Source organism: Serinicoccus sp. CNJ-927 (genome assembly GCF_001942435.1).
Classification (GTDB): domain Bacteria; phylum Actinomycetota; class Actinomycetes; order Actinomycetales; family Dermatophilaceae; genus Ornithinicoccus; species Ornithinicoccus marinus.
On record NZ_MKKF01000011.1, the window covers coordinates 1 to 55986 of the forward strand.

At 72.9% G+C, this 55986-nt stretch carries 53 protein-coding genes, 2 tRNA genes and 5 pseudogenes (1 of these 60 only partly in view); 39 read left to right on the plus strand and 21 right to left on the minus strand.

The annotated features are described in order from the left end of the window. Together BJF86_RS19735 and BJF86_RS19740 are read left to right on the plus strand one after the other, a co-directional pair. The coding region (locus BJF86_RS19735) for an integrase core domain-containing protein (protein WP_143553681.1) at window positions 1-174 on the plus strand (174 nt) is incomplete at its 5' end. A gap of 538 nt (window positions 175-712) precedes the next feature. Next, a complete protein-coding gene (locus BJF86_RS19740; protein WP_075817066.1) occupies window positions 713-982 on the plus strand; it encodes a MucR family transcriptional regulator in 270 nt (89 codons plus the stop codon). Between the two features lie 488 nt (window positions 983-1470). Here the strand turns inward: BJF86_RS19740 and BJF86_RS03955 are convergent, their stop codons facing one another. From BJF86_RS03955 to BJF86_RS03980, 6 genes and pseudogenes are all read right to left on the minus strand, one after another. Beyond that, window positions 1471-1812, minus strand: a complete 342-nt coding sequence (locus BJF86_RS03955) for a histone-like nucleoid-structuring protein Lsr2 (protein ID WP_075817067.1) — start codon at window positions 1810-1812, stop codon at window positions 1471-1473. Window positions 1813-2574: 762 nt separating this feature from the next. Beyond that, a tRNA-Pro gene (locus tag BJF86_RS03960) sits at window positions 2575-2651 on the minus strand. A 69-nt stretch (window positions 2652-2720) separates the two neighbouring features. Continuing rightward, a complete protein-coding gene (locus tag BJF86_RS03965; protein ID WP_075817068.1) occupies window positions 2721-3677 on the minus strand; it encodes a metallophosphoesterase in 957 nt (318 codons plus the stop codon). A 5-nt stretch (window positions 3678-3682) separates the two neighbouring features. After that, on the minus strand, window positions 3683-4147 hold the full coding sequence (locus BJF86_RS03970) for a GatB/YqeY domain-containing protein (RefSeq protein WP_075817069.1): 465 nt from the start codon (window positions 4145-4147) through the stop codon (window positions 3683-3685). 74 nt (window positions 4148-4221) lie between these two features. Then, entirely contained in the window at window positions 4222-4734 is a 513-nt protein-coding gene (locus BJF86_RS03975; RefSeq protein ID WP_083652701.1) for a PASTA domain-containing protein, read from the minus strand. Between the two features lie 95 nt (window positions 4735-4829). Next, a pseudogene (locus tag BJF86_RS03980) lies at window positions 4830-6899 on the minus strand (transglycosylase domain-containing protein); the annotation flags it as partial. Between the two features lie 98 nt (window positions 6900-6997). Here BJF86_RS03980 and BJF86_RS17335 point away from each other — a divergent pair. The 4 genes from BJF86_RS17335 to BJF86_RS04000 are packed head-to-tail and all read left to right on the plus strand — an operon-like array spanning window position 6998 to window position 9381. Beyond that, window positions 6998-7168 carry a DUF4177 domain-containing protein gene (locus BJF86_RS17335; protein ID WP_022925427.1) on the plus strand — a complete coding sequence of 57 codons (171 nt, stop codon included), beginning with the start codon at window positions 6998-7000 and terminating at the stop codon, window positions 7166-7168. Between the two features lie 8 nt (window positions 7169-7176). Continuing rightward, window positions 7177-7671 carry a RidA family protein gene (locus tag BJF86_RS03990; protein WP_075817072.1) on the plus strand — a complete coding sequence of 165 codons (495 nt, stop codon included), beginning with the start codon at window positions 7177-7179 and terminating at the stop codon, window positions 7669-7671. A gap of 6 nt (window positions 7672-7677) precedes the next feature. Then, on the plus strand, window positions 7678-8553 hold the full coding sequence (locus BJF86_RS03995; RefSeq protein ID WP_075817073.1) for an NUDIX hydrolase: 876 nt from the start codon (window positions 7678-7680) through the stop codon (window positions 8551-8553). Window positions 8554-8565: 12 nt separating this feature from the next. After that, the gene (locus BJF86_RS04000) at window positions 8566-9381 is read left to right on the plus strand and encodes an MBL fold metallo-hydrolase (protein ID WP_075817074.1); all 816 of its coding nucleotides are present in this window, start codon (window positions 8566-8568) and stop codon (window positions 9379-9381) included. Window positions 9382-9394: 13 nt separating this feature from the next. Here BJF86_RS04000 and BJF86_RS04005 read toward each other — a convergent pair whose 3' ends face one another. Next, window positions 9395-10072, minus strand: a complete 678-nt coding sequence (locus tag BJF86_RS04005) for a Crp/Fnr family transcriptional regulator (RefSeq protein ID WP_075817075.1) — start codon at window positions 10070-10072, stop codon at window positions 9395-9397. A 161-nt stretch (window positions 10073-10233) separates the two neighbouring features. Between BJF86_RS04005 and nth the strand changes: the two genes are divergently transcribed. Both nth and BJF86_RS04015 read left to right on the plus strand, forming a co-directional pair. Next, window positions 10234-10890 carry an endonuclease III gene (nth, locus tag BJF86_RS04010; RefSeq protein WP_083652741.1) on the plus strand — a complete coding sequence of 219 codons (657 nt, stop codon included), beginning with the start codon at window positions 10234-10236 and terminating at the stop codon, window positions 10888-10890. Then, window positions 10887-11558: an NUDIX hydrolase gene (locus BJF86_RS04015; RefSeq protein WP_075817077.1), complete on the plus strand. Its 672-nt coding sequence runs from the start codon at window positions 10887-10889 to the stop codon at window positions 11556-11558. Before nth ends, BJF86_RS04015 begins: the two co-directional genes overlap by 4 nt. 40 nt (window positions 11559-11598) lie before the next feature. Here BJF86_RS04015 and BJF86_RS04020 read toward each other — a convergent pair whose 3' ends face one another. Next, window positions 11599-12060 carry a phage holin family protein gene (locus BJF86_RS04020; RefSeq protein WP_075817078.1) on the minus strand — a complete coding sequence of 154 codons (462 nt, stop codon included), beginning with the start codon at window positions 12058-12060 and terminating at the stop codon, window positions 11599-11601. A 319-nt stretch (window positions 12061-12379) separates the two neighbouring features. Here BJF86_RS04020 and BJF86_RS04025 point away from each other — a divergent pair, with 319 nt between their 5' ends. From BJF86_RS04025 to BJF86_RS04055, 7 genes are all read left to right on the plus strand, one after another. Next, window positions 12380-13255 carry a Fic family protein gene (locus BJF86_RS04025; RefSeq protein WP_083652704.1) on the plus strand — a complete coding sequence of 292 codons (876 nt, stop codon included), beginning with the start codon at window positions 12380-12382 and terminating at the stop codon, window positions 13253-13255. A gap of 419 nt (window positions 13256-13674) precedes the next feature. Further along, window positions 13675-14751 (plus strand): TadA family conjugal transfer-associated ATPase, encoded by a 1077-nt coding sequence (locus BJF86_RS04030; RefSeq protein WP_075817079.1) that lies wholly within the window; start codon window positions 13675-13677, stop codon window positions 14749-14751. Next, the gene (locus BJF86_RS04035; protein ID WP_022925437.1) at window positions 14745-15506 is read left to right on the plus strand and encodes a type II secretion system F family protein; all 762 of its coding nucleotides are present in this window, start codon (window positions 14745-14747) and stop codon (window positions 15504-15506) included. The genes BJF86_RS04030 and BJF86_RS04035 overlap by 7 nt, the downstream gene beginning before the upstream one ends. Continuing rightward, a complete protein-coding gene (locus BJF86_RS04040) occupies window positions 15503-16084 on the plus strand; it encodes a type II secretion system F family protein (RefSeq protein WP_022925438.1) in 582 nt (193 codons plus the stop codon). The genes BJF86_RS04035 and BJF86_RS04040 overlap by 4 nt, the downstream gene beginning before the upstream one ends. A 77-nt stretch (window positions 16085-16161) precedes the next feature. Beyond that, the gene (locus tag BJF86_RS04045) at window positions 16162-16365 is read left to right on the plus strand and encodes a DUF4244 domain-containing protein (RefSeq protein WP_022925439.1); all 204 of its coding nucleotides are present in this window, start codon (window positions 16162-16164) and stop codon (window positions 16363-16365) included. 31 nt (window positions 16366-16396) lie between these two features. After that, complete coding sequence (locus BJF86_RS04050; protein ID WP_052327859.1) at window positions 16397-16726, plus strand: TadE family type IV pilus minor pilin; 330 nt, start codon at window positions 16397-16399, stop codon at window positions 16724-16726. Further along, window positions 16723-17160: an Rv3654c family TadE-like protein gene (locus tag BJF86_RS04055; protein ID WP_158068369.1), complete on the plus strand. Its 438-nt coding sequence runs from the start codon at window positions 16723-16725 to the stop codon at window positions 17158-17160. The genes BJF86_RS04050 and BJF86_RS04055 overlap by 4 nt, the downstream gene beginning before the upstream one ends. Here BJF86_RS04055 and BJF86_RS04060 read toward each other — a convergent pair. The 3 genes from BJF86_RS04060 to BJF86_RS04070 form a co-directional block, all read right to left on the minus strand. Further along, a complete protein-coding gene (locus BJF86_RS04060) occupies window positions 17075-17716 on the minus strand; it encodes a hypothetical protein (RefSeq protein WP_075817081.1) in 642 nt (213 codons plus the stop codon). The two genes, BJF86_RS04055 and BJF86_RS04060, sit on opposite strands and share 86 nt — an antisense overlap. A gap of 55 nt (window positions 17717-17771) precedes the next feature. Then, the gene (locus tag BJF86_RS04065) at window positions 17772-18233 is read right to left on the minus strand and encodes a hypothetical protein (RefSeq protein WP_075817082.1); all 462 of its coding nucleotides are present in this window, start codon (window positions 18231-18233) and stop codon (window positions 17772-17774) included. Between the two features lie 114 nt (window positions 18234-18347). Continuing rightward, window positions 18348-20681 (minus strand): DEAD/DEAH box helicase, encoded by a 2334-nt coding sequence (locus BJF86_RS04070; RefSeq protein ID WP_075817349.1) that lies wholly within the window; start codon window positions 20679-20681, stop codon window positions 18348-18350. A gap of 164 nt (window positions 20682-20845) precedes the next feature. Between BJF86_RS04070 and BJF86_RS04075 the strand changes: the two are divergent. Continuing rightward, window positions 20846-23154: pseudogene (locus BJF86_RS04075) on the plus strand (sodium-translocating pyrophosphatase). A gap of 95 nt (window positions 23155-23249) precedes the next feature. Further along, complete coding sequence (locus tag BJF86_RS04080) at window positions 23250-24659, plus strand: methyltransferase (protein ID WP_237768078.1); 1410 nt, start codon at window positions 23250-23252, stop codon at window positions 24657-24659. A 6-nt stretch (window positions 24660-24665) separates the two neighbouring features. On the opposite strand, the gene BJF86_RS04085 is transcribed toward BJF86_RS04080, so the two are convergent. Next, window positions 24666-25412 carry a hypothetical protein gene (locus tag BJF86_RS04085; protein WP_075817084.1) on the minus strand — a complete coding sequence of 249 codons (747 nt, stop codon included), beginning with the start codon at window positions 25410-25412 and terminating at the stop codon, window positions 24666-24668. 140 nt (window positions 25413-25552) lie between these two features. On the opposite strand from BJF86_RS04085, the gene topA reads away from it, so the two are divergent. Continuing rightward, a complete protein-coding gene (gene topA, locus BJF86_RS04090; protein WP_075817085.1) occupies window positions 25553-28255 on the plus strand; it encodes a type I DNA topoisomerase in 2703 nt (900 codons plus the stop codon). A 28-nt stretch (window positions 28256-28283) separates the two neighbouring features. Here the strand turns inward: topA and BJF86_RS04095 are convergent, their stop codons facing one another. Beyond that, window positions 28284-29489, minus strand: a complete 1206-nt coding sequence (locus BJF86_RS04095) for a trans-sulfuration enzyme family protein (RefSeq protein ID WP_075817086.1) — start codon at window positions 29487-29489, stop codon at window positions 28284-28286. A gap of 169 nt (window positions 29490-29658) precedes the next feature. Between BJF86_RS04095 and BJF86_RS04100 the strand changes: the two genes are divergently transcribed. The 3 genes from BJF86_RS04100 (at window position 29659) to BJF86_RS04110 (ending at window position 32897) form a co-directional block, all read left to right on the plus strand. Continuing rightward, window positions 29659-30174: a winged helix-turn-helix domain-containing protein gene (locus BJF86_RS04100; protein WP_237768079.1), complete on the plus strand. Its 516-nt coding sequence runs from the start codon at window positions 29659-29661 to the stop codon at window positions 30172-30174. A 63-nt stretch (window positions 30175-30237) separates the two neighbouring features. After that, window positions 30238-30528 carry a hypothetical protein gene (locus BJF86_RS04105; protein WP_158068370.1) on the plus strand — a complete coding sequence of 97 codons (291 nt, stop codon included), beginning with the start codon at window positions 30238-30240 and terminating at the stop codon, window positions 30526-30528. A gap of 347 nt (window positions 30529-30875) precedes the next feature. Continuing rightward, complete coding sequence (locus BJF86_RS04110; protein WP_237768100.1) at window positions 30876-32897, plus strand: S8 family serine peptidase; 2022 nt, start codon at window positions 30876-30878, stop codon at window positions 32895-32897. Here BJF86_RS04110 and BJF86_RS04115 read toward each other — a convergent pair. Continuing rightward, window positions 32857-32973: pseudogene (locus BJF86_RS04115) on the minus strand (prolyl oligopeptidase family serine peptidase); the annotation flags it as partial. The gene BJF86_RS04110 and the pseudogene BJF86_RS04115 overlap by 41 nt on opposite strands. Window positions 32974-33059: 86 nt before the next feature. On the opposite strand from BJF86_RS04115, the gene BJF86_RS04120 reads away from it, so the two are divergent. The 6 genes from BJF86_RS04120 (at window position 33060) to BJF86_RS04145 (ending at window position 38606) form a co-directional block, all read left to right on the plus strand. Further along, window positions 33060-33569, plus strand: coding sequence for an Lrp/AsnC family transcriptional regulator (locus BJF86_RS04120; protein ID WP_022925451.1), 510 nt, complete (start codon window positions 33060-33062; stop codon window positions 33567-33569). A 43-nt stretch (window positions 33570-33612) separates the two neighbouring features. Next, window positions 33613-34386: a MerR family transcriptional regulator gene (locus BJF86_RS04125; protein WP_075817351.1), complete on the plus strand. Its 774-nt coding sequence runs from the start codon at window positions 33613-33615 to the stop codon at window positions 34384-34386. A 112-nt stretch (window positions 34387-34498) separates the two neighbouring features. Continuing rightward, complete coding sequence (locus BJF86_RS04130; protein ID WP_075817090.1) at window positions 34499-35125, plus strand: hypothetical protein; 627 nt, start codon at window positions 34499-34501, stop codon at window positions 35123-35125. Window positions 35126-35192: 67 nt separating this feature from the next. Beyond that, window positions 35193-35852, plus strand: coding sequence for a dTMP kinase (gene tmk / locus BJF86_RS04135; protein WP_075817091.1), 660 nt, complete (start codon window positions 35193-35195; stop codon window positions 35850-35852). Continuing rightward, entirely contained in the window at window positions 35849-37012 is a 1164-nt protein-coding gene (locus tag BJF86_RS04140; protein WP_075817092.1) for a DNA polymerase III subunit delta', read from the plus strand. The genes tmk and BJF86_RS04140 overlap by 4 nt, the downstream gene beginning before the upstream one ends. A gap of 16 nt (window positions 37013-37028) precedes the next feature. Next, complete coding sequence (locus BJF86_RS04145) at window positions 37029-38606, plus strand: alpha/beta hydrolase (protein WP_075817093.1); 1578 nt, start codon at window positions 37029-37031, stop codon at window positions 38604-38606. A 77-nt stretch (window positions 38607-38683) separates the two neighbouring features. Here the strand turns inward: BJF86_RS04145 and BJF86_RS04150 are convergent. The 3 genes from BJF86_RS04150 to BJF86_RS04160 form a co-directional block, all read right to left on the minus strand. Continuing rightward, window positions 38684-38760, minus strand: a tRNA-Thr gene (locus tag BJF86_RS04150). A gap of 160 nt (window positions 38761-38920) precedes the next feature. Continuing rightward, window positions 38921-40453, minus strand: a complete 1533-nt coding sequence (locus BJF86_RS04155; protein WP_075817094.1) for a DUF3352 domain-containing protein — start codon at window positions 40451-40453, stop codon at window positions 38921-38923. A gap of 185 nt (window positions 40454-40638) precedes the next feature. Then, window positions 40639-41157, minus strand: a complete 519-nt coding sequence (locus tag BJF86_RS04160) for an inorganic diphosphatase (protein ID WP_075817353.1) — start codon at window positions 41155-41157, stop codon at window positions 40639-40641. A 94-nt stretch (window positions 41158-41251) separates the two neighbouring features. Between BJF86_RS04160 and BJF86_RS04165 the strand changes: the two genes are divergently transcribed. From BJF86_RS04165 to hpt, 4 genes are all read left to right on the plus strand, one after another. Continuing rightward, the gene (locus tag BJF86_RS04165) at window positions 41252-42760 is read left to right on the plus strand and encodes a D-alanyl-D-alanine carboxypeptidase/D-alanyl-D-alanine-endopeptidase (RefSeq protein WP_075817095.1); all 1509 of its coding nucleotides are present in this window, start codon (window positions 41252-41254) and stop codon (window positions 42758-42760) included. 76 nt (window positions 42761-42836) lie between these two features. Further along, window positions 42837-43979 carry a zinc-dependent metalloprotease gene (locus tag BJF86_RS04170; protein WP_075817096.1) on the plus strand — a complete coding sequence of 381 codons (1143 nt, stop codon included), beginning with the start codon at window positions 42837-42839 and terminating at the stop codon, window positions 43977-43979. A gap of 13 nt (window positions 43980-43992) precedes the next feature. Beyond that, entirely contained in the window at window positions 43993-45030 is a 1038-nt protein-coding gene (gene tilS / locus BJF86_RS04175) for a tRNA lysidine(34) synthetase TilS (protein WP_075817097.1), read from the plus strand. Between the two features lie 77 nt (window positions 45031-45107). Then, complete coding sequence (gene hpt / locus BJF86_RS04180) at window positions 45108-45659, plus strand: hypoxanthine phosphoribosyltransferase (protein ID WP_075817098.1); 552 nt, start codon at window positions 45108-45110, stop codon at window positions 45657-45659. 22 nt (window positions 45660-45681) lie between these two features. Here hpt and BJF86_RS04185 read toward each other — a convergent pair whose 3' ends face one another. From BJF86_RS04185 to BJF86_RS04195, 3 genes are all read right to left on the minus strand, one after another. Beyond that, window positions 45682-46554: a hypothetical protein gene (locus BJF86_RS04185; RefSeq protein ID WP_075817099.1), complete on the minus strand. Its 873-nt coding sequence runs from the start codon at window positions 46552-46554 to the stop codon at window positions 45682-45684. After that, window positions 46551-47711, minus strand: a complete 1161-nt coding sequence (locus tag BJF86_RS04190; RefSeq protein WP_143553684.1) for a hypothetical protein — start codon at window positions 47709-47711, stop codon at window positions 46551-46553. Before BJF86_RS04190 ends, BJF86_RS04185 begins: the two co-directional genes overlap by 4 nt. A 263-nt stretch (window positions 47712-47974) precedes the next feature. After that, window positions 47975-48787: an LLM class flavin-dependent oxidoreductase gene (locus tag BJF86_RS04195; protein ID WP_075817101.1), complete on the minus strand. Its 813-nt coding sequence runs from the start codon at window positions 48785-48787 to the stop codon at window positions 47975-47977. 179 nt (window positions 48788-48966) lie between these two features. Between BJF86_RS04195 and ftsH the strand changes: the two genes are divergently transcribed. From ftsH to BJF86_RS04230, 8 genes and pseudogenes are all read left to right on the plus strand, one after another. Beyond that, complete coding sequence (ftsH, locus tag BJF86_RS04200; protein ID WP_237768080.1) at window positions 48967-51012, plus strand: ATP-dependent zinc metalloprotease FtsH; 2046 nt, start codon at window positions 48967-48969, stop codon at window positions 51010-51012. Then, a complete protein-coding gene (gene folE, locus BJF86_RS04205; RefSeq protein ID WP_083652707.1) occupies window positions 50990-51664 on the plus strand; it encodes a GTP cyclohydrolase I FolE in 675 nt (224 codons plus the stop codon). Before ftsH ends, folE begins: the two co-directional genes overlap by 23 nt. 32 nt (window positions 51665-51696) lie before the next feature. Further along, window positions 51697-52514: pseudogene (folP, locus tag BJF86_RS04210) on the plus strand (dihydropteroate synthase). Then, window positions 52511-53413, plus strand: a complete 903-nt coding sequence (gene folB, locus BJF86_RS04215; RefSeq protein WP_075817102.1) for a dihydroneopterin aldolase — start codon at window positions 52511-52513, stop codon at window positions 53411-53413. The pseudogene folP and the gene folB overlap by 4 nt, the downstream one beginning before the upstream one ends. Then, complete coding sequence (locus BJF86_RS04220; protein WP_083652708.1) at window positions 53410-53910, plus strand: DUF3180 family protein; 501 nt, start codon at window positions 53410-53412, stop codon at window positions 53908-53910. Before folB ends, BJF86_RS04220 begins: the two co-directional genes overlap by 4 nt. A 285-nt stretch (window positions 53911-54195) precedes the next feature. Next, window positions 54196-54372 (plus strand): annotated as a pseudogene (locus tag BJF86_RS19480) (class I SAM-dependent methyltransferase); the annotation flags it as partial. Window positions 54373-54466: 94 nt separating this feature from the next. Continuing rightward, window positions 54467-54727 (plus strand): hypothetical protein, encoded by a 261-nt coding sequence (locus BJF86_RS19485; RefSeq protein WP_321166152.1) that lies wholly within the window; start codon window positions 54467-54469, stop codon window positions 54725-54727. Beyond that, on the plus strand, window positions 54724-55557 hold the full coding sequence (locus BJF86_RS04230) for a hypothetical protein (RefSeq protein WP_075817103.1): 834 nt from the start codon (window positions 54724-54726) through the stop codon (window positions 55555-55557). Before BJF86_RS19485 ends, BJF86_RS04230 begins: the two co-directional genes overlap by 4 nt. Window positions 55558-55564: 7 nt before the next feature. Here the strand turns inward: BJF86_RS04230 and BJF86_RS04235 are convergent, their stop codons facing one another. Continuing rightward, window positions 55565-55986, minus strand: the 3' portion of a protein-coding gene (locus BJF86_RS04235; protein WP_075817104.1) for an NADH-quinone oxidoreductase subunit D. It continues 748 nt past the right edge of the window; 422 of the gene's 1170 nt are visible here — the last part of the coding sequence; its start codon lies off the right edge, out of view; its stop codon occupies window positions 55565-55567.

The following is a 55986-nucleotide window of genomic DNA, read 5'->3' on the forward strand; positions in this document are numbered from 1 at the left end:
AAAACGCTCGAGCACGTCGAGCTCGAAGTCCTTCGGTGGGTCGACTGGTACAACACGACCCGCCCGCACTCATGGTGCGACTACCTCGCACCCGCAGCGTACGAACACGACCACTACGCTGCCCCCAACCCTTCGACGGCGACCGCCGACGAAGCACACACGACTCTCCACTGAACCCGGGGCGGTTCAGGGAATCCTTGGTGAGGTCCCTGCACCGGTTCCACGCCACCATGGCCGGCGTGGCCAGCGTGTTCCACGAGGCAGCCCGGAACGCCCCACTGCTCGTGGACGCCCGAGCAGCCAACAACATCGCGAGAGCCACCTCAGCAGACGACGGACCGGGAGCACTTCTGAGTCAGGACACGATCGTGGCACCACGCGACGTACTCCTGAAGCGGGCTATCCCGATCCCGGACGGCATCCGAAGTCGGGGGGAAGACGCTGGCCGGCGGGTCGCCCTGGCGTCGAGAGCGTCGCTGCGATCGACCTTAACGGTCAGCGACCGCAGGGAGGCCGCCATGTCCCTCCCCACGAGCTCGACACGTCCCCTCAGTTCGGCGAGCAGGCTCGCCGCCGGTCAGAGGCACGAACATGCGAGCTCGGCAGCGCAGCCACAGAGCGAGGGAGACCTGCACGTGTCTCGATGAACCACGCGCCTGCTGTCGTTGACGCCGGGGCTGAACGAGCCGAAAGAGTGGGCCACCATAAGCGCATGGCATCACGGGTAGGCGATCCTGATGGGTTCGGACACTTCGGCATCGTCGACAGCGACCCCGAGGGGGTGCTGTGCCACGAGTGCGGACGGCGGTTCGCGCACCTCGGCCTGCACGCCTGGCGGGGCCACGGGATAACGGCGGACCAGTACCGGGAGCAGCACGGGCTACCTCGCAAGGGGCTCGTCGCTGACACCACCGCGCGAAGCGGTCGTGGCCAACGCGCGGCGGACCCTTGCGGACAAGCCCGCCTTCGTGGCCTCCCGTGACCCCGTCAGGGCCAGCCGGGCCCAGCGCCCCGGAGAAGCGGCTATCTCACCGGCCGGCCTCGAAGCCATTAGGGACACTGCCCGGCGACTCCGGGGCCTCAGACGGCACGGGATCGTCGTGGCCTGCGAATGGTGCGGGGTGCAGTTCTGCCCGCTGCTGGCGCCGGGGAAGAGGCGGTTCTGCACAAGGTCTTGCGCCTCCCGGCACAACCGAGCCTCGCGGCCTGCCCGCCGCTCGCCAGGCTGACGTAGAGAGGCAACCCGGAGGTCAACGATTGCGGCTGCTTGATGAACGAGCACGCGGTGATCTACGACACCCGGACGGAGCTGGGTGACGACGTCGGAACGCCCGGAAGGACCTTGTGAGGCTCCCTGAGCGTGCTGGGACTTGCATCGCCTGACGCTTTGACGGCGCACCTCCGGGGCCGGATGCTGCTGGAGATACGACAACCCCCGGCGGCGGCGGCCGCCGGGGGTTGCTCGCCTGCTCAGGACTTGTGGGCGGCTTCCCACTGGTCGACCAGGTTCTGGGGGAGCCTGCCACGCTTGGGGTACTCGATACCCTGCGCGTCCAGCCACGACTTGATGTTCCTGGTCTGCGAGGGGTCACGACGGGTGGTGCTGCCGGGTCCGGACTGGCGACGTCCGCCGACGCGACGGCCGGCGTCGACGTACTTCTGGATGGTGTTGGCGAAGTCGTCGGCCTCCTTCTGAGAGAGGTCGATTTCGTAGTCAGCGCCGAGGAAGCCGAACTTGACGGTCTGGCCGTCCTCACCGAGCTCCTCCCCGGACAGGTCCGAGACAAGGATGGTCTGCACCTTCTGCGCCACTATGGCTCCTACACGTTCAGATGATTGGGTCGCGTCATCTTACGCGGGCATCGATCGCCTGGGCAGGGTGCGGAAATGTGGCAAGATGCACGCCGAGCGAGCGACCCGACCGCAACCCGGGATTCACGGGAGACGGACTTGACCGCAAGCTCCGCAGACCCGCGCCCCCGCTGACTGACGGCTGGGTCACCCCAGCAGACACGTGGGTCGGGAGTGTGACAGCGGGGAGCCCGGTGACCTGTCCAAGGCACACTTGTGGGAATCCCCCCCAAAGGCCGACCTCGCGTTGATTCCAACCCACGCCGAACGGCCCGCCCTCGAAACGAGAGCGAGCTAGTCGCAACCCACCGCGAGCCGTGCACTGCTGCGCGGGAGGCGGCCTGTGCCGGTTCACAGGCCTGGAGATCAATCACCGGGGCGTCGTCGTTTTGTTCACGCGGCTGAGGCCGTGTCCAGCGCCGCGTCCTGCGGTTAGTAGCTACCTCATGGCCGGCCTCCTCGCGCGCGTGCCGAGGGGCGGGGCAGGACGGGAGGTCGGTGGCACCGAAGGGAGGGGCTCTACGCCCTTCACGGGCGGAGCGATGGCGGCTACGATAGGAGCCACGTCAGCACCCATTTTGCTGTCGTCCGACCCCCGGAGGTTGCCGCCTCGCGGGGGTCATTCATGGCCGCAGCCGACCCAGTTATGCCCCAGTTATGCCCACTCGGGACAACGAAAACCGGCCCTGACTGCGTTTCCGCAGGTCAGGGCCGGTATCCTAGTGGTCGGGGTGACAGGATTTGAACCTGCGACCTCTTCGTCCCGAACGAAGCGCGCTACCAAGCTGCGCCACACCCCGTGGCCCGTGCGCGAGCCCGGCAGGACCGCACGCAGCGTCCGCAAGAATAGCCCACGCCCCGGGTCGCGGCTAAATCCCCGGACCGCCGGCCGTCAGGGTGATGAGGGTCGCCTCCGGCCGGCAGCAGAAGCGGAACGGCGTGTAGGGGTTGCCGCCGAGGCCGGCGGAGACGTGCAGCCAGGCGGCGCCCGGCGGAGCCTGCGACGAGGGCGTCGCGCCGGCGCCGGGCCACCACCGGGACACGCCGGAGGCACGGGAGGTGTCGAGGTCGCAGTTGGTGACGAGGGCGCCGTACCCGGGGACCCGCAGCTGGCCGCCGTGGGTGTGCCCGGCGACGAGCAGCCGGGCGCCGTCCGCGGCCATCGGGTCCAGCACCCGCTGGTAGGGCGCGTGGGTCACCCCGATCGTCAGGTCGGCGTCGGTGGCGGCGGGGGCGGACACGCTGGGGTAGTCGTCCAGCTCCAGGTGGGCGTCGTCGGTGCCCACGAGCTCCAGGTCCACGCCCTCGACCCGCAGCCGGACCCGCCGGTGGGTGAGGTCGGCCCACCCGCGACGCCGCAGGCCGTCGACGAGGTCCTGCGTCGGGAGCACGTCCGGGGTGAGCTCGGCACCCTTGCGGTGGCTGTCGTCGAGGTAGCGCAGCGGGTTCTTGCGCGTCGGTGGGTAGTAGTCGTTGGACCCGAGGACGAAGACGCCCGGCCGGTCCAGCAGCGTGCCGTAGGCGTCGATCGCCGCCGGGACGGCGTCCATCGCGGCGAGGTGGTCACCGGTGTGGACCACCAGGTCGGGGTCGAGCTCGGCCAGTCCCCGCACCCAGTCGCGCTTGCGCCACTGGGTGGGCACCAGGTGCAGGTCGGACAGGTGCAGCACGCGCAGGTCGGGCGAGCCCGCGGGCAGGCAGGGGATGCTCGCACGGCGCAACGCGAACCACCGGGGCTCGACCCAGGTGGCGTAGGCGGCGGCACCGGCCGCGAGAGCCCCCGCCCCGAGAACCGCGCCGGTGAGCGGGCGCCATACCGACGACATCGTGGTCAGGCGCCCAGCGCCTGCTTCACCGCCGCGGCCACGCGACCGCCCTCGGCGCGCCCGGCGACCCTCGGGGTGAGCACCTTCATCACCTGACCCATGCCGCGCAGGTCGGTGGCCCCGGTCTCGGCGACGGCCTCCCGCGCCATCGAGGCCAGCTCGTCGTCGGCCAGCTGCGCCGGGAGGTATGCCTCGAGCACCGCCAGCTCGGCCTCCTCCTGGGCGGCGAGCTCGCTCCGGCCGGCGCCGGAGTAGGCCTCGGCGGCCTCACGGCGCTTCTTGGCCTCCTTGGTGATGACCTTGAGCACCTCGTCGTCGCTCAGCTCGCGCTGCTGCTTGCCGGCGACCTCCTCCGTCGTCACCGCCGTCAGCGCCATGCGCAGCGTGCCCGCCCGGACCTTGTCCTGGGCACGCATCGCGGCCGTGAGGTCCTGCTGGAGGGTGGCCTTGAGGCCGGTCGAGTCACTCATGCGCCCAGTGTCTCACCCAGAGGGGCGGCCGGCTGGCGCCTCGCCCTGCGTGACGCCTCAGGTCGTGGCGTCGATCAGTCGTCGTCACCAGGAGGGTCGGTGCCCGGCGGGTCCTCCGGGGGCGCCGGCGCGGGTTCGGGCTCGGGGTCCGGCTCTTCGCTGGGCTCGGGTTCCGGCTCCGGCTCCTCGCTGGGCTCGGGCTCCGGCTCGGCCTCCTCCGTGGGCTCCGGCTCGGCCTCGTCACCGGGTGGGGGCTGCGCGGGCTGGGCGGGCGGCTGCGGCTGGCGCGGCTGCACGGGGGCTGCCCGGGCGGCGGGCGCCACCCCGGTCGACACGTGGAGGGTCACCGGGCTGGAGGTCTGGACCGAGGAGCCGACGCCCGGGGTGGTGTAGAGGACCGTGCCCTCGGCCTGACCGGAGGCCACCCGCACCACGCTCCCGGTGAGCCCGGCGTCCTCGAGCCGCTCCTGGGCCTCGCCGACGGACATCCCGACGACGCTGGGGATGGTGATGCGCTTGCCGTTGAGGATGTCGGCGGGCGGATCGTCCCAGTCCTCGACGTCCATCCCCTCCGAGGCGCGGTCCATGATCTCCTTCCACGTCGCGCTGCCAACGAGGAGCCGAAGAGCGGGCCGTCGATGAAGCGTCCACCGACGGTGATGTCGCGCAGGTCGCCGTCGTAGCCCTGGCCGCCGGGGACGTTGCCGACGAAGACCGCGGTCGACAGCTGCGGGGTGAAGCCGGCGAACCAGGTGGCCGTCGAGTCGTTGTTGGTGCCGGTCTTGCCGCCGGCGGGACGCTCGCCGTCGAGGATGGCCTGGTATCCCGAGCCGGCCTGGTCGACGACGCCCTTGAGCAGGTCCACCGCGCCGAGGGCGACGTCCTCCTCGATGACCCGCTCGCACTCGGGCAGCTCCAGCGGCAGCTCCTCGCCGTTGGCGTCGGTCACCTTGGTCACGGGGACCGGTGGGCAGTAGACGCCGCCCGAGGCGAACGTCGCGTAGGAGGTCGCCACCGTCAGCGGGCTGGCCGTGTCAGCGCCCAGGACCAGCGAGGGGGCGAGGGTGGTCTCGGCGTTGCCCGGGTCCAGGCCGTAGGCCTGCCCGTTGGCCGCGTGCAGCCCCATCTCGGTCATGGTGTCGGCGATGTCGCAGGTGCCGACCTGCGAGGCCAGCGTCGCGAAGGCGGTGTTGACCGACAGCGCTGCCGCCTTGCGCAGCGCGATGCTGCGCTGGTGGTTCTCGTCGTTGGCGTTGCGGACCGCCCAGTGGTCCTCACCGATGGTGCAGCCGCTCTCGAAGTCGTCGCGGAAGAAGATGCCGGCCGGGAAGACCTCGTTCGCGGGTGGGTAGGTCGCGCTGCCTTGCGGGTCCTCCAGCCAGACGTTGCCGTAGGTGCTGTCCTGCGGCGCCCGGACGTTGAGGGTGGCCTCGACCGGCACGCCCTTCTTCATGGCCTCGACCAGGGTGTAGGCCTTCGCGATCGAGCCGATCGCCATACCTCCCGGACCGCCGTAGGCGTTGTCGACGTTCCAGTTGACCGAGGTCTCGTCGACCTTGTCGCGGCTGTCCTCGAAGGAGTAGGTGCTGGACTGGTTGAAGGCCAGGATCTTGCCGGTGCCGGGCTCGACGACCGTGGCCGCCGACCCGAGGTTGTAGTCGTTGCCCTGCGGGGTGGCGTCCTGGAGGATGTCCTTCATGTCGGCGGACAGCTCGAGGTCGAGCGTGGTCTCGACGGTCAGCCCGTTGGTCGTGAGGTTCTCCAGCCGCTCGTCCCGGGTCTTGCCCAGGGCCGGCTGCTCCAGCAGCCAGGCCTCGACGTAGTCGCAGAAGTAGGGGTTGCGGGAGCGCAGGCAGGAGCGTTGGCTGTCGGTGATCTGCAGCATCTCCCCCTCGCCGGTGCCGACCACCTGGGCTACGGCCTCGTCGTGCTCCTCCTGCGTGATCATGCCCAGGTTGAGCATCTTGTCGAGGACGACGTCGCGTCGGGCCTGTGCGGCTTCGGGATTGGCCACGGGATTGGTGGCCGTCGGCGACCGGACCACGCCAGCCAGCAGTGCTGACTGCGAGATGTTCAGGTCCTTGGCGTCGACGTCGAAGTAGTGCCGGGCGGCCGCCTCGACGCCGTAGACGTTGTCGCCGTAGAAGGCGAGGTTGAGGTAGCCGACCAGGATCTCGTCCTTGGTCAGCCGCTCCTCGAGGGTGATGGCGTACTTGAGCTCGCGCAGCTTGCGGACATAGGCATCCATGCCCGTGCGTGCCTGGGCGTCCGCCGCGGCCTCGGTGTCCCCCTCGCTCAAGGCCTGCTCGGTCAGCGCCTGCTTGATGTATTGCTGCGTCAGCGTCGAACCGCCTTGCAAGGAGTCTGTCGTGGTGTTCTGCACCACGGCGCGGGCGAGGGCCTCGACGTCAGCACCTCCGTGCTGGAAGAAGCGTTCGTCCTCGATCGCCACCTGGGCGTCCTTCATGTGCTGGCTGATCTCGTCGCTCTCCGCGATGATCCGGTTGCGGTCGGCAGGGGTCGCGAGGACCGTGCCATCAGCGGCCAGGATCCGCGACTGCTGGGCGAGCGGGTTCTGCTCCAGGTCACCGGGCAGCTGCTCGAACATGCCGACGCTCTCCCGCGCGGCCAGGCCGGTGGCCCCGACGACCGGGGCGAGCAGACCGGCGCCGATGATCCCCATGAGGACCGAGACGGCGAGGAAGACCCCGAGCAGGGAGGTCACCCGTGCGACAGTGAGGGCAGAGCGCATACCAGACACGGTACGTGAGGTTTCTGAGAGGTCCGGCCTGCCGCGCCAGGCCCCCGGGTCGGAGCGTCCGAGGGGACGGCGCCGGTAGGCTCGGCACCATGACGACTGCGCACCAGTGGGAGTACGCCACCGTTCCGCTCATGATCCACGCGACCAAGCAGATCCTCGACCAGTGGGGCGAGGACGGCTGGGAGCTCGTGCAGGTCGTCCCCGGCCCCGGGGACGGCAGCAACCTCGTGGCGTACCTCAAGCGCCCGAAGAACGCCTGAACCCGCCCATGAGCTCAGCCGAGCCGACCGCCGGTGCCGTCGAGGCGCGTCTGGCCGAGCTGGGCCACCGGGTCCCCGCGGTCGCGGCGCCGGTCGCCGCCTACGTCCCCGCCGTGCAGCACGGCGACCTCGTCTTCAGCTCGGGGCAGGTCCCCTTCGTCGACGGCCAGCTCGAGCTGACCGGCAAGGTCGGTGAGGGGCCGGGGCTCGTGTCCCCGGCGGACGCGACCCGGCTGGCCGGCGTCTGCGCGCTCAACGCCATCGCCGCCGTCAGGTCGGTCATCGGCGACCTGGACCGGGTGGTCAGGGTGGTCAAGGTCGTCGGCTTCGTGGCCAGCGACCCGGGTTTCACCGGACAGCCTGGTGTCGTCAACGGCGCCTCCGAGCTGCTCGGCCACGCCTTCGGCGACGCCGGGGTGCACGCGCGCTCGGCGGTCGGCGTCGCCGTGCTGCCGCTCGACGTGCCGGTCGAGGTCGAGATCACCGTCGCCGTCCGGGGCTGACTCGCAGTGGCGCAGGGCGAGGGCCCCGCGGAGCAGGCCTACCGGGACTTCGCGGTGCCGGAGCCGGTCGCCGAGGCCGGCCGGGCCTGGCTGGCGACGCCGAGGGACCGGCGCACGGTCGCGGAGCCACGCCGCTCGGCCACCGTCATGCTGCTCCGCGAGGGCCCGTCAGGCGATGCCCGGAAGCTCGAGGTCTTCGTGCTCCGACGCGCCGGCAGCATGGCCTTCGCGGCGGGGATGCTGGCCTTCCCCGGCGGAGGAGTGGACGCGCGCGACGCCGAGCGGTCCGTCCCGTGGGCTGGTCCCTCCGCCCAGGAGTGGTCCGGCCGGCTCGGTACCGACGAGGAGGGCGCACGCGAGCTGGTGACCGCCGCGGCCCGTGAGGTCTTCGAGGAGTGCGGCGTGCTGCTCGCGGGGCCCGACGCCGGTGAAGTGGTCGCCGACCTGCGCGACCCGGTGTGGCGGCAAGAGCGTGCCGCGCTGCTGGACCGCTCGCAGAGCTTCGCCGAGCTGCTCGCCCGGCACGGCCTGGTGCTCCGCACGGACCTGCTGAGCCTGCGCGGCCGGTGGATCACCCCCGAGTCCGAGCCGCGCCGCTACGACACCTTCTTCTTCGCCGCGCGCATGCCGCGGGGCCAGCGGGCCGACGACGGCAGCACCGAGGCCGAGGTGGCGAGCTGGCGCTCGCCGGCACAGATCCTGGAAAGGCAGCGCGCAGGCCGCGACGTCATGCTCCCGCCGACCCAGGTCATGGTGGAGGAGCTGGCGCAGGTGGAGGACGTGACCCTCGACTCCTGGCTCGGCCGACCGGTCGAGGTCCGACCCGTGCTGCCGGTCCCGGTCGAGGACGGCGGGGCCGTCGCCATACGCATACCGCGGTGAGAGGCTGATGGCATGACCTCCGCCGACGAGCCGTGGACCGGTGGGCCCTGGGGCGACCGGGCGCACGCCGTGCTCTGCCCCAACCCCTCACCCATGACCCTCGAGGGCACCAACACCTGGGTGCTCCTCGAGCCCGGCAGCACGGAGGCCGTCGTGGTCGACCCGGGCCCGCTCCGGGAGGAGCACCTGCGGGCGGTGCTCGCCCACGTCGCCGGCCGGGGAGCGCGGGTCGCGCTCACCCTGCTGACCCACGGGCACCCGGACCACGCCGAGTCCGCGGAGCGGTGGGCCGAGCTGACCGCGGCGCCGGTGCGGGGAGCCGGTCGGGGTCAGGGCCTGACGGACGGTGAGGTCGTGGGCGCCGGCGGCCTCGAGCTGCGCGTCGTCACCACCCCGGGGCACACCGCCGACTCGGTCTGCTTCCTGCTCCCGGCGGACCGGGTCGTGCTCACCGGCGACACCGTGCTGGGCAGGGGCACCACGGTCGTCGCCCATCCGGACGGCGACCTCACGTCATACCTGGACTCGCTGCAGCGCCTGCGGGACCTGGCGGCCACCGGTGAGGCCACCAGCATCGCGCCGGGTCACGGCCCGGTCGCGGCGGACGCCGCAGGCGTTCTGGACCGCTATCTCACGCACCGGCACCAGCGGCTGGACCAGGTCCGGGAGGCCGTCACGCAGGTGCGCGGGTCCGAGGCGCCCCGCGGGTCCGATCTCGCGGACCGCGTCGTCGAGCTGGTGTATGCCGACACCCCCCGAGAGGTATGGCCCGCGGCGCGGCTCTCGGTCCTGGCCCAGCTGGCCTACCTGGACGAGCCGGTGGGCTGACCGGGCACGAGGGTCAGCGGGCGCGGCGGCGCAGCCGGTCCACGTCGCGGAGCGTGACCGACTTGGCGCCCAGGATGACCCATCCGCGCTGGGCGAAGTCGGCCAGGGCCTTGTTGACCGTCTCCCGGCTGGCACCGACGAGCTGGGCCAGCTCCTCCTGGGTGAGGTCGTGCGCGACGACCAGCCCGGCCTCCGAGCGACGCCCGAAGCGGTCGGACAGGTCGAGCAGCGCCTTGGCCACCCGCCCTGGCACGTCGGTGAACACCAGGTCGGACAAACCCTCGTTGGTCTTCCGCAGGCGGTGCGCCAGTCCGGCCAGCATCTGCATGGCGACCTCGGGGTGCTGCTCGAGGAAGGAGCGGAGCGCGTCGTTGCCCAGCGAGATGAACTCGGTGTCGGACACGACGTAGGCGGTGGTCAGCCGTGGGCCGGGGTCGAAGAGGCTGAGCTCACCGAACATCTCACCGGGACCGAGCACCGACAGCAGGCTCTCCCGGCCGTCGGAGGCGGCCTTGGACAACTTCACTTTCCCCCGCGTGATGACGTAGAGCGAGTCGCCCGGGTCCCCCTCGTGGAAGACGACATCCCCGCGGGCCAGCCGACGCGGGCTCATCGACTCCATGAGCTGGTCTGCCGTCGCGCCATCGAGCGCGGCGAACAGCGGAGCTTTCATCACCACGTGCCGGTCCACCGGTTCATGGTGCCACGGCGGCGAGGCCGACGGGCGGATCAGGTGTGTCCGACGCCACGTCTAGGCTTGCCCGGGTGAGTGAGGACGACGGGCAGGGCCAGCCGGAGGTCGCGAGGCCGACGGGGGAGAGCGCGCTGGCGCTGACCCGGCGGGCGCGCAAGATGTCCCGGCTGCTCCACGAGCACTACCCGGACGCCCACTGCGAGCTGGACTTCGAGGATCCCTACCAGCTGCTCGTCGCGACGGTGCTGTCGGCGCAGACCACCGACGTGCGGGTGAACGGCGTGACGCCGACGCTGTTCGCGCGCTACCCCGACGCCCGGGCGCTCGCGGCGGCGGACCGGGCCGACGTCGAGGCGATCATCCAGCCCACCGGCTTCTTCCGCGCCAAGACGGAGTCGCTCCTGAAGCTCGGGACCGCCCTCGTCGAGCGCTTCGACGGGCAGGTCCCGGGGCGGTTGCCCGACCTCGTGAGCCTGCCCGGGGTCGGCCGGAAGACGGCCAACGTCGTGCTCGGCAATGCCTTCGGGGTGCCGGGCATCACGGTCGACACGCACTTCGGGCGGCTGGTCCGCCGGTTCGGCTGGACCGCGCAGGAGGACCCGGTCGCCGTCGAGCAGGAGGTCGGCGAGCTCTTCCCGCGTCGGGAGTGGACCCAGCTCTCGCACGTGCTGATCTTCCACGGGCGCCGGCTGTGCCACGCGCGCAAGCCCGCCTGCGGGGTATGCCCGGTCGCGCGCCAGTGCCCGAGCCACGGCGCGGGACCGACCGACGAGGCCGCCGCGGCGAAGCTGGTGCGGACCGGCCCGCGCGCGTGAGCGGTGAGGTCGCGCAGGCCCGCCCCCCGACCTGGCTGACGGACCTGGCGGGGAGGGTGCCGACGATCCCCGGCGAGCGGTTCAGCCGGTTCCTGCCCCCACCGGAGGGCGGCCGTCGGCAGTCGGCCGTGCTGGTGCTCTTCGGCCCAGGCGTCCACGACCCCACCGACCCCGAGGCGACGACCGTCGTCATCACCGAGCGGGCTCATACCATGCGTGCGCACGCGGGCCAGCCGGCCTTCCCGGGCGGAGGCGTCGAGCCCGGTGACCAGGACGCCGCGGGGACGGCACTGAGGGAGGCGCACGAGGAGGTCGGCCTGGACCCCGCGAGCGTCGACGTCCTGGCAGAGCTGCCCACCCTGCACATCCCGGTGTCCAGCTATGACGTCACCCCCGTGCTCGCCTGGTGGCGTCGTGCGGAACCGCAGGCCCTGTGGGCCAAGGACCCTCGGGAGGTGGCGCGGGTGCTGCAGCCGGAGGTCGCCACGCTGACCGACCCGCAACAGCGGTTCTGGGTGCGTCACCCCTCGGGCTTCCTCGGCCCGGCCTGGGAGGTCGACGGCCTCCTCGTATGGGGGTTCACGGCCGGTGTGCTGGACCGGGTGCTGGACCTCGCGGGACTCGGCGTGCCGTGGCCGGACGCGCCGACCCGAGATCTCGCGCTCTGAGCGCCGCGGCCCGGCCGCTCGTCGGTGGCCGGTGCCAGGCTCAGCCCTGAGAGTTCTCGATCGCGGTGCCGCGCGGTCCCTGGGCGGCGGCCTTGACCGTCTCCACGGTCTCCTTGCCCTCGCGGATCGCCCGGTCCGGCTTGCCGTGGACCTTGCCCACCTGGCCCTTGCCGATGAGCGCGAGGATGCCCGCGACGAGGAAGAGGACGCCGGCCATGATGAGCAGGCCGGCCCACCAGGGCAACCAGATCGCGATGACACCCGCGAGGCCGAGGAACAGCAGCCCGAGGCCGTAGAGACCGAGCACGCCGGCACCCGCGAACATCCCCGCGCCCTTGCCCGCGTGGGCGACGTCCTGCTTGATCTCGGCCTTGGCCAGCTCGACCTCGCCCCGCACGATCTGCGAGACGTCCAGCGAGACGTCCGACACGAGTTCGCCGAGGGAACGCTTGCCGGTGCTGCCGGTCAGCGTCGTGGTGTCTGTTTCCGCAGGAGTTGCCATGCCCAGGATGCTATCCCGAGCCGGTCTGGGTCGCATCACGCACGGACGCCTGCTGGACGATGGCCCCCGGACAAGGACGGGGCCCGCTCGGCACCCCCTGTTCAGTGCCGAGCGAGCGCCCGTGTCGACGAACCGGTCCCGTGACAGCCGGTGGAGCCACGCCCTCCGTGGAAGGGGCTCCTCGAGTCGATACGTCCAGTCTGCCAGGGGGATCAGGGTGGTCAGCGCCACTTTCGGCAAAGTTTTGTTAAAGACTTCTCCAGGTCGGCGCCTCCCCATGCACAGGGGGGCGGCTCGTGCCCGGCCGTAGGGTGAGCGGGTGAGCATCACGGCAGAGAGCGCGGTGGCGGAGCTGGTCCGGATGCCGGACGTCGCCGAGTCGGTGGACGCCGCGCGGGAGGCCTGCACGCGGCTGCGGTGGCACGAGGGGCTGCGGCGCCGGTCGCCCGAGGCAGCCGCCGAATCACGGGTCCGCGGGGCCACGGCGACCGCACTGCTGGAGGGCGCGGAGCCGGCAGGGTCGGAGCGCAGCGTGGACGTGGTGCGGGACCTGCTGCGCGGGGCGCTGGGACGGAGCGCACGCGAGGCGGACCCGGTCTGGCGGACCGTCCTGGCCGCGGCGCGGGTGACGGCGCGCACGGAGGGTGTGACCGTGGCCCACCTGCGTGCCCCGGCGCAGCTCGCCGCCGCCCTCCACACCGCTGCGGGCGCCGGGCTCGCGCCCGAGCACCAGCTCGGCCGTCCGCGCCGTCCGGAGGAGCCGGTCGCGGGGCAGGAGGTCCTCGGCCCGGCACCGCCGGCGCAGGAGGCTCTCGCCCGCCTCGGCGCGGTGCACGGTCTGCTCGGGTCGGCGGTGGCGGGTCGTGCCCCGGCGTTGGTCGTCGCGGCGATCGCCCATGCCGAGATCGCGGTGGCTCGCCCGTTCGTCTCCGGCAACGGTCTGGTGGCCCGCGCGCTCGAGCGCGTGGTGCTCACCGTGTGCGGCGTGGACCCGACGGGGGTGACCGTCCCTGAGGCCGGTCACGCCGGGCGTGCAGGGACCGACTACCGCGGCGCGCTAGCCGCGTACGCCAGTGCCGATCCCACCGGCGTCCGCCTGTGGCTGGTCCACTCCGCGGAGGCCGTCGTGCTGGCCGCGGAGGAGGGGATGCGCATCGCCGACGCGGTCCGGGCGGGGCGCCTGGACGTGCCGTGAGCGGCCTCGGGAAAGCCGGTGGAACCTGGGGTCCGGCCCTCCTGAGTCGCCACCCCCGGGGGTATGCAGTCAGGGTCCCTGGCGGACGGCGTTTGTCCAGCACCGCAGGTGTCGGGTACCGCTTGCAATCGGTCTAGCGGGTGGGGCATACTTGGGAGCACAGCGCTCCTCGCAAGAGTTGTAGCGCGGGTGTTCGGGATCATCCCCCCCTGATCCTGGACACCGACGGCCCCGGCTTCCGCCCCCCGGCCGGGCCGTCCTCTTCCCGGGTCTTTCCCGCTTCCTGACCTCTCCCAGCTGCTGGTGCGCGGGTCGGCGCCAGGAGCCCCGGTCCACACCCTGCTCGGCTCCGGTCGGTCGTCCACAGATGCGGCGCCACCCCTGGTGCGGGTCCCTCCCGCCGCGGCACGGTCGGTGCCATGACCTCACCAGCGATCCTGTCGCCCACACCGGCGAGCCTCCCGCCGGCACCCGAGCAGGAGCTCCGGGCGGCCCTCGGGCCGCTCGCCCCGATGCTCAGCGACCCCGCGGTGACCGACATCCTGGTCAACGGACCGGACAGCGTCTGGTGCGACCGCGGCGAGGGCGTGGACCGGGCCGCGCTCCGACTGACGGACGAGCGCAGCGTGCGCAGGCTGGCCGTCCGGCTCGCCGCCCTGGCAGGCCAGCGCCTCGACGAGTCCAGCCCGTGGGTCGACGGCCTGCTGCCGGGGGGCCTGCGCCTCCATGCGGTCCTGCCGCCGCTGGTCGAGGGGACGGCCCACATCAGCCTGCGTGTCCCGCGCCGACGGGTCCCGAGCCTGGAGGACCTGCGGGCCTGGGGGATGGTCGACGACGTGGGGCATGTGCTTCTCGAGGCGGTGATCGACTCGACGGTGTCCTTCGTGGTGGGTGGCGGCACGGGCACGGGCAAGACCACGCTGCTGGGCGCCATGCTCTCGCGCTGCGACCCGGGTCATCGGCTCGTGGTCGTGGAGGACGTCCGTGAGCTGCGCATCGACCATCCGCACGTCGTGCACCTGCAGGGCCGGGCGCGCAACGTCGAGGGCCGCGGCGAGGTCACCATGACCAGCTTGGTGCGGCAGTCGCTGCGGATGCGGCCCGACCGGGTCGTCGTGGGGGAGGTGCGGGGAGCCGAGGTGCGCGAGCTGCTGACCGCGCTCAACACCGGTCACGAGGGTGGCTGCGGCACGGTTCACGCCAACGCGGCCGGCGATGTCGTGTCGCGCTTCGAGGCGCTGGGAGCACTGGCCGAGATGTCCCGCTCGGCGGTCCGGGCCCAGGTGGGCAGCGCGATCGAGGTGGTGATCCACCTGGCCCGCGACGGTCGTGGCAGGAGGACCCTGCGCGAGATCGCTCTCCTCCGGGACCATCCCGAGCGCGGTGTCCAGGCGGTGACGGCTCTGGCCGCTGGCACGCAGGGCTGGCGACCTGGGCCAGCGCTCGACGAGCTGCTGCGCCGGCTCGGTCTGGAGCGAGGTGAACTCCCGTGGTGACCGGCTTGTCCGGGGTCGGCGGAGCAGTCGTCCTGCTGGCGCTGCTGGCAGGAGCCTCGGCGGGCGTCGGCCTGGCGCCTGCTCGTCCGCGAGCGACGCCGGTCCCGGCCGGCGCGGGTGCAGGTCGGGGGCACGGACCCGTCCCTCCCGCGCCCGAGGTGTCCGGCCTGCTGCGCCGGTGGCGCGCGACCCGAGACCGCGCAGACCGGAGAGCGGCGGAGGAGCTCGGCGTGGTCGGCACGATCGCCGCGGCGTTGGAGGCGGGGCTGCCCGTCGCCCGCGCCGTCCGCCTCGCGGTTCCGGACCCCCCGGACGGGTCGACGGATGGCGCCGACTGGCGTCCGCTCGCCCGAGCGGCGGCCGAGGGTCAGGCGTTGGCCCCGGCCTGGGACCGCCTCGGGCGCACGACCTCCAGCCCCACGCTCACGGCGGTGGCACGGAGCTGGGCGGTGGCCAGCAGGAGCGGAGCGCCGATCGCCGACGCCCTGCGGACCAGTGCCCACGTCGCCCGTGAGCGACAGCGGCTGGAGCGTGCGATCAGCGCCGCCAGTGCCGGAGCCCGGGCGACCGCGACCGTGCTGACCTGGCTGCCCCTGGCGGGAGTGGCGCTCTCCGCGGTGCTCGGCGTCGGGCCGGTCGAGCTCTACGGCAGCCCCTCCGCCCTTCTCTGCCTGGGGGCGGGAGCAACGCTCCTCCTGGTCGGGCGACTTCTCGTGCGACGCCTCGTCGCGCGCGTCGTCGCGGAGCTGCGATGAACCCGCTCGCCACGATCGCGCCGGGGACCGGTCTGCTCGTCGCGGCCCTCACCGTCGCGGCTGCGCTGGTGCCGCTCGTCCGGGTCTCCACGCCCCGGTCGAGCTGGACCCCGCCGCGGCGGCCGACGCGCCGGGGCACTCACGTCTCCTGCTCCGCGGACGTGGCCGAGGCGCTGGACCTGCTGGCGCTCGCGCTGCAGGGCGGGGTGTCGCTCGGCGCGGCCGCGCGCACCGTGGCCGTCGAGCTGGACGAGCCGCTCCGGGGTGAGCTAGACGCCGTGGGGCAGGACCTGCTCGAGGGCAGGGACGCCTCCCCGAGCTGGGAGTCGGCCGGTGCGCGATGGGAGCCCGCCAGACGCACCGTCGAGGTGGCCTCGCTCGCCGGTGTGCCTCCCGCCCCCGCGCTCCGCCAGACCGCGACGGACCTGCGTCGTGGCTCCGTGGCCCGCGCCGAGGTGGCGACCGCCCGGCTCGGGGTCCGCCTCGTCCTCCCGCTCGGGCTGGCGTTCCTCCCCGCCTTCGTGCTGACCACAGTCGCCCCGCTCGTCCTCGCCCTCGTCCGGGACCTGTCCTGGTGAGGCCCACGCCCCGGCCGCTCGACGGTCGGCACGAGCGTCTCCGTCCGGAGGCGCCACCAACCCACTAGGAGGGGAACATGAAGAACACCACCATCCGCCTGCGCGACGCCGTCAGGGAGCTGCGGCACCGCGGGGAGGCGGGCATGACCACCGCGGAGTATGCCGTGGGCACCATCGCGGCGTGCGCCTTCGCCGCCGTGCTGCTCGCCATCCTCAAGTCCGGTGCCGTCAAGGGGGTGGTCACCTCGGTGATCACCACCGCGCTCTCGGTGTCGCTGTGAGTCGTCGCGGGCGCGGACCCGGGATAGGGGGATGGTGAGCGCCGAGCTGGCCCTCACCGTCCCCGCGGTCCTGCTGGTGCTCGCGATCTGCCTGACCGCCCTGAGTCTGGGGGTCGATCAGGTGCGGTGTGAGGACGCGGCGCGCGTGGCAGCGCGCGCCGCGTCCCGCGGCGAGGAGACGGCCGTCGTCGAGCAGCTGGCGCGGGCTCGGGCACCGGAGGGTTCGAGCGTCGTCCTCGGCCGGGACGCCGAGGCGGTCACCGTCGAGGTCCACGCGCCGTCCCGGGCGCGGCTGCTACCAGCACTCCCGGCGGCGCACGCCTCTGCGCGCGCGGTGTGGGAGCCAGGAGCGGCGCCGTGAGGCCGGGGGTGGACCGCCGTCGTGACGCGAACCCCGACACGGGCTCGGCGACGGTGCTCGGCATCGGCCTCGTCCTGGGCGTGGTCACCGTCCTGGTGCTCGCCCTCGGGCTGGTGGCCGTCCTCGTGGCCGGCCAGCAGGCGCGCACGGCCGCCGACCTCGGCTCCCTGGCCGCCGTCGGCGAGGTGGTGCAGGGTGTGGATCCGCCAGGGGCCTGCGCGGTGGCCGGGCAGGTCGTCGATCAGCACCGGGCTCGACTGGTGGCCTGCGCGTGGGAGCCGTCCGGCGGTGCCTGGCCCGAGGTCGTGGTCTCGGTGCGCAGGTCGGTGCCCGCCACCCCGTGGACCGTCACCGCGAGGGCACGCGCCGGGACCGTGCCATCCCGCCCCACTCCCAGGAGAGCTCGAGGGAGGCCGCCCCCTGCTCGACGCTGAGCAGGTGGGCCGCCAGGTCCGCTCCCAGGCTCACCTCTTGCGGCTCCTCGTCGCCGAACCTCCCGAAGCAGCGCGCGGGCACCCGGCCAGCGTCGAAGACCGCGGTGAGGACCGCGGAGGACGTGCCCTTGGGGACTAATCGTGAGTAGAAGGGGGCCATGGCCCGGCCACGGTCGGTGGTCTCGTCCTCCAGCACATGATGCTGCCCGGGCATGAGCGGCGCACTGAAGAGCATCTCGGCGGCGATGATCGGCGCGGTGGCGTGCCGCCGGACCCGACCGACCCGGCAGCCGGAGGTGTGACGCATGCTGAGGAGACCGGACGAGGAGCCCTCGACGCCGAAGTAGACGGCGATGTAACGGTCCGGGAAGCCGCTGGCCGCCTCGACGACGAGCCGAGTGGTGACGCCGCGCAGGTGACCCTGGGCGTCGAGGGTCGCGGTCTCGTGGATCATGCGGGTCGTCAGCACCCCGGCCGACCGGTGCACCAGGGGCTCCAGGGTCGAGGCCAGCTCGCTCGACAGGCTCTGCCCCAGCGAGGCGACCGGGGCCGCCACCCCCGGGTCGAGGCCGAGGCAGGCCCCCTGCTCGGGTCGACCTGGCCGCTGACAGTCAGGTGGAGCGGGGGGACCGCTGTTCTCCCGGGCCGGTGCCGGTGGTGCGCCCCGCTGCACGATCGCCACCGGACCGGGGCAGGATCGGCTGCTCGTCCGAGGCAGCCGACCCGGACGCAGAGCCGCCGGCGCCCGACCGCGCCGCGCCCGAGTCGCGCCCCAACCGCGCGGCGTCCTGCTGCCGCTCAGAGCGACGGTCGGACTCGGTGGCCTGGCGTCGCAGCTCGCGGACCTCCTTGGCGCGGCGTGCCTTGGCGCGGGTGCCGACGGCGAGCAACCACAGCCCGCTCGTCGCCGCGGCCAGGGTGATCCCCCCGACGACGAACAGCCAGATCGGGGTGATCTCGACGTTGAGCACGCCGTGGGAGATGGCGACGGGGTCCATGCCCTGGGTGGCGAGCCACATGTAGATCACCACGGCGAGCGCCACAAGCAGGAGGATGACACCGAAGACAACCATGACGGTCCTTTCGTGAGCGGCGGGCGGTCCGCGTCCGGCAGGGCCGGGCGGGTCCCCCTGGGCGCAGAGAGTACCGCAGCCGGCCCGGCTGCTCGGCCGGTTGACCCCGCTCGGCTAACGGGCGGGGACCACCACGGTGCGCTCGCTCAGCAGGTGGTCCAGCACCGCGATCGCGCCCCGCTTGTCCAACGGTTCGTTGCCGTTGCCGCACTTGGGAGACTGCACGCACCCCGGGCAGCCGTCGGTGCAGCCGCAGGATCCGATCAGGTCGCGTGTGGCCGTCAGCCACTCCGCAGCCTCGGTGAAGGCACGCCGGCTGAAGCCCGCGCCCCCCGGGTAACCGTCGTAGACCATGACCGTCGGCAGCCCGGTGTCGGGGTGCAGGGCGGTCGAGACGCCGCCGATGTCCCACCGGTCGCACGTGGCCAGCAGCGGGAGCATGCCGATCGAGGCGTGCTCCGCGGCGTGCAGCGCCCCCGGCACGCCCGCTTCACCGACCCCGGCCAGGGCCAGCTCCTCCAGCGGCAGCGTCCACCACACGGCCTGGGTGACCAGGGTGCGTGAGGGCAGGTCGAGCGGATGCGTGCCGATCACCGTGCCGTCGCTCAGCACCCGCTGGAAGGAGGTGACCTGGGTGGTGACCTCGACCCGGCCCGAGGCCAGCGTGGCCGCCCCCCACGGCTGCACGACGGAGGTCTCCCGGATGACGAAGGTGCTCTCGCTCCGTGCCCGGGTGCTCCATCCCGGATCGCCCGCGACCACCAGCGCCACCGATGCGTCGAGGTCGAGCTCGGTGACGACGTGGGGCTCGCCCTGGTGCACATAGACCGCGCCCTCGTGGACGGTGCTCAGCGCACGCGCCTCGTCGACGGTGCCGAGCACCCTGCCGCTGCGGCCGTCGACGATCTGCACGGTCTGCCCGACGCCACGCAGCGCGACGTGGTCGCTGGCCCGGTCCGGGCGGGCCCAGTACCACCCCGTGGGGCGTGCCCGGAGGATCCCACCGACCACCAGCTGCTCGGCCAGGCCTGCCAGACCGGGGCCGAACCACCGCGCGTCCTCGGGGGTGAGCGGCAGCTCGGCCGCGGCCGCAGCGAGGTGCGGCCCCAGGACGTAGGGGTTCTCCGGGTCCAGGACGCAGTTCTCCACCGGCTCGTCGAAGACGAGCTCCGGGTGCTGCAGCAGGTAGCTGTCCAGCGGGTCGTCGGAGGCGACCAGGACGGCCAGGGATGAGGCGCCGCGGCGACCGGCGCGGCCCACCTGCTGCCAGAAGGAGGCTCGGGTCCCCGGCCAGCCGGCGATGACGACGGCGTCGAGCCCGGCGATGTCGATGCCCAGCTCCAGCGCGCTGGTCGCCGCCAGGCCCATCACGGTGCGGTCGCGCAGCGAGGACTCCAGGGCGCGGCGCTCCTCCGGCAGGTAGCCCCCGCGGTAGCCGGCGACCTGGGGCGCCGCGCTCCCGGAGCACGAGGCCGCCCTCGCCTCCAACGCCTCCCGCGCCCGCGCTGCGACGTGCTCCACCCCGACCCGGGAGCGGGTGAAGGCGACGGTCTGCACGCCCGCTCCCACGAGATCGGCCAGCAGGTCGGCCGTCTCGGTGGCGGTTCCGCGCCGCCGTCCGTCGTCGGTGCGGCCGGGATCCCAGAGCGCGACGACCCGCTCGCGGCGGGGTGAGGCGTCCGCGGTCACCGCGGTGACCTCCTGCCCGACGAGAGCACTCGCGAGCTCGTCCGGCGCGGCCACGGTGGCCGAGGCCAGGATCACCGTCGGCTCCGCGCCGTAGCGCGCCGCGACCCGCAGCAACCGACGGAGCACCGCCGAGACGTGGGCGCCGAAGACCCCGCGGTAGACGTGGCACTCGTCGACCACGACATACCGCAGCGCCCGCAGGAAGGGCGCCCAGCGCTCGTGCCCCGGGAGCAGCGTGTGGTGCAGGAGGTCGGGGTTGGTGAGGACGTAGTGGGCGTGCTCCCGGATCCACCGGCGCTCCTCGCCCGGGGTGTCGCCGTCGAGCCGGGCGACCCGCACGCCGGGCACGGCGAGCGTGTGGAGCCGTACCTCCTGGTCCGCGCCGAGGGCCTTGGTCGGGGCGAGGTAGAGCGCCGTCGCGCCGCGGCCGGTGACCGCTCCCGTGCCCTCGCTGAGAGCTGTGAGGACCGGAAGCAGGTAGCCCAGCGACTTGCCCGAGGCCGTGCCGGTCGCGACCACCACGTGCCGCCCCGCGTGGGCGAGCTCGGCGACCGTGCCCTGATGCTCCCAGAGCGTGTGGATGCCCTCGCCGTGGAGCGCCGCGGTGACGGTCGGCGCGCACCACGTGGGCCAGGGGACCACCCTGCCCTCGCGAGCCGGCACGGTGCGGACGTGCACCAGCCGGTCGGCCCGGGCACCGCGGGACAGGTGCTCCAGGACGGCCCGCGGGTCGACGTCGGTCTGCTCCAGGTGGTCCATCTCGTGACCCACGCTACGCGGGGCCGCCGACCTACCCGCTGCGCATCGCGGCGGGTGCTAGGAGTTGGGGCCGGTGATCACTACAGTGATCACATCCGACCGATGTCCCGCGGGTCCGTCCGCGCCATCGCCCGCAACGGTGCGGGCCGTTCCAGGAGGCACACATGTCCCCAGTCGCTGCCGCGAGCGAGGTCTCGCTCTCGGGTGCCGACACCTCGATCGTCATCGTGGTGCTGTGCATCGCCCTCGTCGCCCTCGTCATGGGGTTCATGTTCCGCCGGGAGGTGCTGGCGACCTCCCCCGGCTCGGGCTCGATGCAGGAGATCGGCAGCGCCGTCCAGGAGGGCGCGTCGGCCTACCTGGGGCGGCAGTTCCGCACCCTCGCCATCTTCGCGGTCGTCGCCTTCGTGCTCCTCCTGGCGCTGCCCGCGGACGACATGTGGATCCGGATCGGCCGGTCCGTCGCCTTCCTCCTCGGCGCCGGCTTCTCGGCCTTCATCGGCTGGCTCGGCATGAACCTCGCGACCGCCGCGAACATGCGGGTCGCCGAGGCGGCGCGCACCACGGGCCGGGACGACGGCATGCGGATCGCCTTCCGCACCGGAGGCACCGTCGGGATGGCCACCGTCGGCCTGGGCCTGCTCGGCGCGGCGGTCGTCGTGCTCGTCTACCAGGCGACGCCGCCAAGGTGCTCGAGGGCTTCGGCTTCGGCGCGGCCCTGCTCGCGATGTTCATGCGCGTCGGCGGCGGCATCTTCACCAAGGCGGCCGACGTCGGCGCCGACCTCGTCGGCAAGGTCGAGGCCGGCATCCCCGAGGACGACCCCCGCAACGCGGCCACCATCGCCGACAACGTGGGTGACAACGTCGGGGACTGCGCGGGCATGGCGGCCGACCTCTTCGAGTCGTATGCCGTCACCCTCGTGGCGGCGCTCATCCTCGGCACCGCCGCGCTCGGCGCCGAGGGTGGCCTCGTCTTCCCGCTGGTCATCCCGGCCATCGGCGTCATCACCGCGATCATCGGCGTCTTCATCACCAAGGCCCGGGCCGGGGAGAACGGCCTGCAGGCCATCAACCGCAGCTTCTACATCTCCGCGGCCATCGCGGCCGTCGCCTCGGTCGTCGCGGCCTTCGTCTTCCTGCCGGCATCGCTGGACGTCACCGGCGGGTTCGCGCTGCAGGACGGGTCGGCCGGCGGGGAGCAGATCAACGCCGCCGTGGGCGGGGCCGCCTCCGTCGTCATCGGCATCGTGCTGGCCGCCTTCATCCTCTGGCTGACCGGCTACTTCACCGGCACCGAGACCAAGCCCACCAACGACGTGGCGCGCACCTCGCTCACCGGCCCGGCCACCGTCGTGCTCTCCGGCATCGGGGTCGGCCTGGAGTCCGCGGTCTACACCGCGGTCACCATCGCGGCGGCGATCTTCGCGATCTTCACCCTCGGCGGCGGCTCGCTCATCGTCTCGCTCTTCTTCGTGGCGCTCGCCGGGTGCGGGCTGCTCACGACGGTCGGCGTCATCGTGGCGATGGACACCTTCGGCCCCGTCTCCGACAACGCCCAGGGCATCGCCGAGATGTCGGGCGACGTCGACGGCGAGGCGGCCCAGATCCTCACCGAGCTGGACGCGGTCGGCAACACGACCAAGGCGATCACCAAGGGCATCGCGATCGCGACCGCGGTGCTCGCGGCCACGGCGCTCTTCGGCTCCTACCTGGACGCCATCCTGCAGGCGCTGGAGACTGCCGGCGACGCCAGCGGCGAGGTGCTCCAGTCCTTCCTCGTCTTCGACCCGCGCGCGCTGGTGGGCGTCCTCATCGGCGGCGCCGTCGTCTTCCTCTTCTCCGGCCTGGCGATCAACGCCGTCACCCGGGCCGCGGGCGCCATCGTCTTCGAGGTCCGTCGGCAGTTCCGGGAGAAGCCGGGGATCATGGACTACAGCGAGAAGCCGGAGTATGCCCGCGTCGTGGACATCTGCACCCGCGACTCGCTGCGCGAGCTCGCCACCCCGGGCCTGCTCGCGGTCTTCGCCCCGATCGCCGTCGGCTTCGGGCTCGGGGTCGGGGCCCTGGCTGGCTACCTCGCCGGGGCGATCGGCACCGGCGTCCTCATGGCGGTCTTCCTCGCCAACGCGGGCGGCGCCTGGGACAACGCCAAGAAGATCGTCGAGGACGGCAACTTCGGCGGCAAGGGCACGCCCGCGCACGAAGCGACCGTCATCGGTGACACCGTCGGCGACCCGTTCAAGGACACCGCGGGCCCGGCCATCAACCCGCTCATCAAGGTGATGAACCTCGTCGCCCTGCTCATCGCGCCGGCCATCATCGGCCTCACCTACGGCGACGGCGCCAACGACCTGGTCCGCTGGGGCATCGCGCTCGTCGCGATGGCCGTGATCGTGGGGGCCGTGATGGTCTCCAAGCGGCGCGACATCGCCATCGGCGAGAGCGAGCCGGCACGGGCGGTGGAGAGCTGAGCCTCCCGCCGCCGGGGAGCGGTGACGGCGCGGCGCTCGCCGACCTGCGGGCCGACCTGGAGGCCGCCGACTACACCGTCGACCGGCTCGCGCAGGTGCTGGGGCCGGTGGCCGTGGCGGCGCTGCACCGGGAGCAGCCGTTGCCCGCGCTGCGGGCCACCGAGGGGTCCGAGGACCCGGTGGCCGTGCTGTGCCGGCTGTTCGCCCTGGGCGCTCGCGTCGCGGCTCGCGAGCTGGACCGCGCCCTGCCCCGGACCGGTGCCTCGGGACTGCTGGCCCTCCGGTTGGTGGCGCGGCACCGGTCCGGCTCGGACCTGGTCGCCGCCTGCGACCTGCGTCCCTACGCGACCGAGCAGGAGCGGTGGTGGGTGGTCTCGGACCGCTCCGAGATGGCGACCGGCGGTCCGCTCCCGACCGACCACGTCCTCGGGATCGGCGGTGCCTCGACCACCCTGTCGAGCTGGACCCCACGCCCCCGGGTCGAGCGCGCGCTCGACATCGGCACCGGCAGCGGCGTCCAGGTGCTGCACCTGGCCGGGCACGCGGCATACCTCGTCGCGACCGACCTCTCGGAGCGGGCGCTGCGCTTCGCCCGCTTCACCCTCGACCTCAACGGGGTCGACGCGGACCTGCGCCCCGGCAGCCTGCTGGACCCGGTCGCCGACGAGCAGTTCGACCTCGTCGTGAGCAACCCGCCCTTCGTCATCACCCCGCGCGACCCGGACGTGCCGGTCTACGAGTACCGCGACGGCGGGCAGGCCGGGGACGCGCTGGTGGCCGGGCTGGTGCGGGACCTGGCCGCACACCTGCGTCCCGGGGGGATCGGACAGCTCCTGGCCAACTGGGAGCTGGGGCCGCAGGAGGCATGGACCGACCACGTCGGGGCGTGGTTCGACGGGATCGGGCTGGACGCGTGGGTGGTGCAGCGCGAGGTGCAGGACGTGGCCGACTACGCCGAGACCTGGATCCGCGACGGTGGGCACCAGCCGGGCACGGCCGACTTCGACGCGATGTATGCCGCGTGGCTCGACGACTTCGCGCACCGGGGCGTGGAGCGGCTGGGTTTCGGGGTGGTCACCGTGCAGCGTCCGCTCACCAGGCGCGAGTCGTGGACCGACCTCATGGACGTGCGCACCCCGGTCGCCAGCCCGATGGGGCCGGCCGTGCTGGCCGGTCTGCGTGCCAGGACGTGGCTGGCCGAGCACGACGACGACGCGCTCCTGGACACCGCCTGGCAGGTGGCGCCGGACGTCACCGAGGAGCGGATCGGCGTGCCCGGTGGCGACGACCCGCAGGTCATCCAGGTGCGTCAGGGCGACGGGCTGCGCCGGACCGTGCGGCTCGACACGCTCGGGGCCGGCCTCGTCGGTGCCTGCGACGGGGAGCTGACCGCCCGACAGCTGTGTGCTGGTCTCGCGGTGCTCACCGAGCAGGAGCCCGGGACGATCCACACCGCGGTGCTGCCGACCCTGCGCAACCTGGTCAGGGACGGCCTGCTGCGCTGAGGGAGATCAGCGCGCCTGGCCGAAGCGGTAGGCGGAGCGGGCGATGAAGAACTGCCGGCCCAGCTCGGAGCTGCGGCAGGTCACCCCGTCCTCGCTGGACTGGCAGGAGGCGCCCTCGACGGCGAGCGTCCGGCCGTACTCCAGCACCGCGGCGTCGGTGTCCTCCACGCCGGTGGTCGGCGCGCCCACCTCGTCGGCCCACCACCCGCCGGCGACAGCACCGGCGGCGGGGGCCAGCGGCTCGGGCGGGCAGGTCCAGACCCCGCTGGCGTCGGTGAGCACCATGGCGTCGGCCGAGGCGATGTCGCAGTCCCCGAGGCTGTCGTCGACGAGGTGCTCGGCGTTGGCGTCGTAGGTCTTGTCCAGCAGCTGACAGGTGGCGCTCGGGCCGTTGAGCACGCAGGCGATGTTGCCGCTGGGCGTCACGAAGGCGGCGCTGTCGCCCTGCACGGTGATCGTCCCGCCGTCCTCGCTGACGCTGCGGTCCCCGGCCGCGGGCTGGATGTCGGCCGGCTCCGTGGGCGGCGGTGCCGGCTCGGCCTCCTCCTCGCTCTCGCCGGAGGCCTCACCCTCGGCGGCGTCGTCGGTCTGGTCCTCGGATCCCGACCCCTGAGCACCCTCCTGCTCGCCCTGGGTGCTCGCCCCGCCGTCGGGCGTGTCCTGCCCGCCGTCCTCGCCGTCGCACCCGGTGAGCAGCACCGCCGCGACCGCCAGCGCCGCAGCGCCGGGGCGCAGCCGCCGTGCACCGTGCATACCTGTCCTCCGCGTCGAGCCGCGAGCCGTCATGAGAAGTCAGCGTAGCCGTTGGCCGTGCATGCGTTACGGTGCTGCCCGAGGTCCCCGTGTCGGGCGTCGCGACGAATCCGCGGCACACGGGGCGAAGGAGCGCACGCGTGGCAACAGGCAGCAAGCTCGTCATCGTCGAGTCGCCGGCGAAGGCGCAGAAGATCGGGGAGTACCTCGGCACGGACTTCCGGGTGGACGCGAGCGTCGGCCACATCCGAGACCTGCCCAATCCCTCCGAGCTCCCCGCCGACATGAAGAAGGGTCCCTACGGCAAGTTCGCCATCGCCGTCGAGGACGGCTTCGACCCTTACTACGTCGTGGACGGCGACAAGAAGAAGAAGGTCACCGAGCTGAGGCGTGCGCTCAAGGACGCCGACGAGCTCTTCCTCGCGACCGACGAGGACCGCGAGGGGGAGGCCATCGCCTGGCACCTCATGGAGGTCCTCAAGCCCAAGGTGCCGGTCCGTCGCATGGTCTTCCACGAGATCACCAAGGAGGCGATCCAGCGCGCCGTCGCAGACACCCGCGAGCTGGACACCGACCTCGTCGACGCCCAGGAGAGCCGGCGCATCCTGGACCGGCTCTACGGCTACGAGGTGTCGCCCGTCCTCTGGCGCAAGGTCAAGCAGGGACTCTCCGCCGGCCGCGTGCAGTCGGTCGCCACCCGGCTCGTCGTCGAGCGTGAGCGGGAGCGGATGGCCTTCAAGGTCGCGTCCTACTGGGACGTCGAGGGCGAGTTCGCCCCGGGCGGCAACAGCGGCCAGGGCTTCGAGGCCAAGCTCACCGGCGTCGACGGCTCCAAGGTCGCCAGCGGCCGCGACTTCGCCGACGACGGGACGCTCAAGACCAACAACGCCGTGCAGCTCGACGCGGCGGCGGCCGAGGCGATCGCCGCCGGCACCCGCGAGGCCGACGTCGTCGTGCGCGAGGTCTCGGAGAAGCCCTACACGCGCCGTCCGTCCGCGCCGTTCACCACCTCCACGCTGCAGCAGGAGGCCTCGCGCAAGCTGCGGATGAACAGCCAGAGCACGATGCGCACCGCGCAGCGGCTCTACGAGAACGGCTACATCACCTACATGCGCACCGACTCGACCAACCTGTCGAGTCAGGCGGTCAGCGCCGCTCGGAGCCAGGCGCGCGACATGTACGGCGCCGACTTCGTGCCGGAGAGCCCGCGGGTCTACGGCAAGAAATCCAAGAACGCGCAGGAGGCGCACGAGGCCATCCGGCCCGCCGGTGACTCCTTCCGCACCCCGGCCCAGGTCGCGGGGGAGATCCGCGGCGGGGAGTACGCCCTCTACGAGCTGATCTGGAAGCGCACCGTCGCCTCCCAGATGGCCGACGCCAAGGGGTCGACCGCCAGCGTCAAGCTCACCGCCACCCTGCCGGAGGGCACGAGCGCCGGCGGCACGGCATACTCCAGCGCGGAGTTCTCCGCCTCCGGGACGGTCATCACCTTCCGCGGGTTCCTCGCGGCCTACGAGGAGGGCCGCGACGAGAGCCGCTACGGCGAGGACAGCGCGATGGGTATGCGTCTGCCGAAGCTGAGCGAGGGGGTCGCGCTGGAGACGCTGCGCGCCGAGGCGCAGGGGCACCAGACCAGCCCGCCGGCGCGCTACACCGAGGCGACCCTGGTCAAGGCGCTGGAGGAGCGCGGCATCGGCCGCCCGTCCACGTATGCCGCGACCGTCGGCACCATCCAGGACCGCGGCTACGTGCACAGCCGGGGCTCGGCCCTGGTGCCGACCTGGCTGGCCTTCGCCGTGACCCAGCTGCTGGAGCAGCACTTCCCGCGGCTCGTGGACTACGACTTCACGGCCTCGATGGAGACCGACCTGGACCGGATCGCGAACGGCGAGGAGCAGCGCGTCGCCTGGCTCCAGCGCTTCTACTTCGGTGACCAGGCGACCTCGACCGAGGGCCTGCGCGACCTCGTGGCCGACCTCGGCGAGATCGACGCCCGCGCGATCTCGGCCGTCACCACGAGCGACGGCACCGTCGTGCGGGTCGGTCGCTACGGTCCCTACGTCGAGCTGCCCGGCGAGGACGGCGAGAGCCCGCGCCGTGCCACCGTGCCCGACGAGATCGCGCCGGACGAGATGACCGCGGCGAAGGCCGAGGAGCTGCTCGCGGCCGCGGCCGACGACGGCCGCGTGCTCGGCACCGACCCCAAGACCGGGCGCGAGATCGTCGCGAAGAACGGCCGCTACGGTCCCTACGTCACCGAGGTCATCGAGGACGAGGAGGGCGACGGCGGCGGCAAGGGTGCGAAGAAGAAGGCCAAGGTCAAGCCGCGCACCGGCTCCCTGTTCCAGGGCATGGACCTCGCGACCATCGAGCTGGACCAGGCGCTGCGGCTGCTGTCGCTGCCCCGCGTGGTCGGCCAGGACGCGGAGGGTGTCGACATCACCGCCCAGAACGGCCGCTACGGCCCCTACCTCAAGAAGGGCACCGACAGCCGCTCGCTGGAGACCGAGGCGCAGATCTTCGACATCACGCTGGAGGAGGCCCTCGCGATCTACGCCCAGCCCAAGCAGCGCGGTCGTGGCGCCGCCAAGCCGCCGCTGGCCGAGTTCGGCGAGGACCCGGTCTCGAAGAAGAAGGTCGTCGTCAAGGACGGCCGGTTCGGGCCCTACGTCACCGACGGGGAGACCAACGCGACCCTGCGTCGCGGCGACGACCCCGAGACGCTCACCGAGGAGCGGGCCTTCGAGCTCATCGCCGAGAAGCGCTCCAAGGGGCCGACCACCCGCAAGAAGACCACCCGCAAGGCGCCGGCGAAGAAGAAGGCCCCGGCGAAGAAGTCCTGAGGGTGGGCGCACCCGGCCCCCGGGCTCGTCAGCGGGAGGCCGTCTCCATCTCGCGCGGGGCCAGGCGTGCCTCGAGCAGCGCCTGGTCCAGGTCCGCGATGAGGTCCTCGGGCGCCTCCAGGCCCACGGACAGCCGGAGTATGCCGGCGCCCGGCTTGGCCTCGTCGGCCACCGGGCGGTGGGTCAGGGCGGCCGGGTGCTGGATGAGCGAGTCCACCCCGCCGAGCGAGACCGCGTGCGTGATGAGCCGGCAGGAGCCTGCCACCGCGGCGGCCGCCTCGTAGCTGCCGAGGTCGAAGGCCAGGACCGCGCCGGGACCGGCCATCTGGCGGCCGATCAACCGGGTCGGGTCGCCGTCGGAGCCGGGGTAGAAGACCTGCTCGACGCCCGGGTTTCCCCGCAGCCACCGGACGAGGACCTGGGCGCCCTCCTGCTGGGCCCGCACCCGCAGAGGGAGGGTCTGCAGACCGCGGTGGGCGAGGTAGGCGGACAGCGGGTGGAGCACGGCGCCGGTCACGGCGCGCACCGGGCGGATGCGCTGCGCCCAGGCCTCGGACGTGACCACGGCCCCCGCCAGCACGTCGCCGTGCCCGGCGAGGAACTTCGTCACCGAGTGCATGACCAGCGTCGCGCCGAGCTCGAGCGGGCGCTGCAGCACCGGTGTCGCGAAGGTGTTGTCGACCAGCACCGGCACGTCGCCGGCGGCGGCGACGACGGCCTGCAGGTCGACGAGGTCGAGGGTGGGGTTGGCCGGGGTCTCCACGACGACCAGCCCGGTGTCCGGCTCGAGCGCGGCAGCCACCCCGTCCGCGTCCGTCCACGTGACGCGGGTGCCGAGCATCCCCGTGGCCAGCAGGTGGTCCGAACCGCCGTAGAGCGGGCGGACCGCGACGACGTGCGGGGTCCCGGCGCCGACGCAGGCGAGCAGGACGGCGCTCAGGGTCGCCATGCCGGAGGCGAAGGCGATGCCCGCCTCGCCCCCCTCGAGCTCGGCCAGCGCGTCCTCGAAGCGCGCCACCCCTGGGCTCCAGAGCCGCTGGTAGACCGCCGACTGCCCTTCGAGGCGCTGACCCCCGCCGGCCATCTGGTCGTAGGCCTCGCCACCGCTCTCGACGTCCGGCAGCGGGTAGGTGCTGGACAGGTCGATCGGGGGCACGTGCACGCCGAGGGCGGTGAGGTCGGCGCGGCCCGCGTGCACGGCACGGGTGTCGAGGTCGGGGTGCTGCGGTGTCATGGGCCCAGGATGCAGAATCTGCGTGTCAGAGTCAAGATCAACGGTGGATCTACGTCGATATAGCCATGGACCGGGGATAACTGCGTATATAGAGGAGATCTGCCGCAGGTCTGGCGGGACGAGCATGCCAGCCTCTAGAGTCAGGTCTCGATCGGCGGAGGGGAAGCGGATGACGGTCTCATCCCGGAGGTCGACGGCGGATCGGCCGATGGTGGTCGTGGTCGCCGCGACCCGGCGCGAGCGCGAGCGGCTGCTCGCGAGCGTGCCCGGCGATGTCGCCGTGGTGCTGGCCACCTCCCGCGAGAACGCCGGGGAGCTGCTGCGCTCCGGTGCGGGGGGTGCGGCATACCCGTCGCGAGGGATCGGCGTCGACCTCGACGCCGAGCACCGCACCGTGGTGTGGGGTGGGCGCGTCCTGCGGCTGACGCCCCTGGAGTTCGAGACCCTGGGTCTGCTCAGCTCGGACCACCAGCACGTCTGGTCGATCGCCGAGCTGACCCGGGACGTGTGGGCGACCGGCTACGTCGGCGACGGGGCGCAGGTGCGCTCGGTCATCAAGAGGCTGCGCCGCAAGCTGGCCCTGGCCGGTATGCCCCTGGAGATCCGGACCGTCCGCGGGGCCGGCTTCCAGGCGGTCTGCACCGTCGCCGACCAGGGCCGCACGCCCGAGCCGATTGCCCCATAACTGCCCCGGTCCGCCCGTTGTCGTCGGCCGCGACACTCCCTAGTCTCAGCACCACCCACAGGGGTGAGCAGTGCTGACCGGGAGGCGGACGACATGGGTGCAGGGGTATGGCGCAGGGTGGTCGCGGGGATCGGCGGGACGGGGTTGCTGCTCAGCGGCACGCTCGTCGCCTCCCCGGTGCAGGCGGCCCCGGCGCCGGACGCGCAGGACAAGATCGAGCAGGCGCTGGCCCAGGAGTTCGAGCAGGAGGAGCGGGTCGACTTCTGGGTGCGCCTGGGGGAGCGGGCCGACCTGAGCCCGTTCCAGGACGTCCGTGACTGGGGGGCCCGTGGTCAGGGGTCTACGACGCCCTGACCAGCACCGCGCAGGACAGCCAGCAGGACGTGCTGCGGCGGCTCGACGAGGCGGGCGCCACCTACGAGTCCCACTGGATCACCAACGCGGTCCACGTCACCGGTGGGTCCCAGGACCTGGCCCTGGAGCTCGCCGGGGAGCGCGAGGTCGAGGGGATCTACCCGACGGTGTCCTACGAGCTCCCCGAGGTGGAGCCCGCCCCCTCCGACCTTCCCGCACCGGCGGCGGTGGAGTGGGGCGTCGCCGACATCAACGCCGACGACGTCTGGGCCGAGTACGGCGTGGCCGGGGAGGGGATCGTCGTCGGCTCGATCGACACCGGGGCGCAGTTCGACCACCCGGCGCTGGTGGGGGCATACCGCGGCAACAACGGGGACGGGACCTTCGACCACGACTACAACTGGTTCGACGCCGCGGGGGTGTCCCCGGACGAGCCGGTGGACCTCGAGGGCCACGGGTCCCACGTCACCGGCACCATGGTCGGTGACGACGGCGGCGACAACCAGATCGGCGTCGCCCCGGGGGCGCGCTGGATCTCCGCCAACGGCTGCTGCCCCACCGACGAGGCGCTCATCAGCTCGGGAGAGTGGATGCTGGCCCCGACCCGGACCGACGGCTCCGACCCCGACCCAGCGATGCGGCCGCACGTCATCAACAACTCCTGGGGCACGACGTCGCCCTCCGACGACCCCTTCATGGAGGACGTCTCGCTCGCCTGGGCCGCGGCGGGCCAGTTCGGGGTGTGGGCCAACGGCAACATCGGGCCGGGCTGCGAGACCTCGGGATCGCCCGGCAGCCGCATCATCAACTACTCGGTCGGCAACTACGACGCGGCGCACGAGATCAACCCGACGTCCAGCCGCGGGACCGGTCAGGACGGGGAGACCAAGCCCAACATCTCGGCGCCCGGCACGGCGGTGCGCTCCTCGGTGCCCGGCAACGGCTACGCCTCCTACTCGGGCACCTCGATGGCCTCGCCGCACGTGGCGGGGGCGATCGCGCTGCTGTGGGCCAGCTCCCCGCAGCTCGTGGGTGACGTCGAGACGACCACGTCCCTGCTCGACGGGACCGCGACGGACAACCCGGACGACCAGTGCGGTGGCACCGACGAGGACAACAACGTCTTCGGCGAGGGCCGGCTCGACGCCCTGGCACTGCTCGACGCCGCACCCCGGGGACCGGTCGGTGTGGTCGAGGGGACGGTGACCGACGCGGCGACCGGTGAGCCGCTGGCCGGCGTCGAGGTCGAGGTCGCCGGCCCGGTGGAGCGGATGCTCTCCACCGACGGGCAGGGCGCCTACCAGGCCCTCGTCAGCGCCGGGGACTACTCCCTGACCGCCTCTCGCTTCGGCTGGCTGGAGCAGTCCGCCGACGTCACCGTGCCCGAGGACGGGACGGCCACCCAGGACTTCGCCCTCGAGCCCGCGCAGACGGCCACGGTCAGCGGCACCGTCACCGACGGCTCCGGCGCGGGCTTCCCGCTCTACGCCCAGGTGTCGGTGGCCGGCCAGTCGCTCGCCACCTTCACCGACCCCCTCGACGGCGGGTATGCCCTCGAGGTCCCGGTCGGCGAGGAGGTGCGCCTCGAGGCCGTGGTGCAGTACCCGGGCTATGAGGTGGTCGAGCAGGACGTGCTCGTCGAGGCCGACACGGTGGTCGACCTCTCGCCCACGGTGCTGCCCGACTCGTGCACGGCACCCGGCTACACCGCCAGTGACAGCGTCGTCCTCGCGGAGAGCTTCGACGCCGGGGTGCTGCCCGACGGGTGGGAGATCGAGGACAACCTGGACAACGGCCAGGTCTGGGCCGTGGACGAGGACGGCGGCGGCACCGGCAACCTCACCGGTGGCGAGGGCGCCTTCGCCTACGTCAACTCCGACGCCTACGGCCCCGACGGGGAGCAGGACACGTCCCTGGTCTCGCCGGTCATGGACCTCAGCGGCCTGGAGAACCCGAGCGTCAGCTTCGCCCAGGCATACATCCCGCTCGGCGACATCGCCGACCTCGACGTCAGCACCGACGGCGGCGAGAGCTGGACCACGGTGTCGACCTGGACGACCCCGCAGGAGGGTGTCGAGGTGAGGGTGCCGCTCCCGATGGCGCAGGGCGAGGCGGACGTGCGGCTCCGGTGGCACTACCACGAGGCCGTGTGGGCGTTCTTCTGGCAGGTCGACGACAGCGTCGTCGGCTCCCGCAGCTGCGACCCGACCGGTGACGGTGGGTATGTCGTGGGCTCGGTGTCCGCCTCGGCGGACGGCTCCGCGGTGAGCGGCGCCGCCGTGACCAGCCTGGACGTGCCGGAGGACCGCGGCACCAGCCGCGACACCCCGGCCCGAAGCCGTCCAGGGCCCAGAGCGAGGCGTGAGTGACGACCGCCCGGAAGCGGTCGGTGTGCCCGGCGATCCAGTTGGCCATGTAGCCGCCGAAGGAGCCGCCCATCGCCGCGGCCCCTCGGACCGCAGCCCGGCCGCTGCCCACCCCTGCACGGCCGGGCTGCGCCATCTGCGGCGCAGGCAGGCATACTGTGCTGCATGCCGAAGAATCCTCGTGACGACAAGCCGCTCGACGACACTGACCTCGCCCTCGTCCGCCTCCTGGAGGTGGACGGGAGGATGTCCAACGCCACGCTCGCCCGCGAGGTCGGCATCGCCGAGTCCACCTGCCTGGTGCGGGTGCGCTCCCTGCGCGAGCGCGGGGTCGTGCGGGGCATCCACGCCGACATCGACCCGGTGGCCGTCGGCCGGCCGGTGGAGGCGATGATCGCCATCCGGTTCGGCGGGCACCGCCGGGCGAACTTCGAGGAGTTCACCCGGGAGGTGCCCGAGCTGCCGGGCGTGCTCGGCGCCTACCACGTCTCCGGCGCGATCGACTACTACGTCCACGTCGCGGTGCCGAGCGCGGACGCCCTGCGCGACTTCGTGCTCGACCACCTCACCAACCGCCCCGGCGTCCTCCACGCGGAGACCTCGCTGATCTTCGAGTCTCTCCACGGGCGGGGCACGATGACCGCCGAGGAGGTCCCCGTCCCGGAACGGGCTTGACCCTCACGCACCGTGAGGCCCCAGGCTCGGGAGCGTGATCGAGATGACGGACCTGCAGCTGCTGACCGTCGGCCAGGTGGCCGAGGAGGTCGGCGTGAGCGTGCGCACGCTGCACCACTACGACGAGATCGGTCTCGTCGTCCCCAGCGAGCGCAGCTTCGCCGGCTACCGCCTCTACACCGAGGAGGACCTGACGCGGCTGCAGCACGTCGTCGTCTACCGCCGCCTCGGCTTCGGGCTCGAGGAGGTCGCGGCCCTGCTGGAGCAGGACGCGGACGTCCTGGAGCACCTTCGGCGGCAGCGGTCCGCGATCACGGACCGGATCGGCGAGCTCACCGAGCTCGTGCGGTCGATCGACGCAGCGATGGAGAGTGAGATGAGCGGCTACCAGATCACCCGCGAGGAGCAACGAGAGATCTTCGGTGACAACTTCACCGACAACTTCGAGGACTACCAGGCCGAGGCCGAGCAGCGCTGGGGTGACACCGACGCCTGGAAGGAGTCGAGCCGGCGGACCAAGAGCTACACCAAGGAGCAGTGGGAGCAGATCAAGGTCGAGCAGGACCAGGTCAACGCCCGCTTCGTCGAGCTGCTCGAGGGCGGCGAGCCCGCAGACTCCGAGGCGGCCATGGACGCCGCCGAGGAGGCGCGACAGCAGATCTGCCGGTGGTTCTACGACTGCCCGCGCGGTATGCACGCGAGCATCGCGCAGATGTACGTCGACGACCCGAGGTTCACGAAGACCTACGAGGACATCGCCCCGGGCCTGGCGCAGTTCGTCCGGGACGCCGCCGTCGCCAACGCCGCGCGGGGCTGAGACCGGGCGGGACCGAGGCCGGGAGACCGGGCGGCCTCTCACCCTTGTGGGTGAGGGGCCGCCGGGTGGACACTGGGCTCTCGCACGCCCCGACCCGTGACCCGGAGGTGCCATGTCAGAGGACACGTCGAAGGTCTCCGTGGTGCCGGGGGAGTGGAGCGGCGACGTGGCCGGCGTCGCCGCCGGTGCGGGCCTCGTGGCGGCGGTCGCCTCCACCTGGATCTTCACCCGGGCGGTCGCACGCGTGGACCTCACCGGCACGGCCCAGGTCGTCGAGGACTCCAGCTGGGTGGACGGGTCGTTCGCCCAGCGCGCCACGGTGCTCGTCGTGCTGCTGGCGCTGTGGGTGGCCAGCCTCGCGCTCATCGCGGCCGGCGTGCTGGCCCTCATCGAGACGCGCGCCGTCCTGAAGAGGCGGGCCGAGGCGGAGCCGGTCGCCCAGGTGGAGATGCACGGTGCCGCGATGGGCGCGAGGACCATCGTCCAGGAGACGGTCAAGGCGGCCGGTGTGCTCGTGGACAAGCTGACCCGTGCACGGGGCACGGTCGTCCTCGGCGCGGCCGGCATGGTCATCGGGGTCGCGGCCCTGGCCGCCATGGTGAGCGTGCTCGGCGACGACGGCGGCGGGACGGTCGCCGACGGCAGCGAGCAGACGGCGACCCCGGGCTCCGACGAGGCCACGGTGACCGAGGCTCCTGCCCCCGCGGACGATGGCACCGCGACGGGCGACGCGCCCTGACCGACGGGGGAGGAGGACGCTGTGGATGGCGGGAGGGAGCGTCATACCCGTCCCGTAGGCTTCCCACGTGACCGACCAGCCGAGCCCTGACGCGCGACGCGGACGTCGGCCCGGGCTCTTCGTGGCGGTCGAGGGGGGCGACGGGGCGGGGAAGTCGACGCAGGCCGACGCGCTGGCGTCGTGGCTCCGCGAGCAGGGGTATGCCGTCCTGCGCACCCGTGAGCCCGGGGGCACCACCCTGGGTCGCTCCCTGCGCGAGCTCGTCCTGCACGGCGAGGACGGCTCGGTCAGCCCCCGCGCCGAGGCGCTGATGTTTGCCGCCGATCGTGCGCACCACGTGGCGACCGTGGTCCGGCCGGCGCTCGAGGACGGCCAGGTCGTCATCACCGACCGCTACCTCGACTCCTCCGTGGCCTACCAGGGCGCGGCGCGCGCCCTGGGGCACGAGGAGGTCCGCGAGCTCTCGCTGTGGGCGGTCGAGCGGCTGCTGCCCGACCTGACCGTGCTGCTCGACGTCAGTGCCGAGCGGGGCCGTCAGCGTCGCGGCGAGCTGCACGACCGGGTCGAGCGGGAGGACGACGACTTCCACGACCGGGTGCGCCAGGGCTTCCTGGACCTGGCCGCCGAGGCCCCCGGCCGTTACCTCGTGCTCGACGGGGAGCAGGACCGCGACGACATCCAGGCCGCGGTCCGGGAGCGGGTCGCCGGGTTGGTGGGGCGGGCGTGAGCGTCTTCGACCAGCTGGTCGGCCAGCAGCGCGTCGTGGACACCCTGCGCCGGGCCGCGTCCGACCCCGCGGCGATGACCCACGCCTGGCTCTTCACGGGGCCACCGGGATCCGGGCGGTCGGTGGCGGCGCGGACCTTCGCCGCCGCGCTGCAGTGCGAGCGGGCGCCGGCCGCACCGGAGGTGGTCGGCTGCGGGGAGTGCCAGCCGTGCCGGCTGGTCATGGGTGGCAGCCATCCAGACGTCCGGATCGTCGACACCGACCAGACGTTCATCAAGGTCGACGAGGCTCGCGAGCTGGTGCTGGAGGCGCAGGCCCGGCCGAGCCTGGGGCGCTGGCGGGTCGTCATCGTCGAGGACGCCGACCGGCTCAACGACTTCTCCGCCAACACGCTGCTCAAGTCGCTGGAGGAACCCACCGCGCGGACGGTGTGGATGCTCTGCGCCCCCTCCCTCGAGGACGTCCTGGTCACGATCCGGTCACGCTGCCGGCACGTGCGGCTGGGCACACCGCCGACCGCCGCCGTCGCCGACCTGCTCATCGAGCGCGACGGCATCGACCCCTCGATGGCGCACTACGCCGCCAGGGCCGGTCAGAGCCACATCGGCATCGCGAAGCGTCTCGCGACCGACGAGCACGCACGGGCGCGTCGCCGCGAGATCACCTCGATCCCGGTGACGCTCACCTCCCTCGGCGACGCGCTGCGGTCGGCGCAGGACCTGGTCGACGAGGCCGGGGAGGGCGCCAAGGCCACGTCGGCCGACCATGCCGAGGAGCAGCGGCAAGAGTTGCTGACCCAGCTCGGCGCCGACCCGTCGGCACGGACCCAGCCGCCGTCGGTCCGGGCCCACCTGAGGCGGCTGGACGACCGGCTCAAGGCCGAGGCCAAGCGGCAGCAGCACGACAGCATCGATGCTGCCCTGACCGACCTCGCCTCGGTCTACCGGGACGCGCTGCTCGTCTCCACCGGGGCGTCGGTCGACCTGGTCAACGCCAGCGAGCCGGAGCAGATCGCGACGCTCGCACGTTCTTTCACCGCCGAGCAGCTGCTGGGTGCCCTGGAGACCATCGGCGAGGCGCGGCAGCGGCTCATCGCCAACGGCGCGCCATTGCTGGTCCTGGAGGCGATGATGATTGGCTTGCTCCTGCCCCGGGGGTGAGAGGACGAGGGAAGGGATGGGATCGCAGGTGCGGACGTCGAGGACGGCCAGGTGGGTCGCCGGGATCAGCGCGCTGTCGCTGCTGGTGGCCTGCACGCCCGGTGAGCCCGGGACCCAGGAGCCGGAGCAGGACAGCGCGGGCGAGGGGTCGTCGGCCGCCACCACCACGTCGACCCCGCTGGCCGACGGCGCACCGGAGGGGCTCGAGGAGTTCTACTCCCAGCAGCTGGAGTGGAGCAGCTGCGAGGGCGACTTCGAGTGCGCCTCGCTGACCGTCCCCATGGACTACCAGGAGCCGGACGGCGCGACCATCGACCTGGCGCTGCTGCGCTCGGCGGCCTCCGGGGACGCGAGAGGATCTCTCGTGGTCAACCCCGGCGGTCCCGGTGGCTCCGGTGTCGACTACGCCATGCTCTCCGGCATGACGATCAGCGGGGAGGTGCGGGAGGCCTACGACGTCGTCGGGTTCGACCCGCGCGGGGTCGCGCGATCGGCGCCGATCACCTGCTTCGAGGACGAGCAGATGGACGAGTTCCTCTCCTCCGACCCCTCTCCCGACGACGCGGCCGAGGAGGAGGCCTCCGAGCAGCTGATGGAGGACTTCGCCCAGGCCTGCGGGGAGCGCGCCCCGGACCTCGTCGGCCACGTCTCGACGGTCGAGGCCGCGCGCGACATGGACGTGCTCCGGGCCGCTCTCGGCGACGAGCAGATCACCTACTTCGGCGCGTCCTACGGCACCTTCCTCGGCACCACGTATGCCGCGCTCTTCCCCGACCGTGCCGGGCGGATGGTGCTGGACGGGGCGATCGAGCCCGACCTCACCGGGCTGGAGATGGGGCTGGGGCAGGCCGAGGGCTTCGAGCGAGCGACCCGCGCCTACGTCGAGGACTGCGTCGCCGGGGGTGAGTGCCCGCTGGGGTCCGACGTGGAGTCCGCGATGGCCCGCATACCAGCCTTCCTCGACGAGCTCGACGCCGCGCCGCTCCCGGTCCAGGGTGACGCCGCGGAAGAGCTCACCGAGGGCTGGGGGATGTACGGCATCATCGTCGCGATGTACGACGAGAACGCGTGGAGCGTCCTTTCGCAGGCCTTCGAGCAGGCCTTCGCGGGGGACGGGACCATGCTCATGTACCTCGCGAACCTCTACGCCAGCCGGAGCAGCGACGGCAGCTACGACGGCAACGGGATGCAGTCGATCTATGCCGTGAACTGCCTAGACCGTCCCGCTGAGGCCGAGGAGGAGGACCTCGACTCGGCGGCGGTGGAGCAGGAGTTCGAGGAGGTGTCACCCACGTGGGGTCGCTATCTCGCCGGGGACGGCGCCTGCGGCAGCTGGCCGGCGGAGGCCGCCGAGACGATCGAGGACTACTCGGCGCAGGGCGCGGACCCGATCCTGGTCATCGGCACCACCCGTGACCCCGCGACGCCGTACGAGTGGGCCGAGGGACTGGCGCAGACGCTCGACTCCGGAGTGCTGCTGACCTACGACGGTGACGGGCACACTGCCTACGGGCGCTCCAACGACTGCATCGACGAAGTGGTCGACGCCTACCTGCTGGAGGGCACGGTGCCCGCTGAGGGCACGACCTGCTGAGGTCGGTGAAGCGGTCGGCCCACCCCTCGCCGCAACGTCGGACGCCCCCGCAGCTGCGGGGGCGTCCTGTCGTCTGTTGGAGCCGCCTGGGGGAATCGAACCCCCGACCTATTCATTACGAGTGAATCGCTCTGGCCGACTGAGCTAAGGCGGCGCGTGACCCGTCGTGGGCAACCCGACGAGGATACCGAACGACGGTGGCCCACCCAAACCGCCGGTAGCCGGGCCACACACGCCGTGGCCCCCGGCGGGGTGCCGGGGGCCACGTGCCGTGCTGGTGCGGCGCGATCCTCATCGGATCGCCGCGGGGAGCCTCACTCCTGCTCGTCGGCCACGATCCGCATGGTGAAGTGGCCGTCGCCACCCTCCTCGACGACGCTGGACGCGCCGACCGCCGCCAGCTTCTCCAGGGCGGTACGCGCCTTCTCGTCGGTGACCTGCGGAAGGTAGAACTGCTCGAACGGGGACACGTCCAGGAAGAACGTCGACTGCGCCTCGGAGGCGTCGGCCACCGCCCGGGTGAACAGGTCGCTGTCGCCCAGGGTGTCGCCCTCGCCCTCGGCCACGGCGTCGACGTACGCCCGGTCGGTGCCCAGCGTCAGCGTCCCGTCGTCGTCGCGGCTCACGAGCATGCCCGCGCCGAGACCGTTCTCGTTGAGCAGCTCCTGCGCCCGCTCGGTGTCCGTCGTCACCCGGTAGGCGACCGGCAGCTCCGGGACGCCCGGGTCGGTCTGCGACATGCCGGTGACGGCACCCACGATGTCAGGACCGACGGCCAGCGTCATGGAGTCGCCGAGCGCGACCTTGAGGTCGTCCGGCAGCGCGAACCCGTCGGCCTCGGCGGCGTCCGCCGCCTCCTGGAGCTCCTCCGCGTAGTCCTGCGAGTAGTAGTCCCACATGGCCTGGACCGTCTCGCGACCGTTCTCCATGGAGAGCGCCACCGCGGTGTCCGCGGGGAGCTGGGTGACGAGGGGGTCGCCACCGCCCGCCGGCACCTCCACGCCGGCGACGTCGCGGCTGACACCGTGCATCTCGATGGCGTCCGGCGTGAGGCGCACGGTCGCGGCCACCCGGCCGGTGATCTCGGGCTGCTCGCCGCCCATCCCGAGCTGCTCCTCGGTCATCTCCAGGCTCGGGTCGAAAGCGCTGGGGTCGATGTCGTCGAGCTGGGCCATGTCGGCCCACATCGCCACGACGCCCGCCTCGCCCAGGTCGTCCATGTCGGAGGTGAAGTTCTCGTTGTCCGACAGCGTGCCCGCCTCGGCGGCCGAGCGCACGGCGTCGAGCGTGGCGGCCTCGCTGAAGACGACGTAGTCGCCCTCGAGGTAGTAACCCACCTCGTCGGACTGGTCAGCCATCTGCTCGTCGAGGAAGGCCATGGCGGCCTCGCCGTCCTTGACCTGGAGCGCGACCGCGACGGCCGGCTCCTCGTCCGCGCCGGAGGGCAGCATCGCGACGCCGGCACGGTCGCCGAGCCAGGGCTCGATGTCCTCCTCGAAGGAAACGCCCTCGGGCACGTCGCCCTCCGCCTCGATCTGCTCCCACACCCACTCGCGCCACTCACCGTCGGAGAAGCGCTGCTCGAGGTCGCTGTCCAGGCCCTGGAAGAAGCGCACCGCGGCGACCTTCTGGCCGGCGGAGGGGTCGAGGTCGATCTGGGCGTATGCCGCCACCTCGCCCGGCAGGACGCTGTCCGGGCGGTCGCCGCCGCCGTTCATCATCAGGGCGAAGGCGGTGCCACCCCCCAGCAGCGCGGCAGCGGCGACACCGCCACCGATGAGCAGCCACGGCGTCTTGCGGCCCCCCTCGGTCACGTCGTCGCCGTTCGTCTCGGTCACGGTCGTCATGTCATCTCCCCTTGGGTCTGGCGCGGCGATCCGCGCCCGTCGTCACCACCTCGGCCAGTGGCCCTGCGCAGTCCAGCCTAGCGCGGCGGCGGCGGGGGTCGGGTCCCCGCACACCGCTACGACGGCATACCCTCCGGTCCGGTTCCCTCAGGCGGTCGACAGGGACCGACCGCAGGACGAGCCGCTCAGTGCTTCGGCATCGGCCAGCGTGCGGTGGAGACGCCGTGCTCCTGCGCGCGCTGGCGGGCCTCCTCCACGCAGGTCTCGGCCTCCTCGCGGCCAGCCCAGTGAGCCCCCTCGACCGACTTGCCGGGCTCGAGGTCCTTGTAGACCTCGAAGAAGTGCTGGATCTCCAGGCGGGTGTGGGTGCCGATGTCGTCCAGGCTCTGGATCCCCATCTTGCGCGGGTCCTCGGCCGGGACGCAGATGATCTTGTCGTCGCCGCCGGCCTCGTCGCGCATGTGGAACATGCCGATGGGCCGGGCCAGGACCAGGCAGCCGGGCCAGGTCGGCTCGTCCAGCAGCACCAGGGCGTCCAGCGGGTCGCCGTCCTCGCCGAGGGTCTCCTCGATGTAGCCGTAGTCCGCCGGGTAACGCGTTGCCGTGAAGAGCATGCGGTCCAGTCGGATGCGGCCGGTCTCGTGGTCGACCTCGTACTTGTTGCGGCTGCCCTGCGGGATCTCGATCGTCACGTCGAACTGCATCTGCTGCTCTCTCTGGCTCGGGGACGGCATAGGCTCGGGCTCAAGTGTCCCTCATCCCGGAGGGTCACGACGACGGAGGTCGAGCACGCCTGTGATGCACCTGCGCCCCGCTCCCCGGCGAGCCCCACGGTACGCCCTCGCGGCGACCGCGGTGGTCGCGCTGCTCGCGGGAGCGGCGACGCCCTCGGTCGCAGGGACCTCCGAGACGGCGGACGAGGCCACCAGCACGACGGGTGCCCCCACCGCGGACGACGCGAGCAGCACCTCCGACGCGCCCGCCGGCCCGGCGGAGGTCCGTCCGCAGGTCGCGGCTGCGGCCAGCCCCGTCGCCGCGGTGTCCGCGGCGCCGGTGCCGGACCGGGCGACGGTGTCGGTGCGGATCGGCGACGAGCTGGGCAGCACCTGGCTCGGGGGCACCAACCGGCGCGCCGTCACGATCCGGGACGCGCTCACCGGTGAGTCGCTGGCGGACCGCAACGCGGACCGGTTGGTGACTCCCGCCTCCACCACCAAGCTGCTGTCCGCCGCTGCGATCGTCACCGGCCTGGACGGCGAGCACACCTTCACGACGCGGGTCGTCGCCGGGGCCGAGCCGGACGAGGTGGTCGTCGTCGCCGGCGGAGACATGCTCCTCGCCGACGGCGCGGGGAACCCCGAGGCCGTGGCCGGTCACGCCGGCATCGGCGACCTGGCGGCGCAGACCGCGGCGGCGTTGCAGGAGGACGGCGGTCCCGAGGGCACCGTCCGGGTCCGGCTCGACCTGTCCTACGTCGCCGGCCCGCACGCGATGCCGACGTGGTCCGAGCACTGGATCCGGGAGGGCTGGAGCGGGCGCATCGTCCAGCTGGGCCGGTCGGGGGACCGGGCGCTGCCTTTCAACCCCTCGCCCGCCTCCCCCGAGCAGGAGGTCGCCCGGGTGTTCCGCGAGGCGTTGGCGAAGGAGGGAATCGAGGTCGTCGGCGCCGGGGACGAGGATGCGCAGGCGCAGGAGGTCGAGGCTGTCGAGGACGCCACCGAGCTGGCCAGCGTCGAGTCGGCGGCGGCACGCGACGTGCTCGCGCTCGCGCTGGCCACGAGCGACAACGCCATGGTGGAGCAGCTCGCCCGGCAGGCGGCGGTCGCCGACGGTGGCAGCGCAGAGCGGGAGGCCGTCACGGCGTGGATCCGGCAGACCGTGAGCGAGGACTACGGGCTGGAGCTGGACGGGGTGCGGATCGCCGACGCGAGCGGGCTGTCGGACGGGACCCAGATCCCGGTCGGCGTCGTCGCCGACGTCCTCGTCGCCGGGGCCGACGGCTCCCACCCCGCGTTGCAGGACGTCCTGGCCGCGGGTGGGCTGCCGATCGCCGGCTACACCGGCACGCTCGCGACCCGCTTCCACCGCGACCGGCACGACCCCGCCGTCGGCACGGCGCGCGCCAAGACCGGCACCCTGCCCGGCGTGAGCTCGCTGGCCGGCACTGTCGTGAGCCGAGATGGCCGACTCCTGGTGTATGCCCTCACCGCCGACGACCTGGACGAGGGCACCGCCGCCATCGAGGCGGCGTCGGTGCTCGACGAGGTGGTGGCCGAGCTGGCCCGGTGCGGGTGCCAGGCCGAGTGACGGGAGGCTGGCCCACCACGACGAACGGGGGTGGCCCGGCTCGCCGGGCGGGTGCGGCTCGGCATACCGTCGCCTCATGAGCGACCACCTCGAGCCCGCGGCCGACCGCACCCAGGAGCCCGTCGACGACGTCCGCGGCAGCGCCCTGGTCGACTGGGACTTCGCCGCTGCGGCCGCGACCCGGATCGCCCCGGCCGGACCCAGGGCGAGTCGGCGTGAGGTCGCCGACCTGGTGGCCGAGCTGCGGTCCGCAGCCGCCCGCGCGGTGGAGCCGGTGGCTCAGACCGCGCAGCTGTCGACACCGCCGGGGACCCCCGAGGCGCTGGTCGTGGACCGGGCCGGCTGGATCCGCGCGAACTGCGCCTCCATGGGGGCGATGCTCGAGCCTGTGCTCGACGAGGTCGTGGCCAGGAAGCGCACCGCCGACCGTGCCCGCGCCGAGCGGGCGGGCCGCGAGCTGCCCGAGATCGGCGCCACGTCGCAGGCGATCTCCGCCAAGGTGACCGGCACCGAGGTCGCGGGTCTGCTCTCCTGGATCTCGACCAAGGTGCTGGGTCAGTACGACCTGGCACCGCAGGGCACTCCCGCCCTCATGTTCGTCGCGCCCAACGTGCTGGCGGCCGAGCGCGAGCTCGAGGTGGACCCGGGCGACTTCCGCCTGTGGGTCGCCGTCCACGAGGAGACGCACCGGGTGCAGTTCACCGCGGTGCCGTGGCTGCGCGAGCACCTCATCGAGCGGGCCCGGAGCATGGGGACCCGGATCATGCCCGAGCCGGACGACCTGGGCCAGCGGCTGCGCGAGATCGCGGCGGCGCTCCCTGGTGTCCTGCGGGGCGAGGAGGACATCACGCAGGTGGTGGCGACCCCGGAGCAGCGGGAGAAGCTGGCCGAGGTCACGGCGGTGATGTCGCTGCTGGAGGGGCACGCGGACGTCGTCATGGACGAGGTCGGGCCCAGCGTGATCCCGACGGTCGCCGAGATCCGGCGACGGTTCACCCAGCGCCGCAAGGGAGCCGGCAACGTCGACAAGCTGCTGCGACGGCTCCTCGGCATGGAGGCCAAGATGCGGCAGTACAAGGATGGCGCCGTCTTCGTGCGCGGGGTCATGGACCAGGTGGGGGTCGAGGGCTTCAACCGCGTCTGGACCTCGCCCGACACGCTGCCGCGCCCGACCGAGATCGCCGACCCACAGGCGTGGGTCGCGCGCGTCCACGGCTGAGCGCCGCTCCGGTATGCCCGGTCCGCCCCCGGCCGTGGCCGCGGCCCGTCTCGCGGTGCGGCGCTGGCTGGAGGACGCCGGGCCGGCACCGGACTCCCTCGTGCTGGTCGCCTGCTCCGGGGGCGCTGACTCGCTCGCTCTCACGGCGGCCACCGGCTTCGTGGCGCTGCGGGCGGGGTTGCGTGTCGGGGCCGTGATCGTGGACCACGGGCTGCAGGGCGGGTCTGCGACGATCGCGGCGCGCGCCGCCGAGCAGTGCCGAGCGCTGCTGCCTCCCGGGTCCCCGGTGGAGGTCGGGCGGGTGCACGTCCCGGCCGGCCCGGCCGGTCCGGAGGGGCAGGCACGGGCCGAGAGGTATGCCGTCCTCTTCGCCGCGGCGCAGCGCCTCGGCGCGTCGGCCGTGCTCACCGGGCACACGCGGGACGACCAGGCCGAGCAGGTGCTTCTGGGGCTCGCGCGCGGGTCCGGTGCACGGTCGCTGGCGGGGATGCCGGCGGCCCGGTCCTTCGGCGGCACGGAGATCCTCCTGGGCCGTCCCTTCCTCGGTGGCCGGCGCAGCCGCCGCGCCGGGCCCGATGGGGGGATCACCCGGGACCAGACGGAGCGGGTCTGCACCGAGCTGGGGCTCGACCCGTGGAGCGACCCGCACAACGAGGTCGACGACTACGCCCGGGTCCGCGCCCGCCGCGCCCTGCGGCTGCTCGAGGACGAGCTCGGGCCGGGTCTCGCGACGAACCTCGCCCGCTCCGCCGACCTGCTCCGGGACGACGCCGACGCGCTCGACGCGGCCGCGGAGGGGGCATACCGGAGCCTGGGTGCGCCGCCCTGGCCGGTCGCGGGGCTGGCCGCCCTGGAGCCCGCGGTGCGGACGCGGCTCTACCGGCGCTGCGCGCGGGCGGCGGGCAGCTCCGGCACCGACCTCACCAGTGAGCACCTGCTCGCCGTCGACGCCCTGGTCACCGACTGGCACGGCCAGGGCCCGCTGCACCTGCCCGGCGGCGTCCGGGCCGGCCGCGGGAAGGACGGTGTGTGGTTGCGCGGGAGGACGTAGTTGAATGAGGCTGGACGAGAGCGCGCCACCAGGTCCCGGTGGGCGCGGAGCCGCCACGGACCTGAGGAGCGAGCTGCGTGGACGCCGAGCACATGGGTGATGACCTGGCTGACGTGCTGTACACCGAGGAGGACATCCAGGGTCGGCTGGCCGAGCTGGCGGAGGCGGTCTGGGCCGACTACCACGACAAGGACGTGCTCCTCGTCGGTGTGCTCAAGGGCGCCATCATGGTGATGGCCGACTTCATGCGCGCGCTGCCGGGCTCGGCGGAGATGGACTGGATGGCTGTCTCGAGCTACGGGTCGGGCACGAAGAGCAGCGGCGTCGTGCGCATCCTCAAGGATCTCGACACCGACATCACCGGTCGGCACGTCCTCATCGTCGAGGACATCATCGACTCCGGCCTGACGCTGTCGTGGATCCGCACCAACCTGCTCTCGCGCGGTCCCGCGAGCCTGGAGATCTGCACGCTGCTGCGCAAGCCCACCGCGGCCAAGGTCGAGATCGACACCCGCTACGTCGGGTTCGACATCCCCGAGGCCTTCGTCGTCGGTTATGGCCTGGACTACGACGAGAAGTACCGCAACCTGCGCGTCATCGGCACCCTCGCCCCGCACGTCTACAGCTGAGCGTCCCTGCGGCGGGAGGCGCTCAAAACGGTGGCGGTCCGTCGTCCTGAGCGGTTCCTGCTTCGTCCGCCCGCAGTGCGCTCTCCCCGGCGTCGGGCGTGAACGCGTCGGTCCAGTGCTCGGCCCGCAGGATCGCGCGTGGCTCCGTGCCCAGCAGGGTGTCCGGGTCGGGCGTGCTCGGGTGCGGCCCGGTGACCCTGCGGCCGTCCCGGGCCCGGGTATGCCGGACCCACACGGCGCGAAAGGCCTCGGTGCTCCTGTCGTCGCCACCCAGGGTGTCGCCACCCGGGTCGTCGTCGGCCGCCTCGAGCGGCCCGCCGGCCTTGCGGTGGCACAGCGCGGCGTAGACCAGCACCGAGGCGAGGTGGCGCTGGGCCTCCGCGGACAGGGGTGTCGAGGCGTCGGGCGAGGCTGGCGGCGGCCGCTCTGCTGACCCGGTGTCGTCCGAGGGCCGAGGGCGGGGGCTGCGACCGCTGAGGTACTGGCGGTAGTCGTGTGATCTCGTGCGGTAGAGCCGGTCGAAGAAGGAGGTCCAGGTGACCGTCCGCGTCTCGTCGATCTGCGCGGCCCAGAACTTCTGGGTCTTCATGGCGTGGAAGACGGTGTCGAGGGACTGCAGGTTGGGCTCGCTGGTCGGGCCGCCGAGGAGGTACTCCGTGACGTGGTCCAGCTGGCCGTCACCCGACGGGAGGGTGCCGTCGGGTGCGCGGGACACCAGGTCGGCAGCGGCGACCTGACGGCGCATCGCCGCGTCCGGCTTGTAGCGGGCGATCGAGCGTTCGATGCAGCGCCCGTCCGCCGGGTCGACGAGGAGCCGGTAAAGCGTCGTGCCGGCCGAGCCCACCATCCGGGCGATCTCCTCGGACGGGACGAAGCAGGAGGACCTGCCGATCACCCGTCCGCGCCCGGGGTCGACCCGGTCGCGCGGTGCTGGTCGTCCTGCGGGGGAGATGTCCCGCCAGCGAGGCTGTCCCAGGGCACGACGACCTGGAGCTGGTACGTGGGGCTGCCGGAGATCACCCGCGCGAGGTCTGCGACGTCGTCCGGGGTCAGCAGGTGGGCGAGGTCGACCTCGCTGCGGCCGCCGTCGGACATCGCTGCGTGGTGAATGGCGGCGTCCGACGGGCGGTCATCGGTGTGCCCTAACGGGAGGGTGCCGTGCAGGAGCAGGGCGCGGCCGAGGTCGGAGCGGAGCTGGGCCTCGGTGCGCGGGTCCCCGGCCGCGCGGGCACGGTGGGCCATCTGGTGCAGCCGGTCCAGGCAGGCGGTCGTCGAGGCCGCATCGCCGGTGAGCACGACCTGTCCGGTGCCGTCGTCGTCGACGATCCCGAAGGCCGTCCTGCCCCGGTGCCGGTCGGCCCGGGCCTGCGCCTCGGCCTCCGGGTCACGCGACCTCGCCCGGGTGACCTCCCGCTGCAGCGCCTGCACGAACCGCTTGGCGCCCCAGGGCCGATCAGCGACGCCACCGCCGCTGTCCAGTCGCTCAGGGCAGACCTGGTCGGCCTCCACGCTGGTGGAGAACAGGGACCGGGCCACGTCCGCAGCGTGCTCGTGGGGCAGTCCGGCGGCCAGCCGCCAGAAGTGCTCGATCTGGGACCCGCTGGCGACTCCCCGCCGCAGCCCCTCCCGCACGGGTACGGAGACGGCGCGCGGCGCGAGGGCCAGGGCCACGAGCTGGCGCGCCCGTCCCCGGCCCAGGCCGGTCAGCGTCGCGACTTCGAGGGCGGTGACGGACTTGGTCCGAGCCCGCCAGCGGTCCCGCGCGGTGGTCGAGAGCTCCTCGGGGTCCGCCACGTCGGAGCGGGACAGCAGCTCCTCGCCCGTCCTGTCCGCGAGCTGCGCGGTCAGGTGGATCCTCGCTTCCTCGAGCCGTCCCGCCAGCACCTGGAGCGCCTCGATCCCGTCGAGGCAGGCATCGGGGGACAGGCCCGCGGTTCCCTGGAGGCCCGGCTCTGCCGTGGCGAGCAGCTCGTCCGTGGCGGCCGTCGACAGCCACCGCGAGCTGTCCTGCGACCCGTCGTGCGGGTCCTGCTGCACGGGCTGCGCCGCCATCGTCATTCACCCCCCCGGTGAGTCGAGCTGATGCTCAATCTTAGCACATATGTTCGATCGATGTCGAGAGTTGTCCACACCGGGTCGTCCCATCGCGCCGCGTCGTCCGGCAGGTCATCGGCGACGGCTCTACACCGGGCATCGGTGAATCAGGGCGGGGCTGAGTCAGGACGTGGGTGACGGTCCGACGGGATCGAGGGCGACGACGGGTCGGCAGGAGCAACGGTCGGGAGTGCCGCGATCGGGCCCCGTGCTGGTCCAGTTCAGGCCTGGTGCACGAGTTCCCTCGCCCGGCCGAGGACGGGGAGCATGTCGAGGAGGGCTGGTCCGGGCTCGGGTGGGCCACCCTCCGACGCGACGATCGTGACGGCGACCCGGTGGGCACCCTCGGCCGCCCGTTGCCGGATCTGCTCCGCGACGATCTCCGCCGAGGTCCCGACGGCGACGGTCTGGAAGACGAGCACCTCCGCCTCCCCGTCTCGCCCGCTCGCCTGCCGAGCAGCCCGGACCTGCTTCGCCGCGTCGGGGAGCGCCTCGGCCCGGTCGACCACGACGCCGTCACCCAGCTCACCGGCCAGGGCGAGCGTCCTGGGGCGATAGGCACCCACGAGCACCGGCGGCACCTCCTCCGGCGGCCAGTCGAGCGCCACCGCGTCCAGGTGGACGTAGCGCCCGTTGGCCGTGACCTCCTCCCCGGCGAGGAGCGACCGCAGGGCGCCGACATACTCCCGGAGCAAGGTCATCGGGGACTCCGCGCGCTCGCCGACCTGCCCCATCCAGTCCAGGACGCCGTGCCCCACCGCGGGCAGGAAGCGGCCCGGGAAGAGCCGTGCCAGGGTGGCGATCTCCATCGCGGTTAGCGCGACGTTGCGCAGCGGCACGGGCATGAGCGCGATGCCGATCCGCAGCCGCCTCGTCCACGCCAGCGCCGCAGCGGCGGCCGAGACCCCCGCCTCCTTGAAGCAGTCCTCCCAGAGCCACAGCTCGTCGAGCCCGGCGGCCTCGGCCCCTTGGGCCACCTCCCGGAGCCGCTCCGGAGGCTGGTCCGGCGGAAAGATCACCCCGATGTGCGGCATACCGCTCAACGTAGCCGCTGGTGCTGACAGGGGTCGCTGTGACGGGGCGCGGGCCTCCAGCACCCTGCGAAGGTGGAACACTGACCTCCTGCCGCGCGTTGAGCGGCACGAAGAACCACCGCCGGATCGAGTCGACCAGGAGGACCGGGGAGTCCCGTGGCACCCCGAACGTCACTGACATGAGCACTGCCCCGAACAAGCGGCCCAGCAAGCGGCCCAAGCCCAGCCCTTGGATGTGGGTCTTCCTCTTCCTGGGCCTGGGCATCCTGTGGTACTCGCTGCTCGCGCAGAGCCCCTACAGCCGCATCGACACCGCCGACGCCCTCCAGCTCATCGAGGATGGCCAGGTCGCCGAGGCCGTGGTCACGCCGGACCGGATCGACCTCACGCTCAAGGAGGGCCAGCCGTTCTCCAACGACGAGGTGCGCGAGACCGAGCAGGTGCAGGCGTTCTACGTCGACGCCCGCGGCCCGCAGGTCATCGCCGCGCTCGACGAGAACCCGCCCTCGGAGCGGTGGACCGACGACCCCGCCCGCCAGAACGTCTTCGTCTCGATCCTCGTCAACTTCCTGCCCCTGCTGCTCATCCTGGCGCTCTTCCTCTGGCTCATGACCCGGATGCAGGGCGGCGGCCGCGGCGTGATGCAGTTCGGCAAGTCCAAGGCCAAGCTCGCGACCAAGGACATGCCCAAGGTCACCTTCGCCGACGTCGCCGGGTCGGACGAGGCCGTCGAGGAGCTGCACGAGATCAAGGAGTTCCTCTCCGAGCCGCGCAAGTTCCTCGAGGTGGGCGCGAAGATCCCCAAGGGCGTCCTGCTCTACGGCCCGCCCGGCACCGGCAAGACGCTGCTGGCGCGCGCGGTGGCCGGTGAGGCGGGCGTGCCGTTCTACTCCATCTCCGGCTCGGACTTCGTCGAGATGTTCGTCGGTGTCGGCGCCTCCCGCGTGCGCGACCTCTTCGAGCAGGCCAAGGAGAATGCCCCGGCGATCATCTTCGTCGACGAGATCGACGCCGTGGGCCGCCACCGCGGCGCCGGCATGGGCGGCGGTCACGACGAGCGGGAGCAGACGCTCAACCAGCTGCTCGTCGAGATGGACGGCTTCGACGTCAAGACCAACGTCATCCTCATCGCCGCCACCAACCGCCCCGACATCCTTGACCCTGCGCTGCTGCGCCCGGGCCGCTTCGACCGGCAGATCGCGGTCGAGGCCCCGGACATGCTGGGCCGCCTGCACATCCTGCAGGTGCACGGCAAGGGCAAGCCGCTGGCGGACGTCGACCTCATGGCCGTCGCGCGGCGCACCCCGGGCTTCTCCGGCGCCGACCTGGCCAACGTGCTCAACGAGGCCGCGCTCCTCGCGGCCCGCAAGAACGAGCAGGTGGTCACCGACGCCGATCTCGACGAGGCGATCGACCGGGTCATGGCCGGACCGCAGAAGCGGACCCGGGTGATGAGCGCCAAGGAGAAGAAGATCACCGCCTACCACGAGGGGGGTCACGCCCTCGTCGCGGCGGCCATGAACCACACCGACCCGGTGAGCAAGGTGACGATCCTGCCCCGCGGTCGGGCGCTCGGCTACACGATGGTGCTGCCGGCCGACGACAAGTACTCCACGACCCGCAACGAGCTGCTGGACCAGCTCGCCTACGCGCTCGGCGGCCGGGTAGCCGAGGAGCTGGTCTTCCACGACCCCACCACCGGGGCCGCCAACGACATCGAGAAGGCGACCGGCCTGGCCCGCAAGATGGTGACCCAGTTCGGTATGTCCGAGCGGGTCGGTGCGGTCAAGCTCGGCTCGGCCGGCGGTGAGGTCTTCCTCGGCCGCGACATGGGCCACGAGCGGGACTACTCCGAGAACCTGGCCGGCGTCGTCGACCAGGAGGTGCGCCGGCTCATCGAGGCCGCGCACGACGAGGCCTGGCACGCGCTCAACGACAACCGCGACATCCTCGACGCGCTCGTGCTGGAGCTGCTGGAGAAGGAGACGCTCAACGCCGAGGCGATCGCCGAGGTCTTCACCGACGTCCGCAAGCGGCCGGTGCGCCCGGTGTGGCTGTCCTCCGACGCCCGGACCATCCACGAGGCCGGCCCGGTCCTCACCGACGCCGAGAAGCGCGCGATGTCCAACGGGCACCACCCGCTCACCGAGACCGACGGCGACAACCCGCCCTCCCAGGTGGTCCAGGTGCCCGAAGGCGGCCATGTCGACCCCGGGCACGCCTGAGGCCGCGGCGGGCGTGAGGCCCGCCCCGGCGGGCGCCGGTCCCGACCCGGACGAGGACGCCCCCGGACCGCAGGACGCTGTCAGCCGCGCCGTCGACCACGCCCGGATCGAGGCCGCCGTCCGGGAGATCCTGCTCGCCGTGGGGGAGGACCCCGACCGCGACGGGCTCCTGCACACCCCGGCCCGGGTGGCGCGGTCCTACGCCGAGATCTTCTCCGGGATCGACCAGGACCCGAGCGCGGTGCTCGGCACCACCTTCGACGTCGACCACGACGAGATGATCCTGGTCAAGGACATCGAGCTCTACAGCGTCTGCGAGCATCACCTCGTGCCGTTCCACGGCTCGGCCCACGTCGCCTACATCCCCGGCCCGCACGGCCGGGTGGTCGGCCTGTCCAAGCTGGCGCGGCTCGTCGACGTGTATGCCCGGCGCCCGCAGGTGCAGGAGCGCCTCACCACGCAGGTCGCCGACGCCCTGGTGGACCACCTCGCCCCGCGCGGCGTCCTGGTCGTGGTCGAGGCCGAGCACCTGTGCATGTCGATGCGCGGCGTCCGCCGCCCCGGCGCCCGCACCATCACCTCGACCGTGCGCGGCCACCTGCGCAACCAGGCGACCCGCGCCGAGGCGATGAGCCTGATCACCGGACGGTAGGGGCTGTGGTGGGCACCGCGCATACCCAGATCATGGGGGTGGTCAACGTCACCCCCGACTCGTTCTCCGACGGGGGGCGCTGGCTCGACACGGACGTCGCCGTCGCGCGCGGGCAGGAGCTCGCGGCGCAGGGGGCGCAGATCGTCGACGTAGGAGGCGAGTCCACGCGGCCGGGCAGCACGCGACCGCCGGAGCAGGAGGAGGCCGAGCGGGTCCAGCCGGTCGTCTCCGCCCTCGCGCAGCAGGGGTATGCCGTCTCCGTCGACACCATGCGCGCCGGCGTCGCGGAGGCGGCGCTGCGGGCCGGGGCGGTGCTGGTCAACGATGTCTCGGGCGGGCTGGGCGACCGGAGGATGGGGCCGATGATCGCCGAGACCGGGGCGCGCTACGTCGTCATGCACTGGCGCGGGCTCCTCACCGACGCGTCGGCGAGGCACACTACGACGACGTCGTGCGGGAGGTGTGCGACGAGCTCTCGGCCCGCGTCGAGGCGCTCGTGGGGCAGGGCGTGCGGGAGGATCAGCTGGTGCTCGACCCCGGTTTTGGCTTCTCCAAGGACGCCGGCCACAACTGGACGCTGCTCGCCGGCCTGGACCGCGTCGTGGCGCTCGGGCTGCCGGTCCTGGTGGGCACGTCCCGGAAGCGTTTCCTCGGGCGCCTGCCCACCCGCCCGGGCGAGGCGACGCCCGAGGACGGCGAGCCCAGCCCGCCCGACCAGCGCGACGCCGCGACCGCGGCCACCAGCCTGCTGGCCGCGCAGGCCGGGGCCTGGGCAGTCAGGGTGCACGAGGTCCCTCCGACCCGCGACGCGCTCGCGGTGTGGCAGCTGACGCAGGAGGCGACCCGGTGAGGGGCGGTGACCAGATCCGGCTGTCCGGCGTGCGGGCGCGGGGGCACCACGGTGTCCTCGACCACGAGCGTCGCGACGGCCAGGACTTCGTCGTCGACGTGGTCCTGGAGCTCGACCTGCGCCCGGCCGGGACGAGCGACGAGCTCGCCCGGACCGTCCACTACGGCGAGGTCGCCGCTGACGTCGTCGCCGTGGTCGAGGGCGAGCCGCGCGACCTCATCGAGACGGTGGCCGAGGAGATCGCGGCCCGGGTGTTGGCGCGCCCGCTGGTCGAGGCGGTCGAGGTGACGGTGCACAAGCCGCAGGCCCCGGTCGGCGTGCCCTTCGGTGACGTCGCGGTCGTGGTGCGTCGGCGCCGGGACGTGCCGGTCGTCATCGCGCTCGGCGCCAACCTCGGGGGGACCGACGGCGCCGAGCCCGCCGAGACGTTGCGCGCGGCCGTCGGACGGCTGCGGCGGCTGCGCGGGCTTCGGGGTGTGCGCGCCTCTCGCTCCTTCGTCACCGCCCCGGTGGGCGGCGAGGCCGTCGCCGGGCAGCCGGACTACGTCAACGCCGTGGTCCTCGCCCGCACGAGCCTGTCGCCCGCCTCGCTGCTCGCGGCGCTGCACCGCGTCGAGGCTGCCTTCGGTCGCACCCGAGAGGTCCGGTGGGGCGCGCGCACCCTCGACCTGGACCTGGTGCAGTACGGCGACCCCTCGGCCGGCACCGACGTGGTGAGCGAGGACCCGGAGCTGACGCTGCCGCACCCGCGCAGCCACGAGCGCGCCTTCGTGCTCGTCCCCTGGGCCGACCTCGACCCCGCCGCGACCCTGCGCCGCGACGGGGACGTCGTGGCGGTGGGCGACCTCGTGCCGGGGCTGGTCGAGCAGCGCGTGCTCCCGATGGAGGAAGGTCCGTGAGCGGCGTGGACGGCGTGCGGGTGCGCGCCGGCGTCGTCGTCGCGGTGCTCGCCGGGATGGCGAGCTGGCTGCTGCTGCAGGTCGTGCGATCGCTGGGCGGGGCATACCCCGTCATCTCCTGGATCGGGCTCGTCCCGCTGGTCGCCGTGACGCTGCTCGTGCTCGTGATGTGCTGGCAGATCCGGCGTTACCTGCTCGGCCAGGGCACGCTGCGGCCCAGCCCGCAGCGGGGTCGCGGCACCGTCGTCGGTGCCCAGGCGGCGGCGCTCGGCGGGGCTGCGCTGCTCGGCTGGTATGCCGCCAACGCGCTGGTCCACCTGCCCAACGCCGACGTGGCGAGTGAGCGGGCCCAGCTGATCTGGGGGCTGGTGCACGCGGTGGCCGCCCTCGCCCTCTCCGTGGCGGGCTTCGTCGGTCAGGGGTGGTGCCGCATCCCGCCGACCGGGCACGACGACGATGACGACGGCGTGGCCGACGGGGACCTCGCGTACGGCTGAGTTCCGTCGCCTGAGCACCCTGGTGCGTGAGGTGGTGCGCCTCCTGGTGTCGCAGGCGTGCTCAGAGGCACCCCGGTGTCGCAACCTTCTGCACAAGCGTGCCGGGCCGACTGCAGGGACCGGGCACGCGCCTACAGTGGCGGCATGAGCGAGCCTGAGCCCGGGTGGGGCGAGCGTGACCCCCAGGTCCCGATCGAGCCGAGGCCCGGCTCACGGGAGACCACGCTGTGGCCCGGGTTGGAGGACCCGGAGCACTCACGGTGGTATGCCGACCGGTTCCGCCAGATGGCGGCCGCGGGCCAGGACCTGCAGGGCGAGTCGCGGCTGGTGGACGTGCTCGCGCCCCGCGGCGCCCGGCTGCTGGACGCCGGGTGCGGGCCCGGCCGGCACGGCGGGCACCTGTCGCGGCTGGGGCACACGGTCGTGGGGGTCGACATCGACCCGGCGCTGGTGGCGGTGGCGCGTCAGGACCACCCCGGCGCCACCTGGCTGACCGCCGACCTGGCCTCGCTCGATCTGGCGTCCCTCGGTGAGCCCGAGCCCTTCGACGGGGTTGGTGGCCGGCAACGTCATGGACTTCGTGGCCGAGCAGCACCGCGGCGCCGTCGTGGCCCGGCTGCGGGCGCACCTGTGGGAGGGCGGATTCCTCGTCGTCGGCTGCCGGGTGGTGCGCGGCTTCACCCCGGCCGACCTCGACGTGGCGGCGACCGCGGCCGGCCTGCGCCTCGAGCACCGGTTCGCCACCTGGGACCTGCGCCCCTGGCATACCGAAGCCGACTTCTGCGTGAGCATCCTGCGGAACGAGCACGCCGGATGATCGTGAGCCGTCCGGCGCACGACGGCCGCACGACGGAGCACCAGTCACGACGGTTGCTGGCGCTCCACAGCACCGTGGCGGCGGTGCTGGGCTCCGGCGTGACGGTGCTGGTGCACGAGGCCACCCATCTCGTGGCGGTCTTGGGGCTCGTGGGGCAGGGCCGCCTCTATCCCTACGGCGCTCAGTTCGAAGGGGAGCTGGACGGCGTGTCCACCGCGGTCGTCGCGCTGGCAGGTCCTGCTGTCAGCCTCGCGCTGGGCCTGGCTCTCCTGCTGACCTTGAGTCGGGCGAGAGTGGTCGGTCCGTGGCATCTCGTCCGGCTCTGGTGCGGAGCCTCGTCCTACGTCGTCGGAGCCGGCTACCTGTTCATCACCCCCGTCGGCGCCGGTGACACGGCCATCGCCGTGCGGGCCCTCGACCTTCCTGCCTGGACGGCCTTCGTCGCCGCGGCGGCCGGCCTCGCGCTCTGCCTCCTCGGCGCGCGCCTCGTGGCCTCGCGCGCGCTCCCGCTGACGGACCAGGACGACCGCATCGCCCGAGCGATTCTCCTCCACCCTGCGTGGTTCGGCACCGTGGTCAACCTCGGACTCATGCTGGCCTATCTCCTCGGCAGCGACGCGGGCTTCCCTCTCGGGCAGCAGGTGGCTGTCGTCTCGGGGTATGTCGTGCTGCTCACCCTGGGCCCGTGGTCCTTGCCCTACCTGGCGCGTCGGAGCCCGACGAGTCGGACGCACCTGCGACTGGGCCGGGTTCCCGTGGTCGCGCTGCTCGGGCTGGCCGTCCTGATCGCGGTCAACCTCGCTCTCCTCCCCGGGCTCAGGATCGGCTGAGGAGCGGCTACTTGTCGATGTCGCCCACCACGAAGAACATCGAGCCCAGGATCGCCACCATGTCGGCGACGACAGCGCCGGGCAGCATCTCGCGCAGCACCTGCACGTTGTTGAACGACGCCGAGCGCAGCTTGAGCCGGTGGGGCACCGTGTCGCCGCGGCTGACCAGGTAGTAGCCGTTGAAGCCGAGCGGGTTCTCGCTCGCGCAGTAGTGCTCGCCGGCCGGCGCCTTGAGCTTCTTCGGCAGCCGGGTGCTCACCGGACCCGGTCCCAGCTCGCGCAGCCGGGCGGTGCACGCGAGCACGAGGTCCAGGCTGACCTCGACCTGCTCCACCAGCACCTCCAGCCGCGCCAGGCAGTCGCCCGCCTCCCGGGTCACCACCCGGCCGGGCCCGTCGTCGGTGAAGAGCTCGGCATACGCGAGGTAGG

Excerpts from the sequence above, each read along its gene's own strand:
- BJF86_RS19740 (WP_075817066.1), top strand. The coding sequence starts at position 713 with ATGGCATCACGGGTAGGCGATCCTGATGGGTTCGGACACTTCGGCATC.
- BJF86_RS03965 (WP_075817068.1), bottom strand. The coding sequence starts at position 3,677 with ATGTCGTCGGTATGGCGCCCGCTCACCGGCGCGGTTCTCGGGGCGGGG.
- BJF86_RS03970 (WP_075817069.1), bottom strand. The coding sequence starts at position 4,147 with ATGAGTGACTCGACCGGCCTCAAGGCCACCCTCCAGCAGGACCTCACG.
- BJF86_RS03975 (WP_083652701.1), bottom strand. The coding sequence starts at position 4,734 with ATGGACCGCGCCTCGGAGGGGATGGACGTCGAGGACTGGGACGATCCG.
- BJF86_RS17335 (WP_022925427.1), top strand. The coding sequence starts at position 6,998 with ATGACGACTGCGCACCAGTGGGAGTACGCCACCGTTCCGCTCATGATC.
- BJF86_RS03990 (WP_075817072.1), top strand. The coding sequence starts at position 7,177 with ATGAGCTCAGCCGAGCCGACCGCCGGTGCCGTCGAGGCGCGTCTGGCC.
- BJF86_RS04000 (WP_075817074.1), top strand. The coding sequence starts at position 8,566 with ATGACCTCCGCCGACGAGCCGTGGACCGGTGGGCCCTGGGGCGACCGG.
- nth (WP_083652741.1), top strand. The coding sequence starts at position 10,234 with ATGTCCCGGCTGCTCCACGAGCACTACCCGGACGCCCACTGCGAGCTG.
- BJF86_RS04020 (WP_075817078.1), bottom strand. The coding sequence starts at position 12,060 with ATGGCAACTCCTGCGGAAACAGACACCACGACGCTGACCGGCAGCACC.
- BJF86_RS04030 (WP_075817079.1), top strand. The coding sequence starts at position 13,675 with ATGACCTCACCAGCGATCCTGTCGCCCACACCGGCGAGCCTCCCGCCG.
- BJF86_RS04040 (WP_022925438.1), top strand. The coding sequence starts at position 15,503 with ATGAACCCGCTCGCCACGATCGCGCCGGGGACCGGTCTGCTCGTCGCG.
- BJF86_RS04045 (WP_022925439.1), top strand. The coding sequence starts at position 16,162 with ATGAAGAACACCACCATCCGCCTGCGCGACGCCGTCAGGGAGCTGCGG.
- BJF86_RS04050 (WP_052327859.1), top strand. The coding sequence starts at position 16,397 with ATGGTGAGCGCCGAGCTGGCCCTCACCGTCCCCGCGGTCCTGCTGGTG.
- BJF86_RS04065 (WP_075817082.1), bottom strand. The coding sequence starts at position 18,233 with ATGGTTGTCTTCGGTGTCATCCTCCTGCTTGTGGCGCTCGCCGTGGTG.
- BJF86_RS04070 (WP_075817349.1), bottom strand. The coding sequence starts at position 20,681 with ATGGACCACCTGGAGCAGACCGACGTCGACCCGCGGGCCGTCCTGGAG.
- BJF86_RS04085 (WP_075817084.1), bottom strand. The coding sequence starts at position 25,412 with ATGCACGGTGCACGGCGGCTGCGCCCCGGCGCTGCGGCGCTGGCGGTC.
- BJF86_RS04095 (WP_075817086.1), bottom strand. The coding sequence starts at position 29,489 with ATGACACCGCAGCACCCCGACCTCGACACCCGTGCCGTGCACGCGGGC.
- BJF86_RS04100 (WP_237768079.1), top strand. The coding sequence starts at position 29,659 with ATGACGGTCTCATCCCGGAGGTCGACGGCGGATCGGCCGATGGTGGTC.
- BJF86_RS04120 (WP_022925451.1), top strand. The coding sequence starts at position 33,060 with ATGCCGAAGAATCCTCGTGACGACAAGCCGCTCGACGACACTGACCTC.
- BJF86_RS04125 (WP_075817351.1), top strand. The coding sequence starts at position 33,613 with ATGACGGACCTGCAGCTGCTGACCGTCGGCCAGGTGGCCGAGGAGGTC.
- BJF86_RS04130 (WP_075817090.1), top strand. The coding sequence starts at position 34,499 with ATGTCAGAGGACACGTCGAAGGTCTCCGTGGTGCCGGGGGAGTGGAGC.
- BJF86_RS04145 (WP_075817093.1), top strand. The coding sequence starts at position 37,029 with ATGGGATCGCAGGTGCGGACGTCGAGGACGGCCAGGTGGGTCGCCGGG.
- BJF86_RS04155 (WP_075817094.1), bottom strand. The coding sequence starts at position 40,453 with ATGACGACCGTGACCGAGACGAACGGCGACGACGTGACCGAGGGGGGC.
- BJF86_RS04160 (WP_075817353.1), bottom strand. The coding sequence starts at position 41,157 with ATGCAGTTCGACGTGACGATCGAGATCCCGCAGGGCAGCCGCAACAAG.
- BJF86_RS04165 (WP_075817095.1), top strand. The coding sequence starts at position 41,252 with ATGCACCTGCGCCCCGCTCCCCGGCGAGCCCCACGGTACGCCCTCGCG.
- BJF86_RS04170 (WP_075817096.1), top strand. The coding sequence starts at position 42,837 with ATGAGCGACCACCTCGAGCCCGCGGCCGACCGCACCCAGGAGCCCGTC.
- tilS (WP_075817097.1), top strand. The coding sequence starts at position 43,993 with ATGCCCGGTCCGCCCCCGGCCGTGGCCGCGGCCCGTCTCGCGGTGCGG.
- BJF86_RS04190 (WP_143553684.1), bottom strand. The coding sequence starts at position 47,711 with ATGGCGGCGCAGCCCGTGCAGCAGGACCCGCACGACGGGTCGCAGGAC.
- BJF86_RS04195 (WP_075817101.1), bottom strand. The coding sequence starts at position 48,787 with ATGCCGCACATCGGGGTGATCTTTCCGCCGGACCAGCCTCCGGAGCGG.
- ftsH (WP_237768080.1), top strand. The coding sequence starts at position 48,967 with ATGAGCACTGCCCCGAACAAGCGGCCCAGCAAGCGGCCCAAGCCCAGC.
- folE (WP_083652707.1), top strand. The coding sequence starts at position 50,990 with ATGTCGACCCCGGGCACGCCTGAGGCCGCGGCGGGCGTGAGGCCCGCC.
- BJF86_RS04230 (WP_075817103.1), top strand. The coding sequence starts at position 54,724 with ATGATCGTGAGCCGTCCGGCGCACGACGGCCGCACGACGGAGCACCAG.